Raw genomic sequence first — 57671 nt, 5'->3', positions numbered from 1 at the left:
GCGTGGTGCAGGAAATCGGCAGCGCCACCGCACAGGTTGCAACGGCGGCGGAGGAGTCCTCAACCGTGACGATGCAGACCAGCCAAAGCGTCGAGCGCCAGCGCCAAAGCACTGAACTGGTGGCCACGGCGATCAACGAAATGAGCGCCACCGTGCGCGAGGTGGCGCACAGCACCAACGATGCGGCGCAACTGTCGCAACGGGTCAATACCAGCACCACCCAAGGGCGCACCGAGATCGAAGGCACCATCACGCTGATCCGCCAGCTCTCGGGGCAGGCCGAGGACACCGCGCTGATCATTGACGAGCTCAAACAGGAAAGCGATGGGATTTCCTCCGTGCTGGACGTCATTCGCGGCATTGCCGAGCAAACCAACCTGCTGGCCTTGAACGCGGCCATCGAAGCGGCGCGGGCAGGGGATCATGGACGCGGATTTGCCGTGGTGGCCTCCGAGGTACGGGTGCTTGCCCAGAAGACCCAGGAGTCCACGGGGAACATTCAGCAGATGATCAGCAACCTGCAAAGTGGTTCCGATCGCGCGAGCTCGTCCATGCAGGACACCCTGGGCAAGGCCCAGGACGGGGCGCGCAAGGTCGAACGTGCGGGTGAATTGTTGTTGGAGATCGCCGAAGGCGTGGCCAGTATCAGTGATCGCAACCTGCAGATTGCTTCGGCGGCTGAAGAGCAGAGTGCGGTTTCAGAAGACATCAACCGTAACGTCAACGAGATCAACGACCTGGTCATCCAGGTCAGTGCCGGCGCCGAGCAAACCGCAATCACCAGCCAGGAACTGGCGCGCCTGGCCGAGCACCAGCAGGATCTGGTCAATCGTTTCAAAGTGGCGTGAGGCGAGGGCGGCCGGCTCCGACGGCGGTGGGTCAGTCGACCTCTACAGAGACTGACACTCCACCATCGGGAGCAAGCCCCCTCCCACAGTTGTTTAGCGGTGTTGGATGGATTGTGGCGAGGCTTTGATTTCGACGAAGCCTGTTCCATTAGTCCGCCCACCCGTCACGCACCGCACTGCGAATCCCCTCCAGCAACATCGCGAATGCCGGGTTGTCATTGTTCTCGCGCCAGATCAGGTGCAGTTCACTCTGTGCGCCTTCGCCCAGGTCGATATCGCGAAACACCACGTTCTTGAACACCACACTGCTGGCGCAACGCGGTACCAGCGCCAATCCCATGCCGGCGTTGACCAGGGCCAGGATGGTCAGGGACGAGCCCAGCCACTGCACATATTCGGGGGCGACACGCGCCGAGCGCAGCAGGCCGGTGAGCAGTTCGTTGAACGGCGGGTAGGCCGAATGGGCGTACATCAGGAAGGGCTGGGCGTCGAGGTCGTGGACGCTGACGCTGTCGGCGCTGGCCAGTCGATGGCTGCTCGGCACCGCCAGTACAAAGGGCTCGCGCACCAGGCATTCGGTGGCATAACCGGGCTCCAGCAGGGGCGCGCGGACGATGCCCAGGTCGATGCGGCGCGCACGCAGGGCTTCGTATTGCTGGTAGGTGTTCATCTCCGAGAGGTCGATCTTGACCTGAGGCTGCTTGAGCCGTGCCTCGGCAATGACCCTGGGCAAAAACTCATACACCGCGCTGCCGACGAAGCTGATATTCACCGTGCCAATGTCGCCCTCGGCAAAACGTCGCGCGGTCACGGCCGCCTGCTGGGCCCGTTCCAGCAGGTTCTGGGCCTCGATAAAAAACGCCCGCCCGGCGGCAGTGAGGGCGACGCTGCGGGTGGTGCGGGTAAACAGCTCCACGCCGAGGTGATGTTCCAGTAATTGGATCTGCCGGCTGAGGGGCGGCTGGGTCATGTTCAGGCGTTCGGCGGCGCGGCGAAAATTCAGCTCGGTGGCCACGGTGGTGAAGCAGCGCAGTTGCGTGAGTTCGAACATTGATCTAATCCAGGTATCAATCGAATGCCAAGTTAGATTAGACGGGAACAATCCCCGGCGTCCATGATCGGCACGTCCCTAAAAAAACAATGATTGGGAGTTGCCCTTGGATACCGTCCAGAATCCGCCCGACCCGAGCGTGCTTGCCCGAGCAGCCGCCAAGGTCAAGCGCCATGTACTGCCGTTGTTCGTGGTGATGTTCATCGTCAATTACATCGACCGGGTCAATATCGGCTTTGTGCGCAGCCATATGGAGACTGACCTGGGCATTGGCGCCGCCGCCTATGGCTTGGGTGCCGGGCTGTTCTTCATCGGTTACGCCATCTTCGAGGTGCCGTCCAACCTGCTGTTGCAGCGCTACGGCGCGCGGGCCTGGTTGACGCGCATCATGTTCACCTGGGGCGCGGCCGCGATGGCCATGGCCTTTGTCAAAGGCGAGACCAGTTTCTATATCCTGCGCTTCGTACTCGGCGCTGCCGAAGCCGGTTTTTTCCCCGGCATCATCTACTACTTCACCCAATGGCTGCCGGCCGCCGAGCGCGGCAAGGCAATGGCGATTTTCCTCAGTGGTTCGGCCATCGCCTCGGTGATTTCCGGGCCGGTGTCGGGGGCGTTGCTCAACGTCAGCGGCTTGAGCCTGCATGGCTGGCAGTGGATGTTCCTGATCGAGGGCTTTGCCTCCATCGTGTTGTGCGGGTTTGTGTGGTTCTGGTTGCAGTCTCACCCCCATCAGGCCAAGTGGCTCAGCGACGAAGAAAAACACGCGCTGGTGACGGCCATCGCGCTTGAGCAAACGGCCCGCGAAGCCACCCAGAGCGTGCGGCCGTCGATGTTCAAGCTGCTGGCCGACAAGCAGATCGCGCTGTTCTGCTTTATCTACTTTTCCATCGCCCTGACCATCTACGGCGCCACCTTCTGGCTGCCGAGCATGATCAAGAAAATGGGCAACCTCGGCGATTTCCAGGTGGGATTGTTCAACTCGATCCCGTGGTTGATTTCCATCGTCGCCATGTACGGTTTCGCCGCCCTGGCCAGCAAGTGGAAACACCAGCAGGCGTGGGTGGCGCTGATGCTGGTGATCGCCGCCGTCGGCATGTTCATGTCCACCATGGGCGGGCCGGTGTTTGCGTTTGTCGCCATCTGTTTTGCCGCGATTGGCTTCAAGGCCGCTTCCGCGCTGTTCTGGCCGATCCCCCAGGGTTACCTGGATGCGCGCATCGCGGCGGCGGTGATCGCCTTGATCAATTCGGTCGGCAACCTCGGCGGTTTCGTCGCGCCGACCACCTTCGGCCTGCTGGAGCAGACCACCGGTTCGATTGAGGGCGGGCTGTACGGCCTGGCCGCGACATCGCTGGTGGCCGCGGTGGTGGTGTTTTTTGCGCGCACTGCACCACGGCCCGGTGTGCCCCCCACCTCCAAACCGACTACTCATCATCACGCCTTGCGTCCAGGCCCACAGGGAGCCGCCTCTTGAAAATCGTCCGAGTCACCGTCACCCCCATCGCGTTTCGCGACCCGCCGCTGCTCAACGCCAGCGGTATCCACGAAGCCTTTGCGCTGCGCTCGATCATCGAAATCGAGAGCGACACCGGCTACATCGGCCTTGGCGAAAGCTACGGTGATGCCCCGGCGCTGGCGATCCAGCAACAGGTCAAGGACCAACTGATCGGCCTCGATCCGTTCAACCTCAACCAACTGCGCGCCATCGTGCAGGCCACCGTGGCGGCGCACAAACCGGCGAGCATTGCCGGCGCCGAACTGGCCCCCGGTTCCCATGCGAGCAAGGCAGTGAGCAATGCCTATTCGGCGTTTGAGGTGGCGTTTCTCGACCTGCAGGCGCACTCGCTGAATGTGCCGCTGGTGGACCTGCTGGGCGGCGCGATCCGCGACCAGATTCCGTTCAGCGCCTACCTGTTCTTCAAGTACGCCGAGCACATCGACTCGCCCTATAAACCCGACAGTTGGGGCGAAGCCCTCAACGAAGTACAGATCGTCGCCCAGGCGCGGCGGATGATCGAAACCTATGGCTTCAAAAGCATCAAGCTCAAGGCCGGTGCGCTGGATCCAGAACATGAAGTGGCGTGCATCAAGGCCTTGAAAAAGGCCTTCCCCGGCGTGCCGCTGCGCATTGACCCGAATGGCAACTGGTCCCTGGAAACCTCGATCCGCATGGCCGAATTGCTCGGCGATGATCTGCAGTATTACGAAGACCCGACCCCCGGCCTGGAAGGCATGGCCGAGTTGCACACACGTACCGGCTTGCCCCTGGCGACTAACATGGTGGTCACCGATTTTGACGAGTTCCGCCGCAGCGTGGCCCTGAACAGCGTGCAGATCGTACTCGCCGACCATCACTACTGGGGCGGCCTGCGCGACACCCAGGTATTGGCGAAGATGTGCCAGACCTTTGGCCTGGGCGTGTCGATGCACTCCAACTCACACCTGGGCATCAGCCTGATGGCCATGGCCCACGTGGCCGCGTCGGTGCCCAACCTCGACTACGCCTGCGACACCCACTACCCCTGGCAAGAACCGGACGAAGAAGTGATCAAGGGCGGCAAACTGCCGATTGTCGACGGCTGCGTGAAGATCACCCGTGCACCAGGGCTGGGCCTGGAACTGGACCATGATCAACTGGGCAAGCTGCATGACCAATACCTCAGCTGCGGCATTCGCCAGCGCGACGACGTGAAGCAGATGCAGCGCTATCAACCGGATTGGAAGACCGTCAAACCGCGTTTCTGAAGCTGGTCGCTTCGTTTGGCCCGGTGACCTGCGTCACCGGGCTTTTTTTAGCTGAAATCTTCTTCGAAATGCTCCTGCTCACCCCGTGTGTCGCTCTGGCGCCGCGCCACCTCCATCTGCCGTAACTCCACCCGGCGGATTTTGCCGGAAATGGTCTTGGGCAATTCGCTGACAAACTCGATCCGCCGCACCCGCTTGTAGGGCGCCAGATGTTCACGGGCGAAGGCGAGGATGTGCGCGGCCAGTTCGGCGCTGCCCGGGGCGTCATGGGCCAGGATCAGGAATGCCTTGGGCACCGCCAGGCGCACCGGATCGGGGCTGGGCACCACGGCCACTTCCATCACTGCCGGGTGTTCGATCAGCGCGCTTTCCAGCTCGAAGGGGCTGATGCGGTAGTCGGAGGCCTTGAACACGTCGTCGGCGCGCCCGACAAAGGTGATGTAGCCGTCGGCGTCGATCTGCGCGGTGTCGCCGGTGCGGTAGTAACCGTCGCGCATCACCTCGGCGGTTTTCTCCGGGCTGTCTTCGTAGCAGAGCATCAGGCCCAGTGGGCGTATATCCAGCGGCAGCGCGACTTCACCCTCGGTGCCCGGCACGCCGTCGGCGTCCAGCAGGGCCACCTGGTAGCCCGGCAACGGGCGGCCCATGGACCCTGGCTTGAGCAACTGGCCCGGCGTATTGCCGACCAGGGCGGTGGTTTCCGACTGGCCGAAGCCGTCGCGCAGTGGCAGGCCCCAGGCCTGTTGGATCTGCTCGATGATCTCCGGGTTCAGCGGTTCACCGGCGCCCACCAGTTCGCGCAGGTTCAGACGCGATTTGTAGCTGGCCAGGTCTTCCTGGATCAGCATGCGCCACACCGTGGGCGGGGCGCACAGGCTGGTCACCCGGTACTTCTCCAGTGCGCCGAGCAACGCCTGGGCACTGAACCGCGCGACGTTATGGATAAAGATGCAGGCGCTGGCATTCCACGGCGCGAACAGGCAGCTCCAGGCATGCTTGGCCCAGCCCGGCGAGGAGATGTTCAGGTGCAGGTCGCCGGGTTGCAGGCCGATCCAGTACATGGTCGACAGATGGCCGACCGGGTAGCTCTGGTGGCTGTGCAGCACCATCTTCGGTTTTGAAGTGGTGCCGGAGGTGAAATACAGCAGCATTGGGTCGGTGGCCAAGGTACGACCCTCGACCTCGAACCGCTCGGGGTATTCGAAAGCGGCGCTGTGCGCGACCCAGCCAGTAGGCGCCGCCCCCACACAGATGCGGCTGCAACCCTCGCCCAGGCCCTCGAACTTGCCGACATGCGCCTCGCCGACCACCAGGTGGCGGACCTGGCCCCGCTCGATGCGGTCGTGCAGGTCAACGGGGTTGAGCAGGGCGGTGGCGGGGATCACCACGGCGCCGAGCTTGAAGGCCGCCAGCATGGTTTCCCACAGCGCCACATCGTTGCCGAGCATCAGCAGCACGCGCTCGCCACGCCGCACACCGAGGGCGCGCAGGTGGTTGGCGACCTGGTTGGAGCGCGCGGCCAGTTGCTGGAAGCTGTAGCGCTGCTCGCTGCCGTCCTCTTCGACGATCCACAGCGCGTCGGCGGCATTGCCCTCGGCCATGGCATCGAAGTAATCCAGGGCCCAGTTGAAGGCGTCCAGTTGCGGCCAACGAAAGTCACGGGCGGCGGTGGCGTAGTCGGTACGGTGCGCGAGCAGAAAATCCCGGGCAGCCAGGAAGGACTGGGTCATGGTCGGTGTCCTTAATTATTGTTGTGGGGACTGACCCCTCGGGTGCATCGAGAGGCTGGACCGAGTATAGGCACGCATAAATAAGAGCAAAACGCTCAAAAACACCGGAGCGTTGTGCAAAAAAGTCATGGGCGATAAGGGCTGGCGAGTGGTGATTGACGGTTGATACGTAAAAGTCCAGTATGGAATTATAAGTACAAGAAATCCCGCTGCAGCTTTTTCTTCACGCTTGCCAAAACCAATAACAACTCGCGAGAAACGACATGAAGAAACTCTCCCTCATCACCGCCCTGGCCTTGGGCCTGATCGCCTCCAGCCAGCTGCTGGCCGCCGAGAAAACCCTGCGCATCGGTATCGAAGCGGCTTACCCGCCCTTTGCGTCCAAGACCGAGGAGGGCAAGATCGTTGGGTTCGACTACGACATCGGCAATGCGCTGTGTGCGCAGATGAAGGTCAAGTGTGTGTGGGTCGAAGGTGAATTCGACGGCCTGATTCCTTCCCTCAAGGTGAAGAAAATCGACATGGCCTTGTCGTCCATGACCATTAATGAAGATCGCAAGAAGTCGGTGGATTTCTCCCACAAGTACTACTTCACCTCATCGCGCCTGGTGATGAAGGACGGTGCCGTGGTGGACGACCAGTACGCCAGCCTCAAGGGCAAGACCGTGGGTGTGCAGCGCGCCACCACGACCGACCGTTATGCCACCGAGGTGTTTGAACCCAAGGGCATCAACGTCAAGCGCTACAGCAATAACGAAGAGATCTACATGGACCTGGCGGCAGGCCGACTGGACGCGATCTTCGCCGACACCATTCCCTTGAATGACTTTTTGCAGATGCCACGCGGCAAGGGCTATGGGTTTGTCGGCCCGGAACTCAAGGACCCGAAATACGTGGGCGAGGGCGCCGGGATCGCGGTGCGCAAAGGCAATAACGCGCTGGTCAGCGAACTGAACAGCGCCATCGATGGCATTCGCGCCAGTGGGGAATACCAGAAGATTTCACAGCAGTACTTCAAGGCTGACATCTACGGCGATTGAGCGTCATACGCGGGCAAAATGTGGTGGGAGAGGGCAAGCCCCCTCTCATATTTGATCAGCCCTTGAGCTCCTTCAAATGCTTGTAGACCGTGGCCCGGCCCATGCCCAGCACGTTGGCCACATAGTTCGAGGCGCTTTTGCCCTTGAACGCGCCTTCGGCATGCAGCGCCAGCACCAGCTCGCGCTTGTGGTCACGGGTGAGCAGGTTCAGGCTCAGCTGGCGCTCGCGCATCCAGGCATGCAGGAATGTGTTGATGCGCTCCTGCCAGTCATCGCGAAACAGCGAGTCCGGTTGCGGGATCAGCTTGCTCGGCGACAGGAACAGGTCCAGCGCCGCCTTGGCGTTTTCGAACAGTGAGATATTCAGGTTGATGCACAGCACCGCCAGGCGGCGACCTGTGTGGTCATGCAGCACGGTGCTCAGGCTGCGGATTTTCTGGCCATCCCAATTGAGCTTTTCGTAGGGGCCGATATTCACGTTACTGACGTCGGCGCTGAGCATGTCTTCCAGCGCCGAGTCGTCGCCAATGCCACGTTTGGACAGGTTATTGGCGATGTAATCGACTTTTTGCGTGCGCAGGTCATGCAGCACCACTTCGGCGTGGGGGAAGAACAGCGTGGCGATTGCATCGGCAATCGCGCGGAAATTCTGCAGGACTTTTTCGTGTTCGGCGCTGTTCATCAATGGGGCTCCAGGCGGGCGAGGGAGAGCATACCAGCGTCCAGGCCGAACCGTGTCAGTGGCTCCGGCAACGCTTCACCGCGCACCAGCGCTGCACTGGCCTGGCCCATGGCGGGCGATGTCTGGATCCCATAACCGCCTTGCGCCGCCACCCAGAACAGGCCGGGCACCTGTGGGTCGAAGCCGCTGAGCAAATCACCATCAGGCACAAAGCTACGCAGACCGGCCCAGGTGCGCGTCGGGCGGCGGATGCTCAGGGTGGTGGCTTCTTCGATCTGGTAGATGCCCATGGCGATGTCCAGTTCTTCGGGCTGGATATCCTGTGGCTCCACCGGGTCGGCATTCGCCGGCGAGCCGAGGAACATGCCGGCGTCGGGCTTCATGTAGAAGGCTTCGTCGAGGGCCACCAGCATCGGCCAGGCATGGCTATCCACGCCTTCGGGGCCGGCGAAGATAAACGCCGAGCGTCGCTTGGGTTGCAGGCCGATGGACGCGGCGCCCGCCAGCCCGCCGATATGATCGGCCCAGGCCCCGGCGGCGTTGATGATGATGGGTGCGGTGTAGGTCCCGTCCTGGGTGTTTACGTGCCAGAGTCCCGCGCTGTCACGGCTCAAGCCCAGTACATGGCTGTCGGTGCGCACTTCGCCCTGATTGCGCCGGATACCGCGCAAATAGCCCTGGTGCAGGGCGTCGGTGTCGATGTCGCTGGCGGTCGGGTCATACAGCGCGCCATGGACTTTTTCCCGGCGCAGGATCGGCAGGCGCGCGCAGGCTTCATCCGCCGTAAGCCGTTCGACCTGCGGCACCGTGGCCTTGGCGCTCAGGTACTGGGCCTGCAATTCGGCGGCGTCGCCGTTGAAGTCCACGGTCATTTCGCCGCGCGGCGTCAGCAGGGGATGCTCGCAGAAACCTGGCGGCGGGTTATCGAAAAACGCGCGGCTGGCCTGGGTCAACGCACGCACCTGCGGGGTGCCATACGCCGCCGTGTAGAGCGCCGCCGAGCGTCCGGTGGAGTGATAGGCCGGGTGGGATTCACGCTCCAGCACCAGCACCTTGCCATGCGGCGACAACCAGAAACCCGTGGACGCGCCGGCAATGCCGCCGCCGATGATGATGAAGTCTGCGTGGCTCATAAGTGTCTCCAAAGGGCATTGGCCAGTGCGATGTCTTCCAGGCCCAGGCCGATGGACCGGAAAAATACGTTGCGGTCATAGGCCGGGCGCTGTACCTGCTCACTGAGCAGTTCGGGCAAGTCGCCGACGATGGCGTTTTTGTCCCAGCCATGCTGTTCAGCGGCGATCAGCATCTCGCCGGCCGAGCCGGGGGTGGTCTGGCGATAGTCGCAGAACACCTGCATGGCGTTGAGGCTCTGGGGCGGCACTTCATGGGCACGCGGGGCGTTGGTGCTGATCGAGGTGATGAGCGCCGGCTTGCTCAAGCGCGACGGGTCGATCACCGGGCCGGCCGATGAGGTGCACAGCAGGATCACATCGGCGTCGGCCACCGCCGCATCGCAGCTGTCGGCGATGCTCAAGCGTGGATCCAGGCGTTTGATGGCGTCGGTATTGGCAGTGGCCAGGCTGGGCGAAAACACACTGATGCTCTGCCAGTCCCGCAGATTTTTCACGTAGTGCAGATGCGCCTGGGCCACCTTGCCGCTGCCGATGATCGCCAGGCGCCGCGCCGTTTGCGGGGCCAATGCCTCCACCGCCAGCGCAGTGGTCGCGGCGGTGCGCGCGGTGGTCAACTCGGCGGCATCGCACAGCAACAGGGGCTCCCCGGTTTGCATCGACATCAACAGCGTCCAGGCCGTCACCAGCGGCCCTTGCTCACGCACGATATACGGAGAGGTCTTGACCCCGTACACCCCCTCTTCAGCCAGCACGCCCAGGTAGTTGATGAAATCGCCGGCGCCGTGGGGGAACGCCACTAATTGCTGCGCCGGTTGCACCGCGTGCCCGGCGGCCAGGGCGCGGAACAGCGTGCGCAGGATCTGCGGCACATCGACTTGAGCGAGCAATTCACGGGCCTGGGCCTGGTTGATCACTTGGGGGGTGATGGACATACGCGCCTCTGGGTAAGAACTATTTTGTCTATTATGGACTTTTAGTTCTGTTGTTCAAGCGCTAAACCTCAGCCGTTGAACCGAAACCCACCCGATAACTTGCCCTTCAAATACCCCACCAACGCACTCACCGACTTCGGCACATGGGGCGAATACGGCCGAATCAGGTAGATCTCATCGGCAAACGCGCCCTTGAGTGTCCAGGCCTTGAGCACCTGCACCAGCTTGCCGCTGGCCAGCGCAGCGTGGGCGCTGAAGTCTGGGAGCAGGGCGATGCCCAAGTGGTTGAGCGCCGAATCACGCAGGGCTTCGCTGTTGTTGGTGGCGAAGCTGCCGGCGATGGGTACGGTGAGGCGTTCGACGGTTTTGTTGCCGCGCTCGAACGTCCACGCGGGCTGGTCGGTGCCGCGCGGGTAGAACAGGCAGTTGTGCGTGGACAGGTCGCCGGGTTCGCGCGGTTCGCCATGGCGTTGCAGGTAATCGCGGGTGGCGACCAGCACCGAGCCGGTGTCGCACAGTTTCCACGCCACATGGGTTTCCGGCACCTGGAAGCCATGCCGCACGGCCAGGTCGTAGCCCTCGGCCGCCAGTGAACTCAGGGCATCCGACACATCCAGCTGGATACGCACCTGCGGGTACTGCTGCAGGAATTCCGATAAGTGCGGCACCAGCTGTTGTCGGGCGAATGCCACGGGGGCGGTCAAGCGCACCAGGCCACGAATCTCCCCGGCGGAATCGCGCACCGACGAGAAGCTGCGCGCGATTTGCTCATAGGCACCGCGCACTTCACGGGTCAGCGACAACCCGGCATCGGTCAACCGCACACTGCGCGTGGTGCGGGTCACCAGCCGCGTGCCGGTGGCTTTCTCCAGGTCGGAAATGCGCTGGCTGACCGCGGATTTACTCACCCCCAGGCGCGCGGCGGCGGCGGTGTAGGTGCCGTGTTCCTCCAGCACTGAGAGCCAGTGAATGTGGGTCCACAGCCCTTCGATCTCGGATTTTTCCATGGGCTTATTGTTCGCTTATGAGGACAATCAGTTCTTGATTCTGCTCTGGTTTGGAACAAACCGAAAGCCTATCGTGTGTCCCAACGCAACCCACCTGGATCGACTGCCATGACTACAACAATCGAGCACTACATCAACGACCAGCGCGTCAGCCGCGATGATCGCTATCAGGACGTCTACAACCCGGCCACTGGCGAAGTGACCGGCCGCGTTGCACTTGCCAGCAGCCAGACCGTGTCCGAAGCCGTCGCCGCTGCCCAGGCCGCTTTTGCCGGTTGGGCCGACACTCCACCCATCCGTCGCGCCCGCGTGCTGTTCGAATACCTGCACCTGCTGCGTGAGCGCAAGGACGAGCTGGCGCGCATCATCGTCGCCGAACACGGCAAGGTCTTCACCGACGCCCAGGGCGAAGTCGACCGTGGCATCGACATTCTCGAATTCGCCTGCGGCATCCCCAACCTGCTCAAAGGCGAGCATTCCGACCAGGTCTCCCGTGGCATGGACAACTGGACGATGCGCCAACCCCTGGGCGTCGTAGCCGGTGTCACGCCGTTCAACTTCCCGGTGATGGTGCCAATGTGGATGTACCCGATCGCCATTGCGGCGGGCAACACCTTCATCCTCAAGCCAAGCCCGACCGACCCAAGTGCTTCGCTGTTCATGGCCGAACTGCTGCGTGAAGCCGGCCTGCCCAAAGGCGTGTTCAACGTGGTGCAGGGCGACAAGGAATCGGTGGACGCGCTGATCGCGCACCCGGACGTCAAGGCCGTGAGCTTCGTCGGCTCCACGCCGATTGCGCAGTACATCTACGAAACCGGTGCGCGCAACGGCAAGCGTGTGCAAGGCCTGGGCGGTGCGAAGAACCACATGGTGGTGATGCCGGACGCGGATATCGAAAAAACCGTCGACGCCTTGATGGGCGCCGCCTACGGCAGTGCCGGCGAACGCTGCATGGCCATTTCCGTAGCGGTGCTGGTCGGCGATGTCGGTGACAAAGTCATCGCCGCCCTGACCGAACGCGCCAAGCACCTGCGCATCACCGACGGCCGCGACCTCAAGGCCGAGATGGGCCCGATTGTGTCCCGCGCCGCACTGGAGCGCATCAGCGGCTACATCGAACAAGGCGTGCAGGCCGGCGCGCAACTGCTGCTCGACGGACGTGACTATGTACCCACCGAGGCTGGCCTGGAAAGCGGCTTCTGGCTCGGCGCGACGCTGTTCGACCACGTGACCAAAGAGATGAGCATCTACCGCGAAGAAATCTTCGGCCCGGTACTGGCCTGCGTGCGCGTGAATGACTTCGCCGAGGCGGTGAAGCTGGTCAACGACCACGAATTCGGCAACGGCGTCAGCTGCTTTACCCGCGACGGCAACATTGCCCGCGAGTTTGCCCGGCGTATCGAAGTGGGCATGGTCGGCATCAACGTGCCGATCCCGGTGCCGATGGCCTGGCACGGGTTTGGTGGCTGGAAGAAGAGCCTGTTCGGCGACATGCATGCCTACGGCACTGAGGGTGTGCGCTTCTACACCAAGCAGAAATCGATCATGCAGCGCTGGTCGGAGAGCATCGAGCAGGGCGCGGAGTTTGCGATGCCGGTGTCCAAATAACGCTTGGAAGAGCACCGTAGGGCAAAAGTGGGAGGGGGCAAGCCCCTCCCACTTTTGGTTGTTTTTCACTTGAGGGTTGACGGCCAGGCGAATGACGAATACTGTACATAAACACAGTGTTTAAGCGCTGATCAACCAGGATGGCAACATCAGCCACGCCAAACACTGTGTGCAAGTTAACGGATTAACTTAATGCACAGGCTCGTTATACCGAGCCGTTTTTATTGATAGAGAGGGAACTCATGTCCTATCCAGAAAGCAAACTCACCGGCTTGACCGGTTTCGCCCTCGCGGCAAAAGTCACTGGCGGCTGGTCCGGCCCTGTGGTCAGTATCACCACCCTGGATCAACTCAAGGCCAATATTGGCGACACCACCCCACGGGTCTTGGTGATCAACAGTAATATCTCGGCGTCGAGCCTGACCAAAGTCAACTTGGGTGCCAACAAGACCCTGATCGGTTCGTTCCAGAACCGCACGTTGGAGAATATTCACCTGCGTGCAACCGCGCAGTCGCAGAACATTATTCTGCAGAATATTATCTTCAAACATTCGGCGAGCATTAAGGCCAATGACGATATTCAGGTGTACCTGAACTACGGCAGCAAGTATTGGATTGACCATTGCTCGTTTGTCGGGCACAGCTGGTCCACCACTGACGGCAGTGAAGATAAACTGCTGTATATCGGTGAAAAAGCCGATTATGCCACCATCAGCAACTGCTTCTTTGGCAGCCACAAGTACGGCCTGATCTTCGGTCACCCGGCGGATGATAATAAGGCAGAGTTCAACGGTTATCCGCGCCTGACGTTGTGCCATAACCGCTTCGACAACATGGAAGTGCGTGCGCCCGGCTTGATGCGTTACGGTTATTTCCATGTGTATAACAACTACATCAATAACTTCCACCTCGGTTTTACCCTCGCGCAGAACGCCAATATCCTCTCTGAAAGCAACTATTTTGGCGAAGGCAGCCAAAATAAAGGCATGTTGGATGATAAAGGCACCGGGACGTTCACTGATACAAACAGTGTGCCGCCGATCACCAACCAAAAGTCGCCCAAAGCACAATGGACGGCCAGTTCCAACTACGCCTATACCTTGAAGACGGCGGCGCAAGCCAAGGACTTCACACAGAAGAATGCCGGTGCCCAGGCTGCGGCGCTGGTATTCGGTAGTTGAGTAGCTAGCTTTCTACTGAGCTGTCATTTATTGCAAGTGCCACTGTATTTATATCAAGGATATAAATACAGTGATGGCCTTTGTAATATAAATAATTCTTCATGTTGCGATAAGCAAGTGCCCATGTTAAACCTTGGTGCGCACTTGCAGAGCCAACTATCTCTTGCTCTTTCAGTCAGTATTAAGTTGCTGGCTGCCAGGTGCTATTTAATCTTCGCTTGTCACTTAAGCGTTAGCAAAAGGACATCATCATGAAACATGCGAATCACACACCCACTCGCTGGACACGGGCCGATGCGCTGAAAGTTAATGAGAATGACCCGACGACGACACAGCCGTTAGTGAGTCCTGACTTTCCTGTCATGAGTGACACGGTCTTTATTTGGGACACCATGCCATTGCGTGAACTGGATGGCACGGTGGTATCGGTGAATGGCTGGTCAGTGATCTTCACCCTGACCGCCGACCGTCGCCCCCATGATCCACAATTCATCAATGCCGATGGCCGTTACGACATCAAGCGCGATTGGGAAGACCGCCATGGTCATGCGCGGATCTGCTACTGGTATTCGCGTACCGGCAAGGACTGGATCTTCGGCGGCCGTGTCATGGCCGAAGGGGTTTCGCCGACCACCCGTGAATGGGCGGGCACGCCGATCCTGTTGAATAACAACGGTGACATCGACCTGTACTACACCTGCGTCACGCCGGGTGCCACGATTGCCAAAGTCAGGGGCCAGGTTGTCACGTCAGACACCGGTGTCACCCTCCAGGGCTTTGATCAGGTCAAGTCGTTGTTCGACGCCGACGGCACCTATTATCAAACCGAAGCCCAGAATGCGACCTGGAACTTTCGCGATCCCAGCCCCTTTATCGATCCCGTCGATGGCAAGTTGTACATGGTGTTCGAAGGCAATGTGGCCGGCGAGCGCGGGACTCACGAAGTGGGCCCGAATGAAATAGGCCTGGTGCCGCCAGGGCATGAAGATGTCGGCGGTGCGCGTTATCAGGTGGGCTGTATCGGCATCGCGGTTGCCAAAGACCTCAACGGTGACGAGTGGGAGATTTTGCCGCCGCTGGTGACTGCCGTCGGGGTGAATGACCAGACCGAACGGCCGCACTATGTGTTCCAGGACAACAAGTACTACCTGTTCACCATCAGCCACAAGTTCACCTATGCCGATGGCGTGACGGGGCCGGATGGCGTCTATGGGTTCGTCAGCGATCACCTGTTCGGCCCCTATACGCTGATGAATGCGTCGGGGCTGGTACTCGGTAACCCGCCTTCGCAGCCGTTCCAGACGTACTCTCACTGCGTGATGCCCAACGGCCTGGTGACGTCGTTTATCGACAGCGTGCCCACCACCGGCGATGACTACCGCATCGGCGGCACCGAGGCGCCGACGGTCAGGATCGTGTTGAAGGGCGCTCGTTCGTTTGTGCAGGAGGCTTATGACTACGGCTACATTCCGGCGATGCGGGATGTGGTGTTGAGCCAGTAAACCCAGTGCAAAACCCAGCCTGATTCATCAGGTGTAAACCGATCCAAATGTGGGAGGGGGCACGCCCCCTCCCACTTTTTTTTGACCGCATTTCAGCCTGTCTTCAACGCTCAAGTCCCCGCCCACCTGGCCGATACAGGCACTAGCACCACGAGTGATCCCGAACGCGTAGGTGCACGCCTGGTCGTCGCTCAGGTCAACGAATAAAAATCAAATGGGGTGGCCATGACCATATTGCAGCGTGTGATCGGCGGGTTTGCGGTGTTGGTGCTGTTACTGCTAGTCATGGCGGGGATCAGTTATCAGAACACGCAGTCCATCAGCAGTCGCTTGAACATTATCACCGGCGAGTCGGCACCCTTGAGCCGGGCCGCCAGTGAGCTCTACGTGCACATCCTGCGCGCCAACCAAGCGTTGCTGGCCATTCAGATCAGCACCGACCCCAAGCAGATCGAGGACGGCAAGCGACCGTTCACCGAGAGCATCGCCCAGTTCAATCAATTGCTCGACAGCACCGTTGCCTATACGGGCGAGCATGAGGCACTGCGGGCGAACCTGGCGCAGCAGCGCCAACAGGTAGCGGCCTACGCGGAACAGGCGCAGGCGTTGATGGCGTCCCACTCGCAACATGTGCAGCAGTTGGCGCTGACGCGCAAACTGCAAGGCTACAGCAGTGCGCAGGCGATGCAGCTGACCAGCTATTTGCGCGATTACATCGCGCATGCGCGCAGTGTCGGCGAGCCGCAACAGGTGGCCGCAGCGGAAAAGCTGCTGTTGGAAGTCAACAAATCCTACGATGGCTTCGCGGCTCATACCGTCACGCCGGCCATTGATAAATTACAGCGTGTGCTCAATCTGCAGGACGAAGTGATCAGCACCCGGGCCCAGGCCCTGGCGGCGATTGACCCCCGGGTCGGGCGGATTGCCGGCGTCATGGTCAATCGCCTGCTGACTGACCTGACCGCCCCTGACGGCCTGTTCCAGGCTTATCAGGTGGAGGCAAAACTGGCCGCGCAGGTGCAGCAGCAACGCAATGCGGTTGACGCGGCGCTGAAAGCCACCTTGGACAAGATTGGCGAGTTCGGCAGCCAGTCCCTGGAGGTCGCCAACCAGGCCAGTCAGTCCGCCAATGCCACCATCGGCACCAGCCGCAGCTTGCTGTTGATCGCGTGTGTGCTGGCGGTGCTGGCGGCGGTATTGATTGGTACGTGGGTCGCCTTCAGTCTGCGACGTCCGCTGGCGGCGTTTCGCGAAGTCCTCAAGACGCTCACGGCGGGGGACATGCGGGTCAGTTTCGATGTCAGCCGTAAAGATGAGTTCGGTGAGTTGGGCGGCTACCTGAACGAACTGACCAAGGCCCTGCAGAAAACCTTCCGTGAATTGATCAGCTCTGCCGATGCGCTGGCTGTGACCGCGGGCAGCAACGCCTTGAACAGCGAGCAGACCACCCGTGTGGTGGATGAGCAGAAGGACCGGTTGCAATCGGCAGCCTCGGCCATGACGCAGATGGAAAGCACGGTCGAAGAGGTGGCTCGGCGTGCGCAGGACACCCGCCAGGCCGTGGACGACACCAGCGAACTCACGCACAAGGTGCAGGCGCGCGTGGCCGAGACCATCGTCAATATCCGCCAGCAGGCCGACCAGGTGAACAAGGCCACGCAGGTGACCGATGAGTTGCAGAAGTACGGGCAGAATATCGAGGGCATTGTTGTCGCCATTCGCACCATTGCCGAACAGACCAACCTGCTCGCCCTCAATGCGGCGATCGAAGCGGCCCGTGCCGGCGAGCAGGGACGCGGTTTTGCGGTGGTGGCCGATGAAGTGCGCTCCCTGGCCAGCCGTACCCAGACCTCGACCAGCGAAATCCAGGACATGATCGGGCTCATGCAGGAAAAGATTCACTCGGTGGTGCACGTGATGAACGAAAGCCAGGCGCAGTCCACCCAGTGCGTGTCCCTCGCCTCGGGCGCGGGTGACTTGCTGCTGTCGATGAGCGACTCGGTCGACAGTATCCGCGACATGAATATCCAGATCGCCGCCGCCACCGAGGAGCAGAGCGCCACGGTGCAGGAAACCAGTCGGATGGTTATCCAGATCAACGATTCGGCCCAGCAGACGGCACATGGCGCCGAGCAGTCCGCCATCAGCAGCCACGAGCTGTCGGACATGGCCAAGGTGCAGCGCGAGCTGCTCCATCATTTCAGCGTTTGAGCCGCGGGAGTCAGAACATGAAAGCATGGTTAATCCTCGCCTTGGGGGCGACGCTGTTCATTCCGGGCCCAGCCCAGGCCGCCACGCCCTTGCTGGGTGTGGGCATGGCAAAGTACGACGATAACTTCCAGACCCTGCTGCGCAATGGGGTGCAGCAACAGGCCAGCGTCATGAACGCCGACATCTTTATGGAGAACGGGCAGGACAGCGTCGATTTGCAGATGCGCCAATTCCGCAACCTGGTCAATTCCAAGGTGGATGCGATCATCGTCGCAATGGTCGACGGCAAAAGTGCGGCGCAGATGATGCAGCTGGCCTCGGACGCCAACATCCCGCTGGTCTTCGTCAACCGCAATCCGAATCCGCAAAAGTGGCCGGCGCAGACCGCGTTTGTCGGCTCCAACGAGCTGGAGTCGGGTACTTTGCAGATGGAAGAGCTGGCGCGCCGCGCCGGTTACAAGGGCAACGTGGTGATTCTGGTGGGCGACCCGGCCAACGCGTCCTCCTTGATGCGCACCGAGGACGTGGAGAAAGTCGTCGCCAAATACCCCGATATGAAAGTCGTACAGAAAAAAGTCGGCAACTGGGAGCGTAGCCAGGCCGCCACGATTGTCATTGACTGGGTCAAGCAGGGCGTCGATTTTTCGATCATCGCGGCCAATAACGATGAAATGGCGATCGGCGCGATCATGGGGCTGGAAAAGGCCGGCAAGCAGGCCAAGGACTACTGGGTCGGTGGCATCGATGGCACCCCGGACGGTTTGAAATTGATGGCAGAGGGCAAGATGGCGGTCAGCGTGTTCCAGGATGCCGCCGGCCAGGCCGGCGGCGCAGTGGACACCGCGCTGCGCCTGGTACGCGGCGAGGTGCTGGAGTCGACGGTGGTCTGGGTGCCGTTCAAGTTGATCACGCCTGAGAATCGCCAGGCGTTTGAGTAGGGACGTGGCGCAGACTGACCACCTCGCTCCAACCTTGGAATGCAGTCAAATGTGGGAGGGGGCTTGCTCCCGATAGCGGTGAGTCAGCCAGCTTATCTGTAGCTGACCCACCGCTATCGGGAGCAAGCCCCCTCCCACAGGGTTATGGGTTGTTAGTGAGAACGGGCGTCAGCGCCGCCCCGTGCGCGTACTCACATCCACCCACACCGCCAATACCAGGATGCTGCCCTTCACAATCATCTGCCAGTAACTGTCCACATCCAGCATCGACATACCGTTATCCAGGCTGGTAATCACCAGCGCCCCCAGCAATGCGCCATACACCGTACCCGAGCCGCCGCGCATCGACGTCCCCCCAATAAAGCACGCAGCGATGGCATCCAACTCGCCCATATTGCCCGCTGACGGTGAGCCGGCAGCCAAGCGCGCGGTGTTGACCAGGCCGGCGAGGGCGCACATCACGCCCATGATGCCGAAGATCCACAGTTTCACCGCCTGCACGTTGATGCCCGACAGGCGCGTGGCTTCCATATTGCTGCCCACCGCGTACACGCGGCGGCCGAACACGGTCTGGCTGGTGACGTAGCTGAACACGCCGAGCAGCACCAGCAACAGCAGCACCGGTACGGGGATGCCGTCGTAGCTGTTGAGGGTGGTGACGAACCCGGCGAGCACCGCGCCGATCACCCCCACGCGCAGCACATCGCGCATCAGGGCGTGCGGCGCCAAGCCATGCAGCGCGCGGTTGCGCCGTTGTTTCCAGGTCAAAAACAGGGTCAGGGCAAACAGCAAGACCCCAAGGCCAATCCCCACCGAATGCGGCAAATACCCCTGGCCCACATACACCAGCGACGGCGACACCGGCGCGATGGTGGTGCCGCCGGTGATCCCCAGCAAAATTCCGCGAAACGCGAGCATGCCGCCGAGGCCAACGATAAACGACGGAATGCGCAGGTAAGCGGTCATGTAGCCGTTGGCCAAACCGATCATCAAGCCGCACAACGCCACCAGGCTGAGGTTGGCCAGCAGCGGGATGTGATAGACCACATCCAGGATCGCTGCGAGCCCGCCCAATAATCCCAGCAACGAACCCACCGACAAATCGATCTCGCCGCTGATGATCACCAGCACCATGCCGCACGCCAGGATGCCGGTGATCGACATCTGCCGCAGCAGGTTGGACAGGTTGCGCGGGGTGAGGAAGCCGCCCTCGGTCTGCCAACTGAAAAACAGCCAGATAAACGCCACGGCGATCACCAGGGCGAGCATTTTGTAGCGAGTGAACAGCTGTTTGACCTGATTCATCTACGCGGTTTTCCGATTGTTATTATTTTGGCTGAGCGCGGCGGCGAGCACCTGTTCCTGGGTGAGCCCCTCGTTGATGAAGTCGCCACGCAACTGGCCGTCGCCGATCACCAGCACGCGGTTGGACACGCCGAGCACTTCGGCCAGCTCCGACGAAACCATGATGATCGACACGCCTTCTGCCGCCAGCGCGCCCATCAGTTTGTAGATCTCGTACTTGGCGCCCACATCCACCCCGCGTGTGGGCTCGTCGAGGATCAGCACCTTGGGCTTGGCCATCAGCATTTTCGCCAGCACGGCCTTTTGCTGATTGCCACCGGACAGGCTGGTGATCGGCAGGAACGGGCTGGCGGTCTTGAGGTGCATGCGTGCGATCTGCTGGTCGATGCTGCCCAGTTCGGCCTCGGCATCGATGCGGGTCAGGTGGGCATAGGTGTCGAGCACCGCCAACGTGATGTTCTGGCCCACGCCCAAGTCGGGAATGATGCCCTGGCGCTTGCGGTCCTCGGGCACCATGCACAGCCCGGCGCGGATCGATTTGAGCGGCGTGCGCGTGTCGATTACCTGGCCGTCGAGCCACACTTCGCAGCTGTAGCGGCCGGGGTAGGCGCCGAACAACGCTGACACCAGCTCCGTGCGCCCGGCGCCCACCAGCCCGGCAATGCCGAGGATTTCGCCGCGCTTAAGCACGAAGGAAATATCGTCGACGCGCTTGCGCTTGGGGTTGTCGACGTCATAGCAGGTGACGTTGCGCGCTTCGAAAATCACCTCGCCGATGGCATGGGGCTCGGTGGGGTAGAGGTTGCTCATTTCGCGGCCGACCATCTGCGTGATGATCTGCGGGATGTCCATGTCGGCCATGGCCGTGGTCGCGATGTGCTTGCCATCGCGGATCACCGCAATGGTGTCGCACACGGCCGCGACTTCATCGAGCTTGTGGGAGATGTACACGCAGGCCACGCCCTTGGCCTTGAGGCCGCGGATGATGTCGAGCAGCACCTCGATTTCCGAGCGGGTCAGGGCCGAGGAGGGTTCGTCGAGGATCAGCAGGCGCGCCTGTTTGTTCAGGGCCTTGGCGATTTCCACCAGTTGCTGGTAGCCGCCGCCGTACTGTGACACCGGCAGCGCGACGTTCATGTCTGGCACCTTGAGCTCGCGCATCAACGCTTCGGCGCGATGGAGCATCGCCGGGTAGTTCATGCGCCCGCCGGGCAAGGTCAGCTCGTGGCCCATGAAGATGTTCTCGGCCACCGACAGGTCGGGCACCAGGGTCAGTTCCTGGTGAATGATGACGATGCCGGCGGCCTCGGTTTCGCTGATGGACTGGGCCCTGAGCGGCTGCCCATCCCAGAGGATTTCGCCCTCCCAAGTGCCATGGGGGTAGACCGCCGACAGCACCTTCATCAGGGTGGATTTACCGGCACCGTTCTCGCCGCACAGGCCGACGCATTCCCCCGGCCGCACCTTGATGTCGATGCCGTTCAGCGCGTGGACACCGCCAAAGGTTTTGACGATGCCGTTCATTTGCAGCAGGTAGTCGGACATACCATGGCTCACACACAGGACTGACGACATGACTGTAGGAGCGAGCTTGCTCGCGAAAAACGCCAAGTCACCGCGTTTATTCAGGCTTTCCGCGTTTTCGTTCGCGATCTTCGCTGGCAAGCCAGCTCCTACAGGCCGATCTGCTCTTTGGTATAGAACCCGTCCTTCTCCAACAGGTCGATATTGGCCTTGGTCAGCGGGGTCGGGGTGAGCAGGATGGTGTCGACTTTCTTGCTGCCATTGTCGTACTGCGAGCTGTAGGTGGGCTTCTCGTTACGCGCCAGCTGCACCGAGAGCTTGGCGGCTTCGGTGGCGATCAGCTTGAGTGGCTTGTACACGGTCATGGTCTGGGTGCCGTCGATCACGCGCTTGACGGCGGCGAGGTCGGCGTCCTGGCCGGAGATCGGCACCTTGCCCGCCAGCTTCTGGGCGGCCAGGGCCTGGATCGCGCCGCCGGCGGTGGCGTCGTTGGAGGCGACGATGGCGTCGATCTTGTTGCTGTTCCGGGTCAGGGCGTTTTCGACGATGCTCAGGGCTTCGGTGGGGTTCCATTCCTTGACCCACTGCTGGCCGACAATCTTGATGTCGCCCTTGTCGATGGCCGGTTGCAGCACCTTCATCTGGCCTTCACGCAGCACCTTGGCGTTGTTGTCGGTGGGGGCGCCGCCGAGCAGGAAGTAATTGCCCTTGGGCGCCGCTTGCAGCACGCCGCTGGCCTGCATTTCGCCGACTTTTTCATTATCGAAGGAGATATACGCATCAATGTCCGCGTTGAGAATCAGGCGGTCATAGGACACCACCTTGATCCCGGCTTTCTTGGCTTCGGCGACGGCATTGGTCAGCACGGTGGCATTGAACGGCACGATAACGATCACATCGACGCCCCGGGAGATCAGGTTTTCGATCTGCGAAATCTGCTTCTGCTCGTTGGCATCGGCGGACTGCACGAAGACCTTGGCATCGAGTTTTTCCGCAGCGGCGACGAAGTAGTCACGGTCGCGGGACCAGCGTTCCAGGCGCAGGTCGTCGATGGAAAAACCGATTTTCGGGTGGGCGGAATCGGCCATCACTGGCAGTGCGAGCAGGGCCAGGGCGGTGGCGAGCAGGGTACGTTTGAATGACTTCATGGTGGTGCGTCCTTTTATTGTTGTTGGAAAGACACTGGGTGAAGACTCTAGGCGAACACTGTAGTTGTGGCTAACCGGCGTGTTGTGGCAAGCCGGGCCTGTTGTGGCGAGCGGGCTTGCCCCGCGTTGGGCTGCGAAGCAGCCCCAAAACCAGGCACCTCGGTGTGTCAGTTAAAAACACATCGCCTGTAATGGGGCCGCTTCGCGCCCCAACGCGGGGCAAGCCCGCTCGCCACACTGTCACCGATAAATAAACCGGTTGACCACCCCCTCCAGCATCTCCTGCCGACCACTCACGGCCTGCGGGTTCAGTTCGTGGGCAAACGCATGTTCGGCCAGCGACTCCAGGCTGAACTCACCGGCCAGCACGGCTTGGCCCAGCGGCTGCTGCCAGCCGGCATAGCGCTGGTCCTTGAACTGCTGCAACTGATCGTTCTGCACCATGGCCGCCGCACGCTCCAGTGACAGGGCGAGTACATCCATGGCGGCGACATGGCCGTGGAACAGGTCGATCTCGTCCAGGCTCTGGCGGCGTACCTTGGAGTCGAAATTGTAGCCGCCATTCTTGAAGCCACCGGCCTTGAGGATTTCATAGGTGGCGAGGGTCATCTCCTCGACGCTGTTGGGGAATTGGTCGGTGTCCCAGCCGTTCTGCGGGTCGCCCCGGTTGGCGTCGATGCTGCCGAAGATGCCCAACGACAAGGCCGTGGCGATCTCGTGATGGAAGCTGTGCCCGGCCAGGGTGGCGTGGTTGGCCTCGATGTTCACCTTGATCTCGTGTTCCAGGCCGTACTCATGCAAAAAGCCGAACACCGTGGCGCTGTCGTAATCGTACTGGTGCTTGGTCGGCTCCTGGGGTTTGGGCTCGATCAGCAGGTCGCCCTTGAAGCCGATCTTGTGCTTGTGCTCCACCACCATGCGCATAAAGCGTCCGAGCTGTTCGCGCTCGCGCTTGAGGTCGGTGTTGAGCAGGGTTTCATAACCTTCACGGCCGCCCCACAGCACATAGTTGGCGCCCTTGAGTCGCAGCGTGGCGTTCATCGCGCTGAACACCTGGGCAGCGGCGTAGGCAAACACTTCCGGGTCCGGGTTACTGGCGGCACCGGCGGCAAAACGTGGGTTGCTGAAGCAGTTGGCGGTGCCCCATAGCAACTTGATGCCGGTCTGTTCCTGATGGCGCTCCAGGTGGTCGACCATCTGCGCAAAGTGGTTGCGGTACTCCTTGAGCGAACTGCCTTCGGGCGCCACATCGGTGTCGTGAAAGCTGTAGTAGTCGATGCCCAGCTTGGAGAAAAACTCGAATGCCGCCTCAGCCTTGCCGATGGCCACCTCCATGGGGTCACCGCTGCGCTGCCACGGGCGCTTGAAGGTGCCCATGCCAAACATATCGGCACCGGGCCACACGAAGGTGTGCCAATAACACGCGGCCATGCGCAGGTGCTCGCGCATCGGTTTGCCGAGGATCAGCTTGTTGGCGTCGTAATGGCGAAAGGCGAGGGGGGCATCGCTGCTGGGGCCCTCGAAGCGAACCTTCTCGACACCGGGGAAGTACGGCATGGCGTTTTCCTTATTGTTCTTGGCGGTGTCTGGATACTAGCAACGGCTCCTGGCTTGCTGATTATGAAAATCACCAAGGGGTGGTGCGATTTTGAGTGGCGAGGGCTAGTCTGTTGCCACTGGCCCCAGGACAAAAACAATGAAAACCCTACCGCCCGTCCACCGCATTGCCTTGTTGTTCAACGGCAGCAAAATCTACGATCGCGGCATCATCACCGGCATCGGCAATTACCTGAGCAGCACGCGCGCGTCCTGGGACCTGTTCCTGGAAGAGGATTTTCTCTGTCGCCTCAAAGGCATCGAGCGCTGGCAGGGCGACGGCATCATTGCCGACTTCGACGACCCGCTGATCGGCGAAGCGTTGGCCGACAGCCAGTTGCCGGTGGTGGCGGTGGGTGGCTCCTATGAGGATGCGCGCGCCTATCCCAAAGGTATTCCCTATGTGGCGACCGATAACCACGCGCTGATGAAGTTGGCCTACGAACACTTGATCGAAGCGGGCCTGACGCGGTTCGCCTGTTTCAGCCTGCCCGAAGCCCAGGCCAATCGCTGGGCCCAGGAGCGTGAAAAAGCCTTTCGCCGCCTGCTGCAACGCGATGGTTTGCACGTCGAGGTGTATCGCGGCCTGGGCACCAGCGCGCCGTTGTGGGACAGCGCGGTGGAACAGCAGATTGCCTGGCTGCACAGCCTGCCCAAGCCCATCGGCATCATTGCCGTCACCGACGCCCGCGCCCGACAACTGCTGCAAGCCTGCCTGACTGCCGGCATCGCCGTGCCGGAGCAAGTGGCGTTGATCGGCATCGACAATGACCCCCTGACCCGCACCCTCACACGGGTGCCGCTGAGTTCGGTGATCCAGGGCACGGAAACCATGGGGCGCACGGCCGCCGCCTTGCTGCACCAGATGCTGCACGGCAAACCGTGCGTGGGCACACAGGTTCTGGTGCCGCCGGAGGCGATCAATGTGCAGGCCTCCAGCTTGCATCAACCCTTGGGTAATCCGTACGTGATGCAGGCGCTGCTGTTTATCCGCCAATACGCCTGCCAGGGCATCAAGACCGCGCAGGTGGCGGCCTATGTCGGCGTGTCGCGCTCCTCCCTGGAAGCGCACTTTCGCAAGGTGCGCGGCTGCAGCGTGCATGACGAGATCCTGCGCTTCAAACTCGCCGCCGCCGCCAAGGGCCTGGAAAGCCACGAACTGGCGATTGCCGATATTGCCGCCAAGTGCGGCTTCAAGTCGGCGCAGTACCTGCATACGGTGTTTCGGCGAGAGTTTGGCTGCACGCCCCGCGAGTATCAGCAGGGCGCGGGGGGGACGATGCCTGCGTCGCACTCATCCACAACGTTCAACCACACAGTCATTTAGCTCGCTAGGCTGCTGTCCGTGTGCAAGTGCAACCTGTTCGCTTGCTCTGCGTAGCGGAACTTGGCACGCTCAAACGGTGAGTGAGTACGCCAGGATGATCAATAAGGAAGCATTACATTGAGTTGGGGAAACGTTGGAACATTTCTGTTGGCCCTAGTGACGGGGCTGGGATCAATTACCGGGATATACGTGGCTTTCAAGGATGACACTAAGCTCGAGGCTGATCTGTCCTACCGGTATGAAAGTGCACCTCGTCAATTTTCTGAGCGTTTAGGCAGTACTGCTGAAAAGCTCAAATACGCCAATTTGTATGACAGCATCAAGCGCATTGGCGACGGAGCGCTCAGCCATGAACAGATCGATAAAATGGTTAACCTGAGCCAGGCGCCTTATCTCGCGCTACTCGATGCGCCGTTCGAAAAAGGGCCGGACAATTACCCCATAAGCCTGTTGATTACGCTGAGGAACAGCGGCAGCAAGGTCATCAAGGATGTACACATCAAGCTGCCTGCAAAGGGACTGGTCCAGATCAGGGATGATTCGCGCTCTGATACGGTGATGCCTGATCCGGTCAGCAGTGTTGTCATTCCTTCGATTGTGCAAAACGGTGTGTACACGCTCTGGATTCATTTTCAGGGTGATTTAAAAACGCTAAAAGAGCAGGACGTGTACATCGGTTACAGTGACGGCGTTGCGCAAGTTCGGGTGTATGAGGATTTCATAGGGTTTGAAGCGAGCATGGCCCGATATGGCATTTTGGTGTTGGGTGCTCTGGTGATGCTTGCGTACTGTTTCCTGGTAGCTGTTTATCTTTTGATAACGACCGATAGAAACAATGATGCGAATACGATCCAGAGGTGACCGCCTGCACTTGAACGCGAGCATTGCTTGCTCGAAGAGCGATCCAGTCAGGTGGGCGTTTCAGACAGCGCGGTACCGGGGCACCGCGCCAGGAGGGGGTTATGGCAGGGCGTAGGCGATCACGTAATCGCCACGGTCGGTGGACTGGCGCGCGCCGCCAGCGGTGATCACGATGTACTGCTTGCCGGTTTTCGGCGACACGTAGGTCATCGGGCCGCCCTGGCTGCCGACGGGCAGGCGGGCTTTCCAGATTTCATCACCGTTGCCGCTGTTGAAGGCGCGCAGGTAGAAGTCCTGGGTGCCGGCGATAAAGATCAGGCCGCCCTGGGTCGACAGCGTGCCGCCGAGGGTCGGCAGGCCGATCTTGATCGGCAGGTGCATGCGGATGCCCAGCGGGCCGGTGTCTTCAACGGTGCCCACCGGCACTTGCCATGCGACTTTCTGGGTCTTCATATCGATGGCGGTGAGGGTGCCGAACGGCGGCGCCTGGCACGGGATGCCGGCCACCGACAGGAAGCGGTTTTTGTTCACCGCATACGGCGTGCCCTTGAGCGGTACTGCGCCCATGCCGGTGTTCAGCGCTTCGCCACCGGACGAGGACTGGGCCTTGTTCTGCGACGGCAGCATCTGGATCCACAGGCCCAGGCGCATGTCGTTGACGAAGATAAAACCGTGCACCGGGTCGGTGGAAATGCTGCCCCAGTTCATGCCGCCCAGGGAACCCGGGAAGCTCAGGGATTTATCGGTGCCCGGCGCGGTGTACAGGCCGTCGTAGCGCATGCCCTTGAAGTCGATGCGGCACAGCAACTGGTCGTACGGGGTGGCGCCCCACATGTCCGACTCGCTCAGGGTTTGTGCGCCAATCTGCGGCATGCCCACGGATTTCGGCTGGGTCGGCGAGTAGGGTTCGTTGGGGATATTTGCGGCCTTGACCGGTACATCCTTGACCTCGGTCAGCGGCTTGCCGGTGGCGCGGTCGAGTACATAGATCTGCCCGGCCTTGGTGCCAATCACTACCGCCGGTACCGCCTTGTCGCTGCCCGGTGGGGTGAAGTCGATCAGGCTCGGTTGCATCGGCAGGTCGAAGTCCCACAGGTCATTGTGGACGGTCTGGTACACCCACTTTTCAGCCCCGGTGGAGGCATCGAGCGCCAAGACCGAAGCGCCGTATTTGTGGTTGAGCTGGGTGCGTTCCACGCCGTAGATGTCGGTGGACGAACTGCCCATCGGCAGGAAGACCGTGTTCATCAGTGGGTCGTAGGACATCGGCGCCCAGCTGTTTGGGGTGCTGCGCACGTAGGTCTTGTCGCCGGTAGGGGCCTGTTTGTCTTCCGGGTTGCCCGGGTCGAAGGCCCAGCGCATTTGCCCGCTGATCACATCAAAGCCACGTATCACACCGCCTGGCATGTCGGTCTGGACGTTATCCGCGACGCGGCCACCGACCACCACAGTGGTGCCGGCGATCAACGGTGCGGAAGACAGCTGGTAGTAGCTGTCCGGCACATTGCCGAGGCCGGCTTTCAAGTCCACCTGGCCGTGGGTGCCGAAGTCTTCGCAGAATTTACCCGTGTCGGCATCGACCGCAATCAGGCGTGCATCGATGGTGTTGGTCAGCAAGCGGCGCTGGCATTGCGCACCGGCTGGAACGCTGGCGGCAATGATCGGCGAGCTGTTGGGCTGGGTCGGTTGGGCAATCGGCGCGGTGGCGTCGAAATACGCCATGCCCCGGCAACGCTGCCACACCGCCGACTTGGCGTTGACTTCGTTCTTCCACAGCTCTTTGCCGGTGTCGGCGTCGAGGGCGATCAGGTTGTTGTGCGGGGTGCAGATGAACACCTTGTTGCCGATCTGCAGGGGTGTCAGTTGGTCTTCGGCGCCATTGCCGTCGCTGATGGCCACGTCACCGGTGTGGTAGGTCCACGCCACTTTGAGCTGGTTGATGTTGTCGCGATTGATCTGGTCCAGCGCAGCGAAGCGGCTGCCACCTTCGGTGTTGCCGTAGTGGGCCCAGTCTTTCTGAGCATCGGCGGGGGCTACCGGGGTGATACCAGGGCCAGCACCGGTCGGGGCGACGCTGGGGTGGGCGACAAACATATTGCCCGCCGCCACCGCCACGCCCACTGCCAACACGGCAGCAATGCCATAGGCACCGCGCGCGGGCCGGCCGGCCAGCAGCGGATACACCAGCGCCACCACCAGGCCGATGGCCGCAAACATGAACAGCCGCGAGAACAGCGGCCAGAACACCAGGCCCACATCCGCCACCGCCCAGATGGCCGTGCCGATCAGGAACGCTGCGAACAACCATGCACCTGCGGTGCTGCGCCGGGCAATCAACAGACCGGAAATCGCCATGACCACGCCGCCGATCAGGAAGTACCAGGAACCACCGAGGCTCACCAGTTTGGCGCCGCCAACGGCCAGCGCGAGGCCGAGCAGGGCGATGATCACGCCCAGGCCCAGGAGTAAGAATCTAGAGACGCCAGTGGCGCGCGATGCTCGTTTCATGTCGAAAGGACTCGAGTGAGAGAGGGCAAAGACGCGATTTTAGCAAGATAATTAACTGGTTAGTACATTAGAGTCCTGCAATAGACTATTACAGGTGCTGCGATGATGCAGTGCGGTTAAATGCCGCTTTGGGTGCGATGCGGGGGCATCGCACGGCAAAGGGCACGTTGTTCTGGTGATTTAAACGCTGATCAATGCCTGTGCAATTCTGGGAAGCCAACTGGTCGCGGTGCCAATTAGGGTGTTGCCGGGCGCTGATACGGAGGGTGCACGATTGATGTGCACGACCCAGGCTCCCCGTTCGGCGGCCAAGATCGGCAGGTATACCGCTGGAGCGACGCTTTCGGAGGTCCCAACGGACAGGAAAACGTCGCAGTCGAGCGCCGCTGCATTGGCGCGGTTTATGTCCTCAGGCGACAATTTCTCACCAAACCAGACAACGTTCGGTCGAACCAGGCCGTCACAGTGTTGGCAGTGCGGCGGATCTGATGGACCTTCTTCCAGGGACGCATTGACAGGCAGGGCATCCAGATAAGGTTTATTACACGTGTAGCAGCGAGCAGTGGTCAGGTGCCCATGTAGATGAATCGCATCCCTGGAGCCCGCGCGCTCATGCAGATCGTCGACGTTCTGCGTGATAAGTGTTACGCGGTGCAGGGATTGTTCGAGCTCGGCCACGGCCAGGTGCGCAGCATTTGGCTTCGCTTTGCTGACCAGCATTCGACGCCAGGAATACCAGCCCCAGACCAATGCAGGGTTTTGTTCAAAGGCTTCAGCACTGGCGAGTTCGCCTTGCTTATAGCGCGACCAGAGCCCGGTCGCGGGGTCGCGGAATGTGGCAATGCCGCTTTCGGCGGAGATACCTGCACCAGTAGAAATCACTACATGCCGTGCCGTGCGCAGCTTCTCGAGAGTGTGTTGGAAAAGGGTTTCGGCGTTCATCGTTTCACCTCAAGAAGTTGCATTCAGCTTCGGACGCACTGATCGCGCAACCAATCGAAGTTGCTCCAGTATTTGCGGTCGCCGCCTGCCTGGGTGCGCTTTTTCTCGATGTAGGGCGCAAGCACTTGGTGGCAGTGCAGGATGCTGGGCGCCCAATTTTCGATGATGACGTGTTTGTTCGTGATCAAATCCACACGCAGCAGTGCTGCCACGACGTCGTAGTTTGCACAGGCCAAGGATGCCTGCTGGACGTGGCGTTCGTCCCAGCTGTCATGGTGCAGGCTCGATAGCGTCGCGCGGACCGTTTCGCGTGCTTCGCGGGCGTCACTGGCTTGCAGGAATTCGACAATCGAGATGATGCTCTGTGCTTCGGAGGCCAGCTGTGTTGCCTTGAGTTGGGACGTCAAGATTCCGATCTGGCGGCCCACCAGGTACACAGAGAGGAAAGCGGCCAACGCCACGATGATCTGCACTGCCAATGTCCATTTTTCGTAATCAGTCATGTCCATTCTCTTGCTGGTTAAGAATCATACGTGTTTTTTCATCTACGCCGCTCAGGCCATCCCGCGCTTGCGCATAGAGGGATCCGGCATCAGTGACAGCCGCGAACAGCGTCATGCAGGAGGCGAATTTCAGTGCGTCGACTTCGCCGAGTAGCTCCTCCAAGGGCACTGCTGCATCGAGGACTGCACGGGTGGCGCGAGCAAGCCGGGGCCCCAGTAGCGGGTGTTGCAGGTAGTCGCGTGCTTCAGCAGCGTCCTGCAAGCCGTAGTAGGTGGCCTTTTCGCTGGAGCCCAGGCCGCGCAGTTGGGGAAAGATGAACCACATCCAATGGCCGTCTTTTTTTCCGCGCTCCAACTCGTTAAGGGCGGCTTCAAATTGTGAGGCTTGAGCCAGGACAAAGCGTTCCAGTGATTGCTTCATGTCGCACTCCATCAACAATGACGTTTACAGGCAGCTCTGCTCGAACTCTTCGAGCATGTCGGCGCGGATCAGCGCCTCGGGATCTTCGGCATGCACCGCGTCGACCTGGCGTTGTACGCAGCTTTCACGATCACTGGTGCTGTTGCCGGAGCTCGTGGCCACCGTTGCCTGGTGCGGGGTGGTGACGATCGCCTGGCCTGGCGCGGGGATGTCGACCAGTTGCTCATAGCGGGAGACAAAGCCGGCACCGACGTAGGTGCTGTCCTTGTCGAAGGCCTCTTCCTCTCTCACCGGGTTGGCCCATTGCTGAAAGCCGCCGAGCAAGCCCATTTTGCCGGGGTGCTGCTGGCGCAGGTCGGGTGTGAGGGTGACAAGCACCTGACTGACCTGGCCCGCATTCCAGACGATGATTGCCTGTAGTTCACCCTTGTCACTGAACAGCCGTTCCTGGCCCTGTTTGACCACTCGCTGTTGTTGGTCATAGTTATCGCGCCCGAGTCCCTGGAACTGGCTTTCCTGGCGGTCACCGACCCACACCGTTGCGGTGGCACTGATCAACTTGCCTTTGTTCCACTCCAGTTCGCGGATGAGGTGGCCGTTGTCATCCCAGTACTGTTCGGTGCCGTCGTTGGCCAAGTCACTGGCCATGTATTGGTTGACGTCTTCCTTGAGGGCCACACGGCTGACGTGATGGATGTGTTTACCGTCATAGCTGTACTGGTCAACTACGCGTGTGCGCAGTTTTCCGTGTTCGAACACACTGGACTCAGTCACGTTCCCGCGCGCATCGATCCGCCGCTGGGCGCCGTGCTGCAGGCCGTTTTCGTAGTTTTCTTCGTCAGAGACATAGAAGCGATTGCCGGTCAGGCCATAGTCTTTTTGAGGACCGTGCTGCTTGCCGTTCAGGTACGTGCGGTGCTGGGTGCCACGGTTATCGAAACCACTGCGCAGGCCGTTCTCCCATTTCAGGTCGGCGATCAATGCATCGCCTTCATTGTCCCAGGCGCGTTCGGCGCCATTCTTTTTACCGGCGGTGTAGTGCACCTCGAGGATACGTTCACCGTTCTGCGGGTTGAACTGCTCGGTTACACCGTCCTGCGCTCCGTTTTTCCAATGGGCGATCAAGATTTTCTTGCCGGTCTTGGCGTCGAATTTTTCTTCTTTGCCATCGCGCTTGCCGGCTTTGAACTCGCCCGAGGCCAGTAAGTTACCGGCGTTGTCGGAGCAATGAATTTCACCGTCGGGCAGCCCTTTTTCGATATCGACAGTACAGGTGCCGACGTTGAACAAACCGAGCACGGACATCGGGTAATTGAGCACGCGCCCGCTGAACGGATCGTCCGCGTGCACTTTGTAGAGCAGGCCTTGGATTTCCCGTGTCTGACGCGCGTCAATTTCTTCGGTGAAGCAGCCTGTGAGGCTGAGGGATGCCAGGGTTATTGCACCCATGGCGAGGCAACTACGGACGTTGAGCGACACCAGAATCTCCTTATTCACGGGACGGCAACTGCCGATCAGTGAGGCGTGAAAAGGACGCAGTGTAGAGCAAATGAGGTGGGTGATTCCAATTTGATATTAGTTGGTCCGAAGGCAGCCGGGAGGCGGCTGCCTTCGCAAGAGCCAGTCTCGGTGTTCAGTTACCGAAACGCCGGCACCACCTGCTCGATAAACAGTGCCAGCGACTTCTTCTTCTCGGCATGGGGCAGGCTGTTGTCGCACCAGAAGCTGAACTCATCCACGCCCAGTTCCTGGTAGTAGCGGATGCGCGGGATGATTTCTTCGGCGGTGCCGATCATCGCGGTCTTGTGCAGGCTTTCCAGTTCGAACTCCGGGCGGGCGGCGAATTTTTCTTCCGGGCTCGGTGCCAGGAAGCCATTCACCGGCACCTCTTTATTACCGAACCAGGCATCGAAGGTGCGATAGAACTTCGAGATCGCCTTGGCCCCGACTTTCCAGCCGTCCGGATCATCGGCGGCATGCACGTGGGTGTGGCGCAGCACCATCAGTTGCGGGCGCGGTACGCCGGGGTTGTTGTCGAGGGCGGCCTGGAATTTGTTTTTCAGGTCGAGGACTTCCTCGTCGCCCTTCATCAGCGGCGTGACCATCACGTTGCAGCCGTTGGCGACTGCGAAGTTGTGCGAGTCCGGGTCGCGGGCGGCGATCCACATCGGCGGGTTGGGCTGCTGGATCGGTTTGGGCACGCTGGTGGAGGTGGGGAACTTCCAGATGTCGCCGTCGTGGGCGTAGTCGCCTTTCCACAAGGCACGCACCACCGGCACCATCTCGCGCAGCGCCTGGCCGCCGCTGGAAGCGGGCATGCCGCCGGCCATGCGGTCGAACTCCACCTGGTAAGCGCCACGGGCCAGGCCGACTTCCATGCGCCCGTTGCTGATCACGTCGAGCAACGCGCATTCGCCCGCCACCCGCAACGGGTGCCAGAACGGCGCGATGATGGTCCCGGCGCCCAGGTGAATGGTGGTGGTCTTGGCCGCGAGGTAAGCCAGCAGCGGCATCGGGCTTGGCGAGATGGTGTATTCCATGGCGTGGTGTTCGCCAATCCATACAGTACTGAAGCCACCAGCCTCGGCCATCAGGGTCAGTTCAGTCAGGTCTTCGAACAACTGACGGTGGCTGACACTTTCGTCCCAACGTTCCATGTGTACGAACAGGGAAAACTTCATGACGCTTACCTCGGATCTATTGTGATCGGCCTGTCGACTGCGGGCCCTTAAGTGCTCTCGCCAATGTGAAGCTTGCCAGTGATGACGGCTGTTCGGCGGATTAATTGTTGGTATACCATAATACGGAATATCCGCAAAACTTTTCTCTGCAGCGGTTGCAGCATGACCGCGCGAGGAAAGCGAGCGAGATGAACATAAAACAAAAAATGGATCCTCCCTAAGGCTCAGGCCGGCAGCGGCAGGGCGCCCATCTTGCCGTGGCAATACACCAGTGGCCCGGCGTTGTGCTGGGGCACGATCAGGTTCTTCACCGCGCCGACCATGATCGCGTGATCGCCGCCTTCATATTCGCGCCACAACTCGCACTCGATCACCGCCGTGGCATTGGCCAGGATCGGGTTGCCCAACTCACTGAGCGTCCATTCGATGCCCTGGGCCTTGTCCTTGCCCTTGCGCGCAAAGGCATAGGCTTCGGTTTGCTGCCCACCGGAAAGCACATGAATGGCAAAGCGTTTGTTCTTGATCAACACCGGGTACGAGTCGGAGCTGTAGTTGGGGCAGAACAGCACCAGCGCCGGGTCCATGGACAGTGAGCTGAAGGCACTGGCGGTCAGCCCGACGATTTGTCCGTCGTCATCCAGCGTGGTGATCACGGTGACCCCGGACGGAAACGAACCCATCACTTGTTTGTAGATAGCGGCATCGATCATGGGGCGGTCCTCTGCGGGTAGAGCGGTTCTTATGAATTTGTAGGTCTGATGGTATACCGTAATACAATCGATGCAACCGCTTTTTCAATCGCCCGATGAACGTCAAGGCTGGGTCTTATAGCCAATAAATACGGGCGCCATGGCAGGAAATAACAGGGTGCCCTGTGGCACACTTGCGGATCAGATGGGCGCTGAAACTACGGATCAGTCTTGTGAAAATGTTGGAATACCATAATATGGTGTTCATCTGAGGGGCGGCCAGAGAGCTCCCCCGGTTTGGCGTCAAACAACTATAAGATCAGACAAACGCGAGTTCATTTCCATGCCCCAGATGTCCCGGCAAGACCCCCTGATCGAGCAGCACACGGTCGATTATGTCCCCCTCGCAGAGCGCCATGGAAAGGCCCGCGACCTGTTCACCTTATGGTTCAGCACCAACATCGCACCGCTGCCGATCGTCACGGGTGCCATGGTGGCCCAGGTGTTCCATCTCAATCTGGCGTGGGGGCTGCTGGCGATTGCCCTCGGGCATCTGCTCGGCGGCATCGTGATTGCCCTTGCATCGGCCCAGGGCCCGCGCATGGGCATCCCGCAGATGGTGCAGAGCCGTGGCCAGTTCGGCCGTTACGGTGCGCTGCTGATCGTGTTCTTCGCCGCACTGATCTACATCGGCTTTTTCATCTCCAATATCGTCCTGGCCGGCAAGTCCATCGTCGGCATCGTGCCGTCGGTGCCGGTGCCGGCGAGCATCCTGATCGGCGCCCTCAGCGCCACCGCCATCGGTGTGATCGGCTACCGCTTTATCCATACCCTCAACCGCATCGGCACCTGGGTGATGGGCAGCGCGTTGCTGGCCGGTTTTATCTACATCTTCGCCCATGACCTGCCGGCAGACTTCCTGACCCGAGGCGGCTTCAACGCGGCGGGCTGGTTGGCCACCGTGTCGCTTGGGGTGATCTGGCAGATCAGCTTTTCGCCCTACACCAGCGACTACTCGCGCTACCTGCCGGCGGACATCGGCATCACCCGGCCGTTCATTGCGACCTACCTGGGCGCCACCCTTGGCACCATCCTGTCCTTCGCCTTTGGCCTGGTAGCCGCACTGGCCACGCCCGAAGGCACCGAAGCCATGGTCGCGGTCAAGCAAGCCACCGGCTGGTTGGGGCCGATCCTGATGGTGCTGTTCCTGCTCAATATCATCAGCCACAACGCCCTGAATCTGTACGGCGCGGTGCTGTCGATCATCACCTCGGTCCAGACCTTCGCCAGCCACTGGACCCCGAGCATCAAGGTGCGTGTGTTGCTGTCGGGCGTGGTCCTGGCCGGTTGCTGCGTGGTGGCGTTGGGTGCCTCGGCGGACTTCATCTCGCAATTTATCGGCCTGATCCTCGCGCTGTTGCTGGTGCTGGTGCCGTGGGCGTCGATCAACCTGATCGACTTCTACATCATCAAGCGCGGGGTCTATGACATTGCCTCGATTTTCCAGGCGGATGGCGGGGTGTATGGGCGTTTCAACCTGCATGCGATCGTGGCGTACTTCATCGGCATCATCGTGCAACTGCCGTTTGCCAATACGTCGCTGTATGTGGGGCCATGGGCCAACCTGGTGGAAGGCGCGGACCTGTCGTGGCTGGTGGGATTGGTGGTGACGTGCCCGTTGTATTACTGCCTGGCGACACGTCAACACACCCAGAAGATCAGGGCGGCGCGGTTGGGCTATACCGACTGAGCCACTCCGCCGAACTCCTCCAACGCATCCCGCAACGCGCCCTCGAAGTATTCCTTCGAGGCGCGATCCCAGAGGATATGAAACGCTGGCAGCTCCACACTCCCTGTGTGGATGACAATCGCATTGACCCGCGCCACCGACGTCTGCGCCACCGCCCCCGGCGTGAAGGCCGGGAAACTGAGATCGACCCCGCACAGCTTCGCCATCACCTGCGCAATCACCCCCCCGCTGAGCCGCACGCAGGCATGGCTGTCCTGACGCGGTAGCAGGTAATTGGCGCGGTGGTCCAGTTCCCAACGCGCTTCTTCATCGGCAATCCGTTGCCCCTGATCCTGCGGGCTGCCCAGCACCAGGTATTCGTTCTGCGACAGGCGGGCTACCCAACTGCCGTCCGCTTGCGCGCTGGCTAGGTTGGGCGCGCCCGGCAACGTGAAGCCGCGCGCCGTGAGGTACTCGGCGCTTTGTGCGCCGCGAAAGCCGACCCGGGGCAGGTCGGTCTGGTCGTGCAGTTGGCAGGGCGGCGTGAACACTTCGTGGGCTTTCAGACTGGTCATGGCTTAACCCTCCTGGCGTTGATTGGTGGGGTCGAAGAACGGCAGTTGCACCACCTCGGCCTGGACGACGATGCCGCCCTCGACGCGAATCGGAATGCGCTGCCCCGGTGTGCTCTGGTCGATCCCGGCGTAGGCCAGGCCGATGATGCGGCCCAGGCTGGTGGAGTATTCGCAGGAAGTGACGTTGCCGCTGATGTCCGCCCCGTTGAGCACCAGGTGGCCTTCCAGCGGTTGCACGCTGCCCTTGGGCAGGCTGAAGCCCACCAGTTTGCGTTTCAGCGGCTGGGCTTCGAGGATGTCCACCGAGCGGCGACCGACGAAGAACGGCTTGTTGCGGCTGACCGCCCAGCCCATGTCGATTTCTGCCGGGTGAGTCATGCCGTCGGTGTCCTGGCTGATGATCACGTGGCCTTTTTCCAGGCGCAGCAGGCGTTGGGTTTCGACGCCGAAGGGGCGAATGTCAAAGGCCTTGCCGGCTGTCATCAACGCGTCCCACAACGCCAGGCCGTGGCGTGCCGCTACGTGGATTTCATAGCCCAGTTCGCCGACGAACCCCACCCGCAGCAGGCGTGCCTTGATCCCGGCCACCGTGCCCTGGCGCACGCCCAGGTAGGGGAAGCCTTCGGCACTCAGGTCGAGGTCGTTGCACACCTGCTCCAGCACCTTGCGCGAATCCGGCCCGGCCACGTTCACCGCACAGATCGCCGCCGTGACGTTGGTCACGTCCACGTCCAGGCGCCACTGCGCGTTCCACTTGAGCATCTGCTGGTAGATGCGGTCGACGCCGCTGGTGGTGGCGGTGACGTAGAAATGCTTGTCGGCCAGCCGCGCGCACACGCCGTCGTCGATCACCACGCCGTGTTCGTTGGTCATCAGCGCATAACGCGAACGGCCCACCGGCTGCTTGAGGAACGCGAAGGTGTACATGCGGTTGAGCAATTCGGCGGCGTCCGGGCCGCGCACGTCCAGGCCACCGAGTGTGGACACATCGATGAGCCCGACCTTGTTGCGCACGTGCAGCGCTTCGGCCTGCATGCACGCTTCGCGGTCCTGGGGCTTGCCGTAATAGGCCGGGCGCTGCCAGATACCGGCGGGCATCATCTTCGCCCCGGCTTGCACATGGCGCGCGTGCATCGGCGTTTGGCGGTAGGGGTCGAAGGCGCGTCCGGCGACATGGGCGAGTTTCTCCGCCACGAACGGCGGGCGTGCGGTGGTGACCCCGGTTTCGCTGATCGTGCGCTGGGTCGCCCAGGCCACCAGCCGTGCGGTCGGCAGCGCCGAGTGACGCCCCTGGGACGGGCCCATGCCGACCGTGGAGTAACGCTTGACCAACTGCACATCGCGGTAGCCGATGCGGGTGGCGTTGACGATATCTGCCACTTGCAGGTCTTCGTCGAAGTCGACGAAATCCTTGCCCTTGGGGTGCGGGAAGATCGGCCAGTGGAAGTTGACCTGGGCTTCACTGCGCAGCGCTGCAGGCGGGCTGGTGCTGGTCAAACCGAGGGCGCGCAGGCTGTCGGCGGCGGCGTTGGTCGCATCCGCCAGCACATTGTCCAGCTGATGCCGACCGTGTACGGAACCGGCCACGCCCAGGTTGCGCGGCAGGCCACTGAGGCTGAACTCCGCACGCGAGTCGTCATAGGCCAGCTTGCCACCGGCCTGGCACAGCAGCTGATAGACCGGCATATAACCGGCCGACATGCACAGCAGGTCGCAGTCGATCACTTGCGCGCTGGCGCTGACCTGGCCCTGGCCGGTGATCTGGCGCACATCGACGCCTTTCACATGGCGCAGGCCTTTTTCGTGCAGGGCCTCGAACACGGTGCTGTTGCTCAGGCACGGGATCTTGCGCTGGGCCAGGGCACCCGGCAGGGCTTTGTCCGCCGGGGCGTGACGCAGGTCGATCACGGCGGCCACGTCCACGCCCTGGTCATGCAGGTCGAGGGCGGCGAGGTAGCCGTCATCGTTGCCGGTGAGTACCACTGCGCGCTTGCCGGGCTTGACCGCATAGAGCTTCATCAGGCGTTGCGCGGCGCTGGTGAGCATCACCCCCGGCAGGTCGTTATTGCGGAAGACCACCGGTTGGTCGAACGAACCGCTGCACACCAGGCACTGTTGCGCGCGCACTTTGTACAGGCGCTTGCCCTGGATCACCGGCAGGTAGTTGTCGGTGAACCAGGCATTGCAGGTGGCGTCGGTGAGCACCTGGATATTCGCGTGTTGCTGCACCGCGCCGAGCAACTCGTGGCGCAGGGTGTCGGCACGGGTGCCGGCAATATCGAAGCGCGCGTAGGTCAGCGACCCGCCGAGAATAGGCTGCTGCTCGATCAGCAGCACCTTGGCGCCGGCATTCGCGGCGGTCAGCGCGGCCTGCAAGCCAGCGGGGCCGGCGCCGATCACGGCGAGGTCGGTGAACAGGTAGGCCTTGTCGTAGTACTCGGGTTGGAACGTCAGGTCGAGCACGCCCAGGCCGGCCTTTTTGCGGATGATCGGCTCCCAGACTTTCCACATGCCCTTGGGCTTGTAGAACGAACGGTAGTAGAAACCCACTGGCATGAACTTGGAGAACTTGCCCAGGTAGGCGTCCTTGTCGTTGTCCAGCGAGCCGTTGACGTTCTGCGCCGTCACCGCCAGGCCGGCGGACAGCGCGTGGGCATCGGCCAATACGTTGGGTTCGCGGGGCAGTTGCACCAGGCTGTTGGCGTCATGGCCGGCCATGGTCAATGGGCCGCGTGGGCGGTGGTACTTGAACGAACGCGACATCAGGAAGCGCCCGTTGGCGAGCAGCGCGCTGGCGATGCTGTCGCCCTGCAAACCTTGATAGGGCAGGCCGTCGAAACTGAAATCGAGTGGCTGGTCACGCTGGATCAGCAAGCCCATGGGGGCGGGGAGGCGGTTCATCCGGCGATCTCCTTGGCGGTGGTGAAGTCGACGCGGGTGGTGAACACTTCGCGCGGATCGAAGGTGCGCACGATCTCGTCGGTGACCGTGTGGCGCTCGGCGAGGAACCAGTAACTGGACGGCGTGTGCATCCACCATTCGCGCACCACACCGGCGAGGTTGTCGGTGTTGAACACGTAGTCGGCCCATTCGGCATCGCTGCAGGTCAGCGGATCGGGCATCGGTTTGAATTCACCGCCGTAGGTGAACTCGCTGATATTGCGCGGCCCGTTGAGCGGGCAAATCATGATTTTCATCGTCTGCTCTCCGTCAGTGGCTGGCCGCTGTGGCGCCCATTTCGTTGACTTGCTGGAAGGTCGAGAAACGTTCGAGGCCGAAGGGCTTGATCAAGTCCGGCACCTTGCCGCCGCTGGCGACCAGCTCGGCCATGGTCTTGCCGCAGATCGGCGTGGCCTTGAAGCCCCAGGTACCCCAGCCGGCGTCGAGGTAGTAATTCTTCACCGGCGACAGGCCCATGATCGGGCTGTAGTCGGGGGTCATGTCGGTGATCCCGGCCCACTGGCGCATCAACTTGGCGTTGGCCAGGAACGGGAACATCTCGATGGCATGGGCCAACAGGCTTTCCTTGAGGTCCAGGGTCGAGCGCGTGTTGAACAGCGGGTACGGGTCGGAGCCGCCACCGAACACCACTTCGCCACGGCTGGTTTGCTGCACGTAGCAGTGCAGCGCCGAGGAACTCACCAACGGGTCGAGGAACGGCTTGAACGGCTGGGTGACCATGGCCTGCAACGGGAAGGTCTGGATCGGCGAACGGATACCGGCCTTGGCCATCAGCAGCGAGCTGTGCCCGGCAATCGCCTGTACCGCGCAGCCGCACTGGATGGTGCCGCGATTGGTTTTCACTGCGGTGATGGCGCCGTTCTCGATCACCAGGTCCTGCACTTCAGTGAGCTGATGGATTTCCACGCCACGCTTGGCCGCCTGCTTGGCGTAGCCCCAGGCCACGGCATCGTGACGCGCGGTGGCGCCGTCGATATGCCAGAGCCCGGCGATTACCGGCAAGTGGCCGGGGTCGAGGTTGAGGCTGGGCACCAGCTCGCGGATCTGCTGGCGGTCGATCATCTCAGTACGCCCGCCGAAGTGTTTGTTGACCTCGGCACGCTGGCGGAACGAACGCACGGTGGCGTCGGTGTGGGCCAGGGTCAGTTGGCCGCGCTCGGAGTACATGATGTTGAAATCGAATTCGTTGGACAGCGACTGGAACATCTTCACCGATTCGGCATAGAAACGAACGCCTTCGCTGGTGAGGTAGTTGGAGCGGATCACCGCCGTATTGCGCGCGGTATTGCCGCCGCCCAGGTAGGCCTTTTCCAGCACTGCGATATTGGTGATGCCGTGGTACTTGGCCAGGTAGTAGGCCGTCGCCAGGCCATGGCCACCGGCGCCGATGATCACCACGTCGTAACTCGACTTGAGTTCCTTGGGCGGTGGCAAATCCACCTCCACCGGGTACTCCGAACTCAGCCCGTATTTCAATAGATTGAATGGCATACGGCCTCCGATTGGCTGCGTAGGGCGTGGTGTTGCGCCAGGGCGGCGGCCACGGTGTTTTTCATCAGGAAGGCAATGGTCATCGGCCCGACACCGCCGGGCACCGGGGTGATGGCGGCGACATGGGGCAGGGCGCTGTCGAAGTCGACATCACCCACCAGGCGGCTGCGGCCGTCGTCGTCGATGCGGTTGATGCCGACATCGATCACCACCGCGCCGGGCTTCAACCAGCTCGCGTCAATCAAGCGGGCGCGGCCCACGGCGGCGATCACGATATCGGCCTGGCGACACAGGGCCTGGGCGTCGTGGCTGCGCGAATGCAGCACGGTCACCGAGCAATCCGCCTTGAGCAGCAGCGCGGCCATGGGCTTGCCGACGATGTTCGAACGGCCGATCACCACCGCGTGTTTGCCACGCAGGTCGCCGCAGGTTTGCTCCAACAGATACAGGCAACCGCTCGGGGTGCATGGCGTGAGCACTGCGCGGCCCTGGCTGAGGCCGCCGACGTTCTGGCTGTGAAACCCGTCGACGTCCTTGTCCGGCGCGATGGCCTCCAGGGCGCGCAGTTCGTCCATCTGCGCCGGCAACGGCAATTGCAGGAGGATGCCGTGGATCGCCGGGTCGGCGTTCAATTGGCCGATCAGGATCAACAATTGTTCGGTGCTGGTATCGCCGGGCAGGCGATGCTCCACGGAGCGGATGCCCACCTCTTCGGCGCGCAGGATCTTGTTGCGCACATAGACCTGGCTGGCCGGGTCGCTGCCCACCAGGATCACCGCCAGCGCCGGTTGAATATCCTGCCCATGCAGACGCGCCACGTCCTCGCGCACTTGCAGCAGCACGCGCGCCGCAGCGGCTTTGCCGTCGATCAGTTTATGCGCGCTCACCGGAACACCACCGTTCTGTCCTGATTGAGGAAGACCCGGTGCTCCAGGTGGTACTTGACCGCCTTGGACAGGGCCACGGTTTCGGTGTCGCGGCCGATGGCGACGAGGTCGTCGGGCTTGTACACGTGGTCGACGCGCTGCACTTCCTGCTCGATGATCGGGCCCTCATCCAGGTCGCTGGTCACATAGTGCGCGGTGGCACCGATCAACTTCACGCCGCGTTGATAAGCCTGGTGATAGGGCTTGGCACCCTTGAAACCGGGCAGGAACGAATGGTGGATATTGATCGCCCGCCCCGACAGTTGCCGGCACAGGTCGTCGGAGAGGATCTGCATGTAGCGCGCCAACACCACCAGCTCGGTGCGGGTGTCGTCGACGATCTTCATCAACTCGGCTTCCTGCGCGGCCTTGTTGTCCTTGGACACCGGCAGGTAGATAAAGCGAATGCCCTCGCGCTCGGCCATTGGCCGCAGGTCGAGGTGGTTGGAGACGATGGCGGTGATGGTCATGTCCATCTCGCCCTTGTGGTAGCGGTAGAGCAGGTCGGTGAGGCAGTGGTCGAACTTGCTCACCATCAGCATCACGCGCATCGGCTCGCGGGTGTCGTGCAGCTCCCACTGCATGTCGAAGGCCTGGGCGACATCGGCGAAACCGTCTCTGATCTCTTGCAGGTCGCCTGTGTGGCCATCGTTGAAACGGAACACGGCACGCATGAAAAAGCGGCCGCTGAAGTCATCGTCGAACTGCGCCATTTCCCCGATGTAGCACGCCTTGTCCGCCAGGTAAGTGGTGACGGCAGCGACGATGCCGGACACGGCGGGGCACGTCACCTTGATGATGAAATGGTTTTTTTCGTGTTGCATGACACGTCCTCGGGATGATGGCGGCAGCTCATCGCATAGCGAAAAAATGTCTGAGGACAGCAGGCTCATTCCTTGAGCGCGTTTTCTTGTGGGGAATAAAATATTCCTGAAGTGGCTTTATAGGGGAATGGGGGCAGGGCGTCTAGGGGTTTTGGGAAAGTTTTTTAACTGAGGGGAAATTTTTAGCGGGCGGGACGGCATCGAATGCAGTCAAAAATGTGGGAGGGGGCTTGCTCCCGATAAGGGTGGGTCAATGACAAATGCATTCACTGACATTCCCTTATCGGGAGCAAGCCCCCTCCCACAGTTGAATCTCTGTGCTTCAGGTGTATCGCGAGTTCGGATTATTCCTTGTCGTTGCCGTAGTTCATGATCGACAACAACCGAATCGGCACCTGCACCAACTGCTCCGGCCCGTGTGGAATCTCGCCTTCAAACGTCAAGCTGTCCCCGGCCTCCATCCGATACAGCTGGTTGCCATGCCGGTAAATCAACTCCCCCTCCAGCAAATGCAGAAACTCCGTCCCTGGATGGGCAAAGGTCGGAAACTCCTCACTGGCGTCATCCATGCTGACCATGTACGCCTCGAAGCTCTTCTTCGGCCCGCGCGTGTGGTTGAGCAGGTGATAGGTATGCCCTTTCTCGGTCCCACGGCGCACCACTTCCATGCCCTGGTCGGCCTTGACCAGCAAGGCGCTGCCATCCTGCTGATCGTATTCGCTGAATAACTTCGACAGAGGCAGCCCGAGTACATCGCACAGGCGGCTCAAGGTATCGAGGCTGGTGGAGACCTGGGCGTTCTCGATCTTGCTCAACATGCCCTGGCTGATATCGGCAATCTTCGCCACGTCGGACAGCTTCAGGTCCTGGGCCTGGCGCTGGCGTTTGATCTGCAGCCCCAGGTATTGCTCGAGCTTGAGGCGCGGGGCGGTTTCGGTGGACATGATCATCGGCTCCTGCACGGTTTCCGTTCAGTAATATTATTTTCGCACTGGGAAAGTGCAAGGTCTGGCGCTTGAAGGCCACCCCGCTGTGCGTATTCCTGCGGGGAAAAGAATTTTCCCATATATACAGCACAAAAGCGCAGCTCCACCCACTTCGATGTGTCGATCACGAATCTGGCAAGGGTATTGCATTCCTGTAGGGAAACTAACTTTCTTTTTAGGAATAAAAAGACAGCCTAGGCCCACCCACACGGTTTTGCCTTTCGCGAGGAGTGACACGCAATGTTGCCAGCAGAAACCCAGCGCATCATCGACAAGCACGGGATCAAATACGTGCTTGCGCAGTTTGTGGATATACACGGTGCGGCCAAGACCAAGTCGGTGCCCATCTGCGGGCTCAAGACCGTGGCCGAAGAGGGCGCAGGGTTTGCCGGGTTTGCCATCAGTGGCATGGGCATGGAGCCCCACGGTCCGGACTTCATGGCGCGTGGCGATCTGTCGACCTTGACCCCGGTCCCCTGGCAGCCGGGTTATGGGCGCGTGGTGTGCGTCGGGCATGTCGACGGCAAGCCTCATCCCTACGACAGCCGCTACGTGCTGCAGCAACAAGTGCAGCGCCTGCAGGACAAGGGTTGGACGCTGAACACTGGCCTGGAGCCCGAGTTCAACCTGATGCGCCGCGACGAGCACGGCAAGCTGCAACTGGTAGACCCCAGCGACAACCTCGACAAGCCTTGCTACGACTACAAGGGCTTGTCGCGTTCGCGGGTGTTCCTCGAGCGCCTGACCGAAGCCTTGCAGGCGGTGGATTTCGAGGTCTATCAAATCGACCACGAAGACGCCAACGGCCAGTTCGAGATCAATTACACCTACAGCGACGCCTTGACCTCCGCCGACCGTTTCACCTTCTTCCGCATGGCCGCCGGCGAGATCGCCAATGACCTGGGCATGATCTGCTCCTTCATGCCCAAGCCCGACCCGAAACGCGCCGGCAATGGCATGCACTTTCACCTGTCGATCAGCAGCGCCGAGAACAAAAACCTGTTCCATGACGCCAGCGACCCGAGCGGCATGGGCCTGTCGAAACTCGCCTATCACTTCGCCGCCGGCTTGCTCGCCCATGGCCCGGCGCTGTGTGCGTTCGCCGCGCCCACGGTCAACTCCTACAAGCGCCTGGTGGTCGGCAACTCGTTGTCCGGCGCCACCTGGGCCCCGGCCTTTATTGCGTTTGGCGCCAACAACCGCTCGGCCATGGTGCGCGTGCCGTATGGCCGCCTGGAGTTCCGCCTGCCGGATGCCGGCTGCAACCCCTATCTGGTCAGCGCCGCGATCATCGCCGCGGGCCTGGACGGTATCGATCGCCAGCTGGAAATCGACCACGTCTGCAACGAAAACCTCTACAGCCTGAGCCTCGAGCAGATCGCCGAGCGCGGCATCAAGACCCTGCCGCAATCCCTCAAGGAAGCCTGCGACGCGCTGGAAGCCGACGCGCTGTTCGCCGAAGTGCTCGGCCCGCAGATCGTGGGCGAGTTCATCAAGCTCAAGCGCATGGAGTGGGTGGAGTACAGCCGCCATGTGAGCGATTGGGAAATCCAGCGCTATACCGAATTTTTCTGACACCGTGTGACGGAGACTTGTTATGTGTGGAATCGTAGGCCTGTACCTGAAGAATCCGCAGCTGGAACCCCAGCTCGGCAAGCTGTTTGAACCCATGCTGCAAGCCATGACTGACCGTGGCCCGGACAGCGCCGGTTTCGCCATCTACGGCGATGAAGTCGCCGATGGCTGGGTCAAGCTGACCCTGCAAGCCACCACCGAAGCCTTCGATTGGAAAGGCTTGATGGGCGAGCTGGAAGGGCGCCTCGGCTGTTCCCTGGACTGGTTCCAGAACGCCAGCGCCGCTGTATTGAAGATCCACGCCGACGAAGCCCCGGTGCGCCTGGCCCTGGCCGAACTGGCGCCGAGCGTGCGCATCATGAGCGCCGGGCAGAGCATCGAGATCCTCAAGGGCATGGGCCTGCCCCAGGAAATTTCCCAACGCTTCGGCCTGGCAAACATGCAGGGCAGCCACATCATCGGCCACACCCGCATGGCCACCGAAAGCGCGGTGACCATGGAAGGCAGCCACCCGTTCTCTACCGGCGCCGACCTGTGCCTGGTGCACAACGGCTCGCTGTCCAACCACTTCCGCCTGCGCCAGGAGCTCAAGCGCGAAGGCATCCACTTCGAAACCGACAACGACACCGAAGTCGCCGCCGGCTACCTGACCTGGCGCCTGCAACAGGGTGACTCGCTCAAAGAGGCGCTGGACCATGCCCTGGAAGACCTCGACGGCTTCTTCACCTTCGCCATCGGCACGCGCAACGGCTTTGCGGTGATCCGTGACCCGATTGCGTGCAAGCCAGCGATCTTGGCCGAGACCGACGACTACGTCGCCATGGCCTCCGAATACCAGGCGCTGTCGAGCCTGCCGGGCATCGAGAACGCGCGGATCTGGGAGCCGGCACCGGCCACGTTGTACATCTGGGAACGCCAGTCAGCTTAAGGAGCGCACACATGAAAACCATCGATCTTTCCACCGCCACCGTGCGTGACCTCAACCAGGCGCTGCACGCCCAGGCCATCGACAACGAGTGGCGCGTGACCCATTCCAACGGCAAGCACAACCTTGCGGTGGGGGTGAACCAGGCCGTGTCCATCGATATCGAGGGCCACGCCGGCTACTACTGCGCGGGCATGAACCAGCAGGCCTCGATCACCGTGCACGGCAATGTCGGCGTGGGCTGCGCCGAGAACATGATGTCCGGCTCGGTGCGTGTCAAAGGCAGCGCGTCCCAGGCGGCCGGGGCCACGGCCCATGGCGGTTTGCTGGTGATCGAGGGCGATGCGGGCGCGCGTTGCGGGATCTCCATGAAGGGCATCGACATCGTCGTCGGCGGCAGCATCGGCCATATGAGCTGCTTCATGGGCCAGGCCGGGCGCCTGGTGGTGTGCGGCGACGCCGGCGATGCGCTGGGCGATTCGCTCTACGAAACCCACATCTACGTGAAAGGCACGGTGGAGTCCCTGGGCTCGGACTGCGTCGAAAAAGAGATGCGCAGCGAGCACCTGCAAGAGTTGCAGGAACTGCTCGACCGCGCCGGCTTCGCCCACCAGGCGGCGGATTTCAAGCGCTACGGCTCGGCCCGTCAACTCTACAACTTCAAAGTCGATAACGCCTCCGCGTACTGATCAGGAGCTTCACCATGACTGAACAAACCCCTCCGGTCCTGCGCGAGTCGGCCACCTTCGACCGCCTGACCATCCAGGAAATCCAGCGTGCCGCCGAAACCGGCATCTACGACATTCGCGGTGGCGGCACCAAGCGCAAGCTGCCGCACTTCGATGACTTGCTCCTGCTCGGCGCCAGCGTGTCGCGCTACCCGCTGGAAGGCTATCGCGAGAAGTGCGGCACCGATGTGATCCTCGGCAACCGCTTCGCCAAGAAGCCGATCCACCTGAAGATCCCGGTGACCATCGCCGGTATGAGTTTCGGTGCGTTGTCGGCCAACGCCAAGGAAGCCCTGGGCCGTGGCGCGACCATCGCCGGCACCAGCACCACCACCGGTGACGGCGGCATGACCCCGGAAGAGCGCGGCCAGTCCCAGCACCTGGTGTATCAGTACCTGCCGTCGCGCTATGGTATGAACCCGGATGATTTGCGCAAGGCCGACGCCATCGAGATCGTCCTCGGCCAGGGCGCCAAGCCCGGCGGCGGCGGCATGTTGCTCGGTATGAAAGTCACCGAACGTGTGGCCGGCATGCGCACCTTGCCGATCGGCGTGGACCAGCGCAGCGCCTGTCGCCACCCGGACTGGACCGGCCCCGATGACCTGGCGATCAAGATTGCCGAGCTGCGCGAAATCACCGATTGGGAAAAGCCGATCTACGTGAAAATCGGCGCGAGCCGGCCGTATTACGATGTGAAGCTGGCGGTCAAGGCCGGTGCCGATGTGATCGTGCTCGACGGCATGCAAGGCGGTACTGCCGCGACCCAGGAAGTGTTTATCGAGCATGTGGGCATCCCGATTTTGTCGGCCATCCCGCAAGCGGTACAGGCTTTGCAAGAGATGGGCATGCACCGCAAGGTCCAGTTGATCGTGTCGGGCGGGATTCGCAACGGTGCCGATGTGGCCAAGGCCATGGCGATGGGCGCGGATGCGGTCGCCATCGGCACGGCGGCGCTGATTGCCCTGGGCGACAACCACCCACGGCTGGACGCGGAACTGAAAAAGATCGGCTCGGCCGCCGGCTTCTATGACGACTGGCAGAACGGCCGCGACCCGGCCGGCATCACCACCCAAGACCCGGAGCTGTCCAAGCGCCTCGACCCGGTGGAAGGCGGGCGGCGGTTGGCCAACTACCTGCGGGTGATGGTGCTGGAGGCGCAGACCATGGCCCGTGCGTGCGGCAAATCGCACCTGCACAACCTCGACCCCGAGGACCTGGTGGCGCTGACAGTGGAATCGGCCGCCATGGCGCGGGTGCCGCTGGCGGGGACCAGTTGGGTGCCGGGTTCCGGTTACTGAGTTTACCCCCCCTGTAGGCGCGAGCGTGCTCGCGAAGAGCGTCAAGGATAACGCTGGCACCCTGGATGAACGCGTTGCCTGGACGTTTTTCGCGAGCAAGCTCGCTCCTACACACTTCTGTTGCAGGAGCTTTGAACATGGTCAATCGTCTTCTCGGCAAATCCCTTATTGGCTTATTGGCGACCGGTGCACTTGTGCCCCTCGCCCAGGCCACCGACGCCCCCACCTTGAACACCGGCAGCACCGCCTGGATGGTCACCGCCGCCGTGCTGGTGCTGTTCATGTGCTTGCCGGGGCTGGCGTTGTTCTACGGCGGCCTGGTCCGTGCGAAAAACATGCTGTCGTTGTTCACCCAGTGCTTCGGCATCGCCGGCCTGGTGGGCGTGCTGTGGGTGATCTACGGCTACAGCATGGTGGTCGATACCACCGGCATGGTCGAAGGGCAGGTGACCTTCAACAGTTTTGTCGGCGGCCTGAGCCGCGCCTTTCTGGCGGGCATGACCCCGGAGAGCCTGGTGGGGGATATTCCGGAAGGGGTGTTCGTGACCTTCCAGATGACCTTCGCCATCATCACCCCGGCCCTGATCGCCGGCGCTTTTGCCGAGCGCATGAAATTTTCGGCGGCGCTGCTGTTCATGGCCCTCTGGTTCACCCTGGTCTATGCCCCGGTGGCGCATATGGTCTGGGGCGGTTCGGGGGCCTTGATGCATAACTGGGGCGTGCTCGACTTTGCCGGCGGCACCGCCGTGCACATCAATGCCGGTGTGGCTGCGCTCGCTGCGTGCCTGATCCTCGGCAAGCGCAAGGGCTACCAGAACACGCCGATGCCTGCGCATAACCTCAGCCTGACCATGGCCGGCGCGGCGATGCTCTGGGTCGGCTGGTTCGGCTTCAATATCGGCTCCGGTGGCGGCCTCAGCGGCACCTCGGGCATCGTCATGCTCAACACTCAGTTGGGCGCCTGCGCCGGGATTCTCGGCTGGATGTTCACCGAGTGGTTCAAGGTCGGCAAGCCCAGTGCCCTCGGCCTGGCCAGCGGCGCGTTGGCCGGCCTGGTGGGGATCACCCCGGCGTGTGCCTACGTGGGCGTCGGCGGTGCGTTGGCCATCGGCTTGCTGTGCGGGGTGTTCTGTTATTTGAGTGTGACGGTGTTGAAGCGCCGTTTTGGCTACGACGACAGCCTTGACGTGTTCGGCCTGCACGGCATTGGCGGGATGATTGGCGCGGTGTTGACTGGCGTGTTCTGTGTACCGTCCATGGGTGGCCTGGTGGAAGGTGTGACCATGGGCGGGCAGGTGGTTGCCCAGCTCAAGGGGGTGCTGCTGACTACGGTGTACTGCTTTGTGATCAGTTGGATCATTCTCAAGGTGGTCAATGCCCTGGTTGGCTTGCGTGCCCATGAGTCGGTGGAGGAGATGGGGCTGGACCTGGCCGAGCATAATGAGCGGGCCTACAACCACTGATCATTCCCCCTGAGTAAACGCAGCTCAAAATGTGGGAGGGGGCTTGCTCCCGATGGCGGCCTTTGGGCCGACCATTTGTTGGAGTTGGAATGAGTACATATCCGTTGCTGCGGTAACGGCTGCTTATGGTTTCGCTCTTACAGCGACTCACTTTTGGAGGGACCCAAAAGTAAGCAAAAAGTCCTCGCCCCACCACTCGGCACCTCGCCCAGGCTCGGTGTGCCCGTAATCCGACAGTGATGTGGGGGGCCGCCGCCACGCGCCATCCATGGCGCGGGGCGGCTAAACCGGCATCCCTGCCGGTTTACCCCCCAAATCACTATCGGATTCCGGCCAGCGTGGTTAACGGGGCGCCTGAGATCAAGATCTAAAGCAAGATCAAGATCTACAGCAAGATCAAGGGCGGCTCGCTTCGCATCGTGGTTACCGTTGTGGATACCTAGGCGCCGACAGCGGTCTGTCAGTCAGCTTGGTTGTAGCTGAGCCACGGCCATTGGGGGCAAGTTCCCTCCCGCATTTGCCTTGCTGCGTTGCAGCTGGCTCGCCACCAGGGTGTTCTTCAGCAGGTAGGCAATCGTCATTGGCCCTACACCGCCGGGCACCGGCGTGATCGCGCTGGCTACGGTGCGTGCGCTGGCATAGTCCACATCCCCCACCAACCGTGTGCCGGTCTCGGTGGTGATGCGGTTGATCCCCACATCAATCACCACTGCGCCGGGCTTGAGCCAACTGGCGTCGACCAACTGCGGCCGGCCTACGGCGGCGACGACGATGTCGGCCAAACGGCACAACGCCGGGGCATCGACGCTGCGCGAGTGCACCACGCTGACCGAGCAGTTGGCCTGCAGCAGCAGGGTCGCCATGGGTTTGCCGACAATGTTCGAACGACCGATGACCACCGCGTGCAAGCCGCTCAAGTCGCCACAGGTTTCGTGCAGCAGGCGCATGCAGCCGCTGGGTGTGCAGGGCGTGAGCACTTCGATGCCTTGCACCAAGCCACCGACGTTTTCGCGGTGGAAGCCATCCACATCCTTGATCGGGTCGATCGCGTGGATCACTGCCGCTTCGTCGATATGCGCCGGCAGCGGTAACTGCACCAGGATGCCGTTGACCGTCGTGTCGGCGTTCAACTGGGCAAGCAGGTCGAGCACCTGCGTCTGGCTGGCATCCTCCGGCAGTCGGTATTCCAGGGAGCGAATCCCGACTTCCTTGGCCCGCAGCAGCTTATTGCGCACGTAGACGTGGCTGGCCGGGTCATCGCCCACCAGCAATACCGCCAGGGCCGGGTAGATTTGCTGCGAGGCTAGCAGCAGGACCTCTTCGCGAACCTCGTCGAGCACCTGGGCAGAGATGGCCTTGCCGTCGATATCGCGGGCAAGCGTGGGGAGAGAGCTGGTCAAAAGCGTCACCGTTGTCTGGGGAAATAAGGCGCTGAGGGATAAAAATCCCTCAGCCATAGGCAGGCCAGAAGGCTCAGGCTACCAGTTGATGGCAGGCATACACCACCAGCACGCCGGCGATCAGCGTGGCATAGGGCAGCCAGCCGGCGCGGCGCTGGCCGTCATCGGCCTGGATATACAGGTCGGTGAGCATGGCGGCGGGGAAGCGGCCCTTGTCCTGTACATAGTGGCGGTAGCAGAACACCGGCAGGATCAGCAGCGCCAGCAGCAAACCGGTGACCAGCGTGCCTGCGCCCCAGATGTCCGCGCCCAGGCCCATGCAGGCCAGGTTGACGAAACTCAGTACGCCGCCGGCTGCCAGCAGCACGGTGGGGGCTTTGTACGGGCGTACCCAGTCGGGGCGGTCCAGACGGTGGATCCAGCCGGCATTGAGGTTGAGGAAGTTGAAGATGATGTAGCTGACGTTGGACGCCGCAAGCACGAACACGTAGTCCGACATCAGCAACAGCAGCAGGTTGAACGACAGGTCGGTCCACATTGCTGCGGTTGGCGCGCCATGTTCGTTGGTGCGCCCCAGGTACTTGGGCAGCCAGCCATCCACCGAGGCCTGATACAGGGTGCGCGACGAACCGGACATCGAGGTCATGATCGCCAGCAACGTCGCCAGCACCAGCATGATCAGCACGATATTGGCCACCACCTTGCCGCCGCCGATGCTGTCGGCCATCACCTGGCCAACGCCCATGCCGCTGTAGATCGCCGGCGAGAGCAGGCCGCTGTACACCGCAGGCGTCACGATTGCGCCACTGGCGTCGAGCACCGCCGGCGTCACCAGTTGGCCCAGCCCGAGGCTGCCTTGGAACGCCAGCGGCACCAGGGTGAACACCAGGATGCACAGCAGGCCGGCGTAGAAGATCGCCTTGAAGGTATCGCGCTTGGGGTCCTTGAACTCACGGGTGTAGCACACCGCCGTTTCAAAGCCGTAGGTGGACCACGCCGCCATGAACAGCCCACCGGCCATCAGTGACCAGCCGGACATATCCCACGGCCCATCGATGACTTGACCGGCCGCGTCGTGGGCCAGGGGGTACAGCGGCAGGAAGTTGGCCTGGGTCGCATCCCCGGTGAACAACGGCACCACGCCCACCAGCAGCAGTGGAATCAACGAGGTGACGCCGAGCACCAGGGTCAGGCGCGCCGACCGCAGGATGCCGCCGTGCTGCACGGCAAACACCGTGAGCAAAATCAACAAACCAATGGCGAACGTCGCGTTGATGCGCAACGACAGACCGCTCTTGACCCAGCCCAGGTCCAGCAGGGTCAGTTGCCAGGTGTTGATCAACGCATCGGCGGGAAACAGCGCCGTGAGGATATACCCCGCCGCCAGCCCCGAACCGATGGACAGCACCGGCGACCAGGCCAGCCAGTTGCACCACACCGACACCGGTGCGATCAGCTTGCTGTAGCGCACCCAGGCCACCGCGCCGTACACCGAGGCGCCGCCGGATTTGTGCGGGAACAGCCCGGCGATCTCGGCGTAGGTGAAGGCCTGGATAAACCCGAACAGGATCGACACGATCCACACGATCCATGCCGGTTTGCCCACCGTGGCGGCGATCGCACCGATGGAGAACAACACCAGCGCGGGCACGCCACTGGCGACCCAGAATGCCCCGCGCCAGTCGATCTTGCGGTGCAGGCTGCCCACCGAGCCGGCAGCCTGCGGTACAGCCTCGAACGTCGTCGCTTCCATCTTCGTATTCCCATGTCTGAATAGCGGTTAGGTTGGGGCAGTCAAAATGGGGTGGCACACACGTTTCGGGACGATCAGCTACGCACCCGGCTTTTGTCCGGGTCGTAGAAAATCGCTGCGCTGACCGTGGCGCTGATGCGCTTCTGCAGGCCATCGACTTTGCCAATCTCAAGTTCAGTGCCGGGCTCGGCGCAGCTCACGTCGACCCGGCACAGCGCGATATTGCTGGCCAGCAGCGGTGAGCGGCAGGCACTGGTGATCACCCCGACCTGGGCTCGGCCCTGGTACACCGGGTCGCCATGGTGGGCGGTCTCGTTGCCGCTCAGGTGCAGGCCGACCAGCTTGTGGCTGGGATGGGCGCTGCGCCGCAGCAGGGCGTCGCGACCGATAAAGTCGTCGGTCTTGCTCTTGAGCGGCACGCTGAAACCGATACCGGCCTCGAACGGATCGGTCTGGTCGCTGAACTCGTAGCCGGCGAAAATCAGCCCGGCTTCGATGCGCAGCAGGTCCAGGGCTTCCAGGCCCAGAGGCACCAGGCCCAAGGGTTGGCCGAGTTGCCAGATGCGGTCCCAGACCCGTTCGGCGTCTTCGGGCTGGCACCACACCTCAAAGCCCAGTTCGCCGGTGTAGCCGGTGCGCGAAATCATCAACGGGCAGCCGTCGAAACCGCCCAGCCGACCGACCAGGAAGCGAAACCAGCCGAGGGTTTCCACACTCGGTTGCGTGGGCGGGGTCCAGACCATCTGCTTGAGCAGTTCGCGACTCAGCGGCCCCTGCACCGCCAGGTTGTGAATCTGCTCGCTGGCGGACTTGACCCACACCTTCATGCCCAGTTTCTGTGCCTGCTCGCGCAACCACACGCCGGCGTAGTCTTCGCCGCAGATCCAGCGGAAGTTATCCGGGCCCAGGCGCAGCAGGGTACCGTCGTCGAGCATGCCGCCGTGGGCGTGGCACATCGCCGAATACACCACCTGGCCCACCGCCAGGCGCCGTACGTCGCGGGTCAGGCAGTACTGCAACAGGGCTTCGGCGTCGGGGCCGATGATTTCGAATTTGCGCAGGGCGGTCAGGTCCATCACCGCCACGCGTTCGCGGCAACCGAGGTATTCCTCGGTGACGCCGTAACCGTCGTAGCGCAGCGGCAGCCACCAGTTGCGGTAGTCGGTGAAGCTGCCGGTGAGGGCGCGGGTACGTGAGTGAAACGCGGACTCACGGGTGAGGATCGGGTCGGCATCCGCCGTGGTTCGTGTGCTCATGGCGATGGAAAAACGCTCCTTCTCGCTGTAGATGCGGACATGGATGTCGGTCGGGTTCCAGCCATTGGCCGGGTCAATGTCATCCGGGCACGAGGTACTGCCACACAGCAGGTCGGTCATGGCCCGCAGCAGCACATAATCGCCGGGCCGTGACCAGGGTTCATCCAGGGTCATCTGCTGGTGCGCATCGATACCAGTGTTGAAGAAGAAATTGATCGCCGGCCAGCCGTTGCGCGCCTGCACGCCATGGGGGGCGAGGACGCGGCTGAGGTTGTCGCTGCAGTTGTCGTGCCCGAAATAGCCATGGGTTTCGTAGTAGCGCGCCGCGCAGGCCAGGGCGAATGAATCGTGGCGCCCGACGGTGTCTTGCACCACCTCCAGCATCGGTTGCATATGGCGGTCGAAAAACTTCGAGAACAGCCCCGGTGCCGGGTAGGCGCTGCCGTTCAGCGTGCGCGTGACGGTCTGGTCCAGGTCCAGCTCGACGCCGCGATCCAGGGCCCGCCGGTCGAGGGCGACGAAGTCCGAACACTGGCGGCCCGCGACGTCCAGCACCTGGATGTACTGCCCTTTGGCGACGGTGTAGCTGTGGGCGGTGCCCGCGCGCAGGGTGAATTCGTCGAGTACATCGCCCAACGGCTCGGGCAGGGCCGGTACCAGCAACGGCGAGGGGTTGGCCCGCGTCACCAGCAGGCGCAGCTCGCTGGGCCGGTATTGCCGGTCGACGTCGGTGGCCTCGGCGGGTGCGGCGACGATTACCAGCAGCGCGTCCTCGGCGACAAACTGCCGGCTGTGGCCGGGCGGGCTGTCGGCGTCCCACAGCGAGGCAGCCAGCGGCAATGCCTGTGTGTCGATGCCGCGCCGCTGGAGCGCCTGGCCGATACGCCCAGCCACGCTGCAAGCCGTTGACCCGCTCAGGCCCCAGCTCGCCAGGGCGCTGCGGCCGCCGGCGTCGAGGGCCAGCAGTGCGCAGGTTTGCCGGCCTTCGACGTCGATCACTTGCAGGCCGTCGCCGGGCTGCAAGTCGACCAGGGTCACGCCGCCGGCGGCCACGCGGTAGCGTTCCAGGTTCGGCGCGCGGGCAAACAGCCCGGGCTCTCGGGGGTGGGAAACACGCGGTGCATTCATCATCAGCCGACCGACTTGATGGGGGTCGTGGGCTCACCCAAGTACGCCGCCATCGAGTCATCCAGGGCCTGCAACCACGGCGTGTGGTGCGGCGGCGACTGGGTGCCGGTCATCAGCGAGCGATAGGACTTGTCGCGATAGCCCATGATGTTTTCCGCCTTGTCGTGCTTCCAGTGCAGGAAGGTTTCGTTGACGGCGGCGATGTCGAAATTCGGGTAGTCGGTGGCGTCCACCAGTTGCTGGATATAGGCGCCCTGGTACTCGAACATCTGCTGGTTGGTTTCCAGGGCCTGTTCCCGTGCGTGCCACGCTTGGCTGTCGGCGACCATGTCGGCGTGGCTGGGCAGCTGAATGCGCCCGAGGATCACGTCGCGGGCATACCAGGCCTGGGCGTCGAACATGTTGAAGGAGTACCACTGGTCCTGCATGCCGAGGTAGATCAGGCGGGGATTGGGTTCCCAGAACACGCCCTTGTAGAGGTTCATCGGCCACAGGCGGTTGTCGGTCTTGAGGCTCAGTTCATCGGGCAGGAACGGGAAGTGGTGCTTGTAGCCGGTGCACAGGATCACCGCGTCGATGTGCTTGCTGCTGCCATCGACAAAGTACGCGCGGTTGTTTTCCAGGCGCTGGAGCAGCGGTTTTTCTTCCCAGTTATCCGGCCAGGCATAGCCCATGGGCGCGCTGCGGTAGCAACTGGTGATACTGCGCGCGCCGTATTTGTAGCATTGCGAGCCGATGTCCTCGGCCGAATAGCTGCTGCCGACGATCAGCAGGTCCTTGTCCTTGAACTCCAGCGCCTCGCGAAAATCGTGGGCATGCAGGATGCGCCCGGCGAACTGTTCGAAGCCTTCGAAGTACGGCACCTTGGGCGTGGAAAAGTGGCCGCAGGCGTTGATCACGTAGTCGAATGCTTCACAGGTCAAGGTGTCGCTGGTGTAGTCGTGGGCGTAGAGGGTGAAGCGCTGGCTCTGTTCGTCGAAGGTGACTTGGCGTACCACATTGTTGAAGCGGATGTAGTCGCGCACGCCGGCCTTTTCCACGCGGCCCTTGATGTAGTCCCACAGCACTTCACGCGGCGGGTAGGAACCGATGGGCCGGCCGAAATGCTCTTCGAAGGTGTAGTCGGCGAACTCCAGGCACTCCTTGGGGCCGTTGGACCACAGGTAGCGGTACATGCTGCCGTGTACCGGCTCGCCGTTCTCGTCGAGGCCGGTGCGCCAGGTGTAGTTCCACATGCCACCCCAGTCCTGCTGTTTTTCAAAGCACACCAGCTCAGGGATGGCGGCGCCTTTGTCGCGGGCCGACTGGAACGCGCGAAGTTGCGCCAGGCCGCATGGGCCGGCACCGATGATTGCAACACGTAGGGTCATGAGCGTGCCTCCTGAAGGTTTCAGCGAAAGATCACTGTCTTGTCCTGGTTGATGAACACCCGGTGTTCCAGGTGGTATTTCAGGGCTTTGGAAAGGGCCACGGTTTCGGTGTCACGGCCGATGGCGACCAGCGAGTCGGGCAGGTGGGTATGGTCGACGCGCTGGATTTCCTGCTCGATGATCGGTCCTTCATCCAGGTCGCTGGTGACGTAGTGGGCGGTGGCGCCGATCAGCTTGACGCCACGGTCATAGGCTTGGTGATACGGCTTGGCGCCCTTGAATCCGGGCAGGAACGAGTGGTGGATATTGATCGCCCGGCCCGACAGTTGCTGGCACAGGCCGTCGGACAGGATCTGCATGTAGCGCGCGAGTACCACCAGGTCGGTCTGGGTGTCTTCGACGATGCGCATCAGCTCGGCTTCCTGGCCGGCCTTGGTGTCCTGGGTGATCGGCAGGTAGATGAAGCGGATGCCTTCGCGCTCGGCCATCGCCCGCAGGTCCAGGTGGTTGGAGACCACGGCGGTGATGTGCATGTCCATCTCGCCCTTGCGGTGGCGGTAGAGCAGGTCGGTGAGGCAGTGGTCGAACTTGCTGACCATCAGCAGCACGCGGGTCGGTTGGCGTGAGCTGAACAACTGCCAGTGCATGTCGAAGCCACCGGCGAGGTCGCCGAGGCCTTTGCGCAGGGCGCCGATGTCGCCGCTCACGCCAGTGTTGAAACGGAACACCGCGCGCATGAAAAACTGCCCGGTGAACTCATCGTCGAACTGTGCCAGCTCGCTGATGTAGCACTGCTGTTGGGCCAGGCACGCGCTGATCGCGGCGACAATCCCGGACGCCGCCGGGCAGGTGATCTTGAGGATGTAATGTTCGCTGGAGGCGTCCATCGAAGGCTCCTGAATTGCGTGAAGGAAGGCTCAGCCCTTGGCCGTGCGCTTGGTTTTTTGCGGGTCATCGAAGGGCAGGGCGTGGGTGCTGGCGCTGGCCTCAAGGCTGCCGCGAACCTGCAAGGTAATACCGGGTTCGGAACAGGCGACGCTCATGCGCGCGATGGCCATCGAGCGTTTGCTCAGGCGCGAATACATGCCGCAGGTGATCACGCCGACTTGCTGGTTGCCCTGCCACAAGGTGTCGCCGGCCTCGGCGGCGCGGACGCCCTCAAGCAGCACG

General features: G+C 61.8%; 47 protein-coding genes and 1 pseudogene (2 of these 48 running past the window's edge). 18 read left to right on the top strand and 30 right to left on the bottom strand.

Annotation, left to right across the window (positions count from 1 at the left end):
- Nucleotides 1–848 carry the 3' end of a methyl-accepting chemotaxis protein gene (locus AD670_RS27325; protein ID WP_371263203.1) on the top strand. 1060 nt of this gene lie to the left of the window's left edge, so 848 of the gene's 1908 nt are visible here — the last part of the coding sequence; the start codon falls outside the window, past its left edge; the stop codon is at nt 846–848.
- Nucleotides 849–996: 148 nt separating this feature from the next.
- Here the strand turns inward: AD670_RS27325 and AD670_RS27320 are convergent, their stop codons facing one another.
- A complete protein-coding gene (locus tag AD670_RS27320) occupies nt 997–1899 on the bottom strand; it encodes a LysR substrate-binding domain-containing protein (protein WP_053139592.1) in 903 nt (300 codons plus the stop codon).
- Between the two features lie 106 nt (nt 1900–2005).
- Here AD670_RS27320 and AD670_RS27315 point away from each other — a divergent pair, with 106 nt between their 5' ends.
- Complete coding sequence (locus AD670_RS27315) at nt 2006–3373, top strand: MFS transporter (protein ID WP_053139886.1); 1368 nt, start codon at nt 2006–2008, stop codon at nt 3371–3373.
- Nucleotides 3370–4644 carry a glucarate dehydratase family protein gene (locus tag AD670_RS27310; protein ID WP_053139590.1) on the top strand — a complete coding sequence of 425 codons (1275 nt, stop codon included), beginning with the start codon at nt 3370–3372 and terminating at the stop codon, nt 4642–4644. The genes AD670_RS27315 and AD670_RS27310 overlap by 4 nt, the downstream gene beginning before the upstream one ends.
- Nucleotides 4645–4691: 47 nt before the next feature.
- On the opposite strand, the gene AD670_RS27305 is transcribed toward AD670_RS27310, so the two are convergent.
- Complete coding sequence (locus tag AD670_RS27305) at nt 4692–6374, bottom strand: AMP-binding protein (protein WP_053139588.1); 1683 nt, start codon at nt 6372–6374, stop codon at nt 4692–4694.
- 263 nt (nt 6375–6637) lie between these two features.
- Here AD670_RS27305 and AD670_RS27300 point away from each other — a divergent pair, with 263 nt between their 5' ends.
- The gene (locus AD670_RS27300) at nt 6638–7414 is read left to right on the top strand and encodes an ABC transporter substrate-binding protein (protein WP_053139586.1); all 777 of its coding nucleotides are present in this window, start codon (nt 6638–6640) and stop codon (nt 7412–7414) included.
- Nucleotides 7415–7469: 55 nt separating this feature from the next.
- On the opposite strand, the gene AD670_RS27295 is transcribed toward AD670_RS27300, so the two are convergent.
- The 4 genes from AD670_RS27295 to AD670_RS27280 all read right to left on the bottom strand — a co-directional run bounded on the left by AD670_RS27295 (nt 7470) and on the right by AD670_RS27280 (nt 11168).
- Nucleotides 7470–8096 (bottom strand): transcriptional regulator, encoded by a 627-nt coding sequence (locus AD670_RS27295; protein WP_053139584.1) that lies wholly within the window; start codon nt 8094–8096, stop codon nt 7470–7472.
- Nucleotides 8096–9229, bottom strand: a complete 1134-nt coding sequence (locus tag AD670_RS27290) for an FAD-binding oxidoreductase (protein ID WP_053139582.1) — start codon at nt 9227–9229, stop codon at nt 8096–8098. The genes AD670_RS27295 and AD670_RS27290 overlap by 1 nt, the downstream gene beginning before the upstream one ends.
- Nucleotides 9226–10161, bottom strand: a complete 936-nt coding sequence (locus AD670_RS27285; protein ID WP_053139580.1) for an ornithine cyclodeaminase family protein — start codon at nt 10159–10161, stop codon at nt 9226–9228. The genes AD670_RS27290 and AD670_RS27285 overlap by 4 nt, the downstream gene beginning before the upstream one ends.
- Before the next feature lie 68 nt (nt 10162–10229).
- Entirely contained in the window at nt 10230–11168 is a 939-nt protein-coding gene (locus AD670_RS27280) for a LysR family transcriptional regulator (RefSeq protein ID WP_053139578.1), read from the bottom strand.
- 108 nt (nt 11169–11276) lie between these two features.
- On the opposite strand from AD670_RS27280, the gene AD670_RS27275 reads away from it, so the two are divergent.
- The 6 genes and pseudogenes from AD670_RS27275 (at nt 11277) to AD670_RS27255 (ending at nt 18608) form a co-directional block, all read left to right on the top strand.
- On the top strand, nt 11277–12776 hold the full coding sequence (locus tag AD670_RS27275) for a CoA-acylating methylmalonate-semialdehyde dehydrogenase (RefSeq protein WP_053139576.1): 1500 nt from the start codon (nt 11277–11279) through the stop codon (nt 12774–12776).
- A 242-nt stretch (nt 12777–13018) separates the two neighbouring features.
- On the top strand, nt 13019–13957 hold the full coding sequence (locus AD670_RS27270) for a pectate lyase (protein ID WP_053139574.1): 939 nt from the start codon (nt 13019–13021) through the stop codon (nt 13955–13957).
- 251 nt (nt 13958–14208) lie between these two features.
- Nucleotides 14209–15459: a glycoside hydrolase family 68 protein gene (locus AD670_RS27265; RefSeq protein WP_032885445.1), complete on the top strand. Its 1251-nt coding sequence runs from the start codon at nt 14209–14211 to the stop codon at nt 15457–15459.
- A gap of 225 nt (nt 15460–15684) precedes the next feature.
- A pseudogene (locus tag AD670_RS32380) lies at nt 15685–16812 on the top strand (HAMP domain-containing protein); the annotation flags it as partial.
- A gap of 144 nt (nt 16813–16956) precedes the next feature.
- A complete protein-coding gene (locus tag AD670_RS32375; protein WP_371263202.1) occupies nt 16957–17670 on the top strand; it encodes a methyl-accepting chemotaxis protein in 714 nt (237 codons plus the stop codon).
- A 17-nt stretch (nt 17671–17687) separates the two neighbouring features.
- Nucleotides 17688–18608 carry a substrate-binding domain-containing protein gene (locus AD670_RS27255; RefSeq protein ID WP_053139570.1) on the top strand — a complete coding sequence of 307 codons (921 nt, stop codon included), beginning with the start codon at nt 17688–17690 and terminating at the stop codon, nt 18606–18608.
- A 168-nt stretch (nt 18609–18776) separates the two neighbouring features.
- Here AD670_RS27255 and AD670_RS27250 read toward each other — a convergent pair whose 3' ends face one another.
- From AD670_RS27250 to xylA, 4 genes are all read right to left on the bottom strand, one after another.
- Nucleotides 18777–19913: a sugar ABC transporter permease gene (locus AD670_RS27250; protein WP_053139568.1), complete on the bottom strand. Its 1137-nt coding sequence runs from the start codon at nt 19911–19913 to the stop codon at nt 18777–18779.
- The gene (gene xylG / locus AD670_RS27245; RefSeq protein ID WP_053139884.1) at nt 19914–21458 is read right to left on the bottom strand and encodes a D-xylose ABC transporter ATP-binding protein; all 1545 of its coding nucleotides are present in this window, start codon (nt 21456–21458) and stop codon (nt 19914–19916) included.
- A 128-nt stretch (nt 21459–21586) separates the two neighbouring features.
- A complete protein-coding gene (gene xylF, locus AD670_RS27240; protein WP_053139566.1) occupies nt 21587–22585 on the bottom strand; it encodes a D-xylose ABC transporter substrate-binding protein in 999 nt (332 codons plus the stop codon).
- A 240-nt stretch (nt 22586–22825) separates the two neighbouring features.
- Complete coding sequence (gene xylA / locus AD670_RS27235; RefSeq protein WP_053139564.1) at nt 22826–24142, bottom strand: xylose isomerase; 1317 nt, start codon at nt 24140–24142, stop codon at nt 22826–22828.
- A gap of 139 nt (nt 24143–24281) precedes the next feature.
- On the opposite strand from xylA, the gene AD670_RS27230 reads away from it, so the two are divergent.
- Nucleotides 24282–25508, top strand: coding sequence for a XylR family transcriptional regulator (locus AD670_RS27230; protein WP_053139562.1), 1227 nt, complete (start codon nt 24282–24284; stop codon nt 25506–25508).
- 117 nt (nt 25509–25625) lie between these two features.
- Entirely contained in the window at nt 25626–26369 is a 744-nt protein-coding gene (locus AD670_RS27225) for a hypothetical protein (protein WP_053139560.1), read from the top strand.
- Between the two features lie 99 nt (nt 26370–26468).
- Here the strand turns inward: AD670_RS27225 and AD670_RS27220 are convergent, their stop codons facing one another.
- The 7 genes from AD670_RS27220 to AD670_RS27190 all read right to left on the bottom strand — a co-directional run bounded on the left by AD670_RS27220 (nt 26469) and on the right by AD670_RS27190 (nt 34134).
- Nucleotides 26469–28877 carry a glucose/quinate/shikimate family membrane-bound PQQ-dependent dehydrogenase gene (locus AD670_RS27220; RefSeq protein ID WP_053139557.1) on the bottom strand — a complete coding sequence of 803 codons (2409 nt, stop codon included), beginning with the start codon at nt 28875–28877 and terminating at the stop codon, nt 26469–26471.
- Nucleotides 28878–29057: 180 nt separating this feature from the next.
- Nucleotides 29058–29819 carry an NAD-dependent deacylase gene (locus AD670_RS27215; protein WP_053139556.1) on the bottom strand — a complete coding sequence of 254 codons (762 nt, stop codon included), beginning with the start codon at nt 29817–29819 and terminating at the stop codon, nt 29058–29060.
- Between the two features lie 23 nt (nt 29820–29842).
- Nucleotides 29843–30322, bottom strand: a complete 480-nt coding sequence (locus tag AD670_RS27210; protein ID WP_053139554.1) for a hypothetical protein — start codon at nt 30320–30322, stop codon at nt 29843–29845.
- Complete coding sequence (locus tag AD670_RS27205; RefSeq protein ID WP_053139552.1) at nt 30315–30743, bottom strand: DUF1810 domain-containing protein; 429 nt, start codon at nt 30741–30743, stop codon at nt 30315–30317. Before AD670_RS27205 ends, AD670_RS27210 begins: the two co-directional genes overlap by 8 nt.
- A 24-nt stretch (nt 30744–30767) precedes the next feature.
- A complete protein-coding gene (locus tag AD670_RS27200) occupies nt 30768–32222 on the bottom strand; it encodes a toxin-antitoxin system YwqK family antitoxin (RefSeq protein ID WP_053139550.1) in 1455 nt (484 codons plus the stop codon).
- Between the two features lie 158 nt (nt 32223–32380).
- Nucleotides 32381–33424, bottom strand: a complete 1044-nt coding sequence (locus tag AD670_RS27195) for an LLM class flavin-dependent oxidoreductase (RefSeq protein WP_012723539.1) — start codon at nt 33422–33424, stop codon at nt 32381–32383.
- A gap of 224 nt (nt 33425–33648) precedes the next feature.
- Nucleotides 33649–34134: a flavin reductase family protein gene (locus AD670_RS27190; protein ID WP_053139548.1), complete on the bottom strand. Its 486-nt coding sequence runs from the start codon at nt 34132–34134 to the stop codon at nt 33649–33651.
- A gap of 322 nt (nt 34135–34456) precedes the next feature.
- Here AD670_RS27190 and AD670_RS27185 point away from each other — a divergent pair, with 322 nt between their 5' ends.
- On the top strand, nt 34457–35863 hold the full coding sequence (locus AD670_RS27185) for a cytosine permease (protein WP_053139546.1): 1407 nt from the start codon (nt 34457–34459) through the stop codon (nt 35861–35863).
- On the opposite strand, the gene AD670_RS27180 is transcribed toward AD670_RS27185, so the two are convergent.
- From AD670_RS27180 to AD670_RS27150, 7 genes are all read right to left on the bottom strand, one after another.
- Entirely contained in the window at nt 35851–36417 is a 567-nt protein-coding gene (locus tag AD670_RS27180) for a sarcosine oxidase subunit gamma (RefSeq protein ID WP_053139544.1), read from the bottom strand. The genes AD670_RS27185 and AD670_RS27180 overlap by 13 nt on opposite strands.
- A 3-nt stretch (nt 36418–36420) precedes the next feature.
- Nucleotides 36421–39318 (bottom strand): 2Fe-2S iron-sulfur cluster-binding protein, encoded by a 2898-nt coding sequence (locus AD670_RS27175; protein ID WP_053139541.1) that lies wholly within the window; start codon nt 39316–39318, stop codon nt 36421–36423.
- A complete protein-coding gene (locus AD670_RS27170; protein ID WP_012723544.1) occupies nt 39315–39614 on the bottom strand; it encodes a sarcosine oxidase subunit delta in 300 nt (99 codons plus the stop codon). Before AD670_RS27170 ends, AD670_RS27175 begins: the two co-directional genes overlap by 4 nt.
- A gap of 13 nt (nt 39615–39627) precedes the next feature.
- Nucleotides 39628–40869: an FAD-dependent oxidoreductase gene (locus tag AD670_RS27165; RefSeq protein ID WP_053139539.1), complete on the bottom strand. Its 1242-nt coding sequence runs from the start codon at nt 40867–40869 to the stop codon at nt 39628–39630.
- The gene (gene folD, locus AD670_RS27160) at nt 40851–41756 is read right to left on the bottom strand and encodes a bifunctional methylenetetrahydrofolate dehydrogenase/methenyltetrahydrofolate cyclohydrolase FolD (protein ID WP_053139537.1); all 906 of its coding nucleotides are present in this window, start codon (nt 41754–41756) and stop codon (nt 40851–40853) included. Before folD (AD670_RS27160) ends, AD670_RS27165 begins: the two co-directional genes overlap by 19 nt.
- Nucleotides 41753–42619: a formyltetrahydrofolate deformylase gene (purU, locus tag AD670_RS27155; RefSeq protein ID WP_053139535.1), complete on the bottom strand. Its 867-nt coding sequence runs from the start codon at nt 42617–42619 to the stop codon at nt 41753–41755. Before purU (AD670_RS27155) ends, folD (AD670_RS27160) begins: the two co-directional genes overlap by 4 nt.
- 344 nt (nt 42620–42963) lie before the next feature.
- Entirely contained in the window at nt 42964–43563 is a 600-nt protein-coding gene (locus tag AD670_RS27150; RefSeq protein ID WP_053139883.1) for a helix-turn-helix domain-containing protein, read from the bottom strand.
- A 282-nt stretch (nt 43564–43845) separates the two neighbouring features.
- On the opposite strand from AD670_RS27150, the gene glnT reads away from it, so the two are divergent.
- The 5 genes from glnT (at nt 43846) to AD670_RS27125 (ending at nt 49594) form a co-directional block, all read left to right on the top strand.
- Complete coding sequence (gene glnT, locus AD670_RS27145) at nt 43846–45180, top strand: type III glutamate--ammonia ligase (protein ID WP_053139533.1); 1335 nt, start codon at nt 43846–43848, stop codon at nt 45178–45180.
- A 22-nt stretch (nt 45181–45202) separates the two neighbouring features.
- The gene (locus AD670_RS27140; RefSeq protein WP_053139530.1) at nt 45203–46108 is read left to right on the top strand and encodes a glutamine amidotransferase family protein; all 906 of its coding nucleotides are present in this window, start codon (nt 45203–45205) and stop codon (nt 46106–46108) included.
- Nucleotides 46109–46119: 11 nt separating this feature from the next.
- On the top strand, nt 46120–46794 hold the full coding sequence (locus tag AD670_RS27135; RefSeq protein ID WP_027603580.1) for a protein glxC: 675 nt from the start codon (nt 46120–46122) through the stop codon (nt 46792–46794).
- Nucleotides 46795–46808: 14 nt separating this feature from the next.
- Entirely contained in the window at nt 46809–48131 is a 1323-nt protein-coding gene (locus AD670_RS27130) for an FMN-binding glutamate synthase family protein (protein ID WP_027603581.1), read from the top strand.
- A 137-nt stretch (nt 48132–48268) separates the two neighbouring features.
- Nucleotides 48269–49594, top strand: coding sequence for an ammonium transporter (locus AD670_RS27125; protein WP_053139529.1), 1326 nt, complete (start codon nt 48269–48271; stop codon nt 49592–49594).
- A gap of 464 nt (nt 49595–50058) precedes the next feature.
- On the opposite strand, the gene folD (AD670_RS27120) is transcribed toward AD670_RS27125, so the two are convergent.
- The 6 genes from folD (AD670_RS27120) to AD670_RS27095 form a co-directional block, all read right to left on the bottom strand.
- A complete protein-coding gene (folD, locus tag AD670_RS27120; protein ID WP_082341057.1) occupies nt 50059–51051 on the bottom strand; it encodes a bifunctional methylenetetrahydrofolate dehydrogenase/methenyltetrahydrofolate cyclohydrolase FolD in 993 nt (330 codons plus the stop codon).
- A gap of 16 nt (nt 51052–51067) precedes the next feature.
- Nucleotides 51068–52747 carry an APC family permease gene (locus AD670_RS27115; protein WP_053139527.1) on the bottom strand — a complete coding sequence of 560 codons (1680 nt, stop codon included), beginning with the start codon at nt 52745–52747 and terminating at the stop codon, nt 51068–51070.
- A 74-nt stretch (nt 52748–52821) separates the two neighbouring features.
- Nucleotides 52822–55131 carry a DUF1989 domain-containing protein gene (locus AD670_RS27110; RefSeq protein WP_053139526.1) on the bottom strand — a complete coding sequence of 770 codons (2310 nt, stop codon included), beginning with the start codon at nt 55129–55131 and terminating at the stop codon, nt 52822–52824.
- A 2-nt stretch (nt 55132–55133) separates the two neighbouring features.
- Complete coding sequence (locus AD670_RS27105; RefSeq protein WP_053139525.1) at nt 55134–56501, bottom strand: NAD(P)-binding domain-containing protein; 1368 nt, start codon at nt 56499–56501, stop codon at nt 55134–55136.
- A 20-nt stretch (nt 56502–56521) separates the two neighbouring features.
- Complete coding sequence (gene purU, locus AD670_RS27100; RefSeq protein ID WP_053139524.1) at nt 56522–57388, bottom strand: formyltetrahydrofolate deformylase; 867 nt, start codon at nt 57386–57388, stop codon at nt 56522–56524.
- A gap of 30 nt (nt 57389–57418) precedes the next feature.
- Nucleotides 57419–57671, bottom strand: the 3' portion of a protein-coding gene (locus AD670_RS27095; protein ID WP_053139523.1) for an aminomethyltransferase family protein. 878 nt of this gene lie beyond the right edge of the window; 253 of the gene's 1131 nt are visible here — the last part of the coding sequence; its start codon lies off the right edge, out of view — the gene reads right to left on this strand; its stop codon occupies nt 57419–57421.

Source organism: Pseudomonas sp. MIACH (genome assembly GCF_001269925.1).
GTDB lineage: Bacteria > Pseudomonadota > Gammaproteobacteria > Pseudomonadales > Pseudomonadaceae > Aquipseudomonas.
This window is presented reverse-complemented; position numbering and strand designations above follow the sequence as displayed.

Excerpts from the sequence above, each read along its gene's own strand:
- AD670_RS27320 (WP_053139592.1), bottom strand. The coding sequence starts at position 1,899 with ATGTTCGAACTCACGCAACTGCGCTGCTTCACCACCGTGGCCACCGAG.
- AD670_RS27305 (WP_053139588.1), bottom strand. The coding sequence starts at position 6,374 with ATGACCCAGTCCTTCCTGGCTGCCCGGGATTTTCTGCTCGCGCACCGT.
- AD670_RS27300 (WP_053139586.1), top strand. The coding sequence starts at position 6,638 with ATGAAGAAACTCTCCCTCATCACCGCCCTGGCCTTGGGCCTGATCGCC.
- AD670_RS27295 (WP_053139584.1), bottom strand. The coding sequence starts at position 8,096 with ATGAACAGCGCCGAACACGAAAAAGTCCTGCAGAATTTCCGCGCGATT.
- AD670_RS27290 (WP_053139582.1), bottom strand. The coding sequence starts at position 9,229 with ATGAGCCACGCAGACTTCATCATCATCGGCGGCGGCATTGCCGGCGCG.
- AD670_RS27285 (WP_053139580.1), bottom strand. The coding sequence starts at position 10,161 with ATGTCCATCACCCCCCAAGTGATCAACCAGGCCCAGGCCCGTGAATTG.
- AD670_RS27280 (WP_053139578.1), bottom strand. The coding sequence starts at position 11,168 with ATGGAAAAATCCGAGATCGAAGGGCTGTGGACCCACATTCACTGGCTC.
- AD670_RS27275 (WP_053139576.1), top strand. The coding sequence starts at position 11,277 with ATGACTACAACAATCGAGCACTACATCAACGACCAGCGCGTCAGCCGC.
- AD670_RS27270 (WP_053139574.1), top strand. The coding sequence starts at position 13,019 with ATGTCCTATCCAGAAAGCAAACTCACCGGCTTGACCGGTTTCGCCCTC.
- AD670_RS27265 (WP_032885445.1), top strand. The coding sequence starts at position 14,209 with ATGAAACATGCGAATCACACACCCACTCGCTGGACACGGGCCGATGCG.
- AD670_RS32375 (WP_371263202.1), top strand. The coding sequence starts at position 16,957 with ATGACGCAGATGGAAAGCACGGTCGAAGAGGTGGCTCGGCGTGCGCAG.
- AD670_RS27255 (WP_053139570.1), top strand. The coding sequence starts at position 17,688 with ATGAAAGCATGGTTAATCCTCGCCTTGGGGGCGACGCTGTTCATTCCG.
- AD670_RS27250 (WP_053139568.1), bottom strand. The coding sequence starts at position 19,913 with ATGAATCAGGTCAAACAGCTGTTCACTCGCTACAAAATGCTCGCCCTG.
- xylG (WP_053139884.1), bottom strand. The coding sequence starts at position 21,458 with ATGTCCGACTACCTGCTGCAAATGAACGGCATCGTCAAAACCTTTGGC.
- xylF (WP_053139566.1), bottom strand. The coding sequence starts at position 22,585 with ATGAAGTCATTCAAACGTACCCTGCTCGCCACCGCCCTGGCCCTGCTC.
- xylA (WP_053139564.1), bottom strand. The coding sequence starts at position 24,142 with ATGCCGTACTTCCCCGGTGTCGAGAAGGTTCGCTTCGAGGGCCCCAGC.
- AD670_RS27230 (WP_053139562.1), top strand. The coding sequence starts at position 24,282 with ATGAAAACCCTACCGCCCGTCCACCGCATTGCCTTGTTGTTCAACGGC.
- AD670_RS27220 (WP_053139557.1), bottom strand. The coding sequence starts at position 28,877 with ATGAAACGAGCATCGCGCGCCACTGGCGTCTCTAGATTCTTACTCCTG.
- AD670_RS27215 (WP_053139556.1), bottom strand. The coding sequence starts at position 29,819 with ATGAACGCCGAAACCCTTTTCCAACACACTCTCGAGAAGCTGCGCACG.
- AD670_RS27210 (WP_053139554.1), bottom strand. The coding sequence starts at position 30,322 with ATGACTGATTACGAAAAATGGACATTGGCAGTGCAGATCATCGTGGCG.
- AD670_RS27205 (WP_053139552.1), bottom strand. The coding sequence starts at position 30,743 with ATGAAGCAATCACTGGAACGCTTTGTCCTGGCTCAAGCCTCACAATTT.
- AD670_RS27195 (WP_012723539.1), bottom strand. The coding sequence starts at position 33,424 with ATGAAGTTTTCCCTGTTCGTACACATGGAACGTTGGGACGAAAGTGTC.
- AD670_RS27190 (WP_053139548.1), bottom strand. The coding sequence starts at position 34,134 with ATGATCGATGCCGCTATCTACAAACAAGTGATGGGTTCGTTTCCGTCC.
- AD670_RS27185 (WP_053139546.1), top strand. The coding sequence starts at position 34,457 with ATGCCCCAGATGTCCCGGCAAGACCCCCTGATCGAGCAGCACACGGTC.
- AD670_RS27180 (WP_053139544.1), bottom strand. The coding sequence starts at position 36,417 with ATGACCAGTCTGAAAGCCCACGAAGTGTTCACGCCGCCCTGCCAACTG.
- AD670_RS27175 (WP_053139541.1), bottom strand. The coding sequence starts at position 39,318 with ATGAACCGCCTCCCCGCCCCCATGGGCTTGCTGATCCAGCGTGACCAG.
- AD670_RS27170 (WP_012723544.1), bottom strand. The coding sequence starts at position 39,614 with ATGAAAATCATGATTTGCCCGCTCAACGGGCCGCGCAATATCAGCGAG.
- AD670_RS27165 (WP_053139539.1), bottom strand. The coding sequence starts at position 40,869 with ATGCCATTCAATCTATTGAAATACGGGCTGAGTTCGGAGTACCCGGTG.
- purU (WP_053139535.1), bottom strand. The coding sequence starts at position 42,619 with ATGCAACACGAAAAAAACCATTTCATCATCAAGGTGACGTGCCCCGCC.
- AD670_RS27150 (WP_053139883.1), bottom strand. The coding sequence starts at position 43,563 with ATGTCCACCGAAACCGCCCCGCGCCTCAAGCTCGAGCAATACCTGGGG.
- glnT (WP_053139533.1), top strand. The coding sequence starts at position 43,846 with ATGTTGCCAGCAGAAACCCAGCGCATCATCGACAAGCACGGGATCAAA.
- AD670_RS27140 (WP_053139530.1), top strand. The coding sequence starts at position 45,203 with ATGTGTGGAATCGTAGGCCTGTACCTGAAGAATCCGCAGCTGGAACCC.
- AD670_RS27135 (WP_027603580.1), top strand. The coding sequence starts at position 46,120 with ATGAAAACCATCGATCTTTCCACCGCCACCGTGCGTGACCTCAACCAG.
- AD670_RS27130 (WP_027603581.1), top strand. The coding sequence starts at position 46,809 with ATGACTGAACAAACCCCTCCGGTCCTGCGCGAGTCGGCCACCTTCGAC.
- AD670_RS27125 (WP_053139529.1), top strand. The coding sequence starts at position 48,269 with ATGGTCAATCGTCTTCTCGGCAAATCCCTTATTGGCTTATTGGCGACC.
- folD (WP_082341057.1), bottom strand. The coding sequence starts at position 51,051 with ATGGCTGAGGGATTTTTATCCCTCAGCGCCTTATTTCCCCAGACAACG.
- AD670_RS27115 (WP_053139527.1), bottom strand. The coding sequence starts at position 52,747 with ATGGAAGCGACGACGTTCGAGGCTGTACCGCAGGCTGCCGGCTCGGTG.
- AD670_RS27110 (WP_053139526.1), bottom strand. The coding sequence starts at position 55,131 with ATGAATGCACCGCGTGTTTCCCACCCCCGAGAGCCCGGGCTGTTTGCC.
- AD670_RS27105 (WP_053139525.1), bottom strand. The coding sequence starts at position 56,501 with ATGACCCTACGTGTTGCAATCATCGGTGCCGGCCCATGCGGCCTGGCG.
- purU (WP_053139524.1), bottom strand. The coding sequence starts at position 57,388 with ATGGACGCCTCCAGCGAACATTACATCCTCAAGATCACCTGCCCGGCG.